Source organism: Algoriphagus sp. Y33 (assembly GCF_014838715.1).
GTDB lineage: Bacteria > Bacteroidota > Bacteroidia > Cytophagales > Cyclobacteriaceae > Algoriphagus.
This window is the reverse complement of the sequence record NZ_CP061947.1, coordinates 3228382-3286052: the sequence shown is the minus strand read 5'-3', so window position 1 is coordinate 3286052 and position 57671 is coordinate 3228382. Positions and strand designations below refer to the sequence as shown.

Annotated in this window: 46 protein-coding genes (1 of these 46 running past the window's edge); 26 read left to right on the top strand and 20 right to left on the bottom strand. The window is 42.1% G+C overall.

Annotated elements, in window-relative coordinates:
• The first annotated feature begins 91 nt into the window (after window positions 1-91).
• Window positions 92-712, top strand: coding sequence for a Uma2 family endonuclease (locus ID165_RS13190; protein WP_192085304.1), 621 nt, complete (start codon window positions 92-94; stop codon window positions 710-712).
• A 70-nt stretch (window positions 713-782) separates the two neighbouring features.
• On the opposite strand, the gene ID165_RS13185 is transcribed toward ID165_RS13190, so the two are convergent.
• From ID165_RS13185 to hutH, 3 genes are all read right to left on the bottom strand, one after another.
• Window positions 783-2786: a urocanate hydratase gene (locus ID165_RS13185; protein ID WP_192085303.1), complete on the bottom strand. Its 2004-nt coding sequence runs from the start codon at window positions 2784-2786 to the stop codon at window positions 783-785.
• 88 nt (window positions 2787-2874) lie between these two features.
• Window positions 2875-4113 (bottom strand): imidazolonepropionase, encoded by a 1239-nt coding sequence (gene hutI / locus ID165_RS13180; RefSeq protein ID WP_192085302.1) that lies wholly within the window; start codon window positions 4111-4113, stop codon window positions 2875-2877.
• Between the two features lie 145 nt (window positions 4114-4258).
• On the bottom strand, window positions 4259-5824 hold the full coding sequence (gene hutH / locus ID165_RS13175) for a histidine ammonia-lyase (RefSeq protein ID WP_192085301.1): 1566 nt from the start codon (window positions 5822-5824) through the stop codon (window positions 4259-4261).
• Between the two features lie 98 nt (window positions 5825-5922).
• On the opposite strand from hutH, the gene ID165_RS13170 reads away from it, so the two are divergent.
• Both ID165_RS13170 and ID165_RS13165 read left to right on the top strand, forming a co-directional pair.
• Window positions 5923-6789 carry a LysR family transcriptional regulator gene (locus ID165_RS13170; RefSeq protein WP_192085300.1) on the top strand — a complete coding sequence of 289 codons (867 nt, stop codon included), beginning with the start codon at window positions 5923-5925 and terminating at the stop codon, window positions 6787-6789.
• A gap of 168 nt (window positions 6790-6957) precedes the next feature.
• Complete coding sequence (locus tag ID165_RS13165) at window positions 6958-7764, top strand: helix-turn-helix domain-containing protein (protein WP_192085299.1); 807 nt, start codon at window positions 6958-6960, stop codon at window positions 7762-7764.
• Here the strand turns inward: ID165_RS13165 and menD are convergent.
• Genes menD through ID165_RS13150 form a run of 3 tightly spaced genes read right to left on the bottom strand, consistent with a single transcriptional unit; the run spans window position 7736 to window position 11066 of the window.
• Complete coding sequence (gene menD, locus ID165_RS13160; protein ID WP_192085298.1) at window positions 7736-9427, bottom strand: 2-succinyl-5-enolpyruvyl-6-hydroxy-3-cyclohexene-1-carboxylic-acid synthase; 1692 nt, start codon at window positions 9425-9427, stop codon at window positions 7736-7738. The genes ID165_RS13165 and menD overlap by 29 nt on opposite strands.
• A complete protein-coding gene (locus tag ID165_RS13155) occupies window positions 9424-10644 on the bottom strand; it encodes a chorismate-binding protein (protein ID WP_192085297.1) in 1221 nt (406 codons plus the stop codon). The genes menD and ID165_RS13155 overlap by 4 nt, the downstream gene beginning before the upstream one ends.
• On the bottom strand, window positions 10644-11066 hold the full coding sequence (locus ID165_RS13150; RefSeq protein WP_192085296.1) for a hotdog fold thioesterase: 423 nt from the start codon (window positions 11064-11066) through the stop codon (window positions 10644-10646). Before ID165_RS13150 ends, ID165_RS13155 begins: the two co-directional genes overlap by 1 nt.
• A gap of 52 nt (window positions 11067-11118) precedes the next feature.
• Here ID165_RS13150 and ID165_RS13145 point away from each other — a divergent pair, with 52 nt between their 5' ends.
• Window positions 11119-11742, top strand: a complete 624-nt coding sequence (locus ID165_RS13145; protein ID WP_192085295.1) for a histidine phosphatase family protein — start codon at window positions 11119-11121, stop codon at window positions 11740-11742.
• Here ID165_RS13145 and ID165_RS13140 read toward each other — a convergent pair.
• The 3 genes from ID165_RS13140 to ID165_RS13130 all read right to left on the bottom strand — a co-directional run bounded on the left by ID165_RS13140 (window position 11726) and on the right by ID165_RS13130 (window position 14137).
• Entirely contained in the window at window positions 11726-12142 is a 417-nt protein-coding gene (locus ID165_RS13140; RefSeq protein WP_192085294.1) for a hypothetical protein, read from the bottom strand. The genes ID165_RS13145 and ID165_RS13140 overlap by 17 nt on opposite strands.
• Before the next feature lie 111 nt (window positions 12143-12253).
• Window positions 12254-13033: a zinc ribbon domain-containing protein gene (locus tag ID165_RS13135; protein ID WP_192085293.1), complete on the bottom strand. Its 780-nt coding sequence runs from the start codon at window positions 13031-13033 to the stop codon at window positions 12254-12256.
• Between the two features lie 3 nt (window positions 13034-13036).
• On the bottom strand, window positions 13037-14137 hold the full coding sequence (locus ID165_RS13130) for a Nif3-like dinuclear metal center hexameric protein (RefSeq protein WP_192085292.1): 1101 nt from the start codon (window positions 14135-14137) through the stop codon (window positions 13037-13039).
• Between the two features lie 15 nt (window positions 14138-14152).
• Here ID165_RS13130 and lpxK point away from each other — a divergent pair, with 15 nt between their 5' ends.
• The 4 genes from lpxK to ID165_RS13110 all read left to right on the top strand — a co-directional run bounded on the left by lpxK (window position 14153) and on the right by ID165_RS13110 (window position 19126).
• Window positions 14153-15226 (top strand): tetraacyldisaccharide 4'-kinase, encoded by a 1074-nt coding sequence (gene lpxK / locus ID165_RS13125; RefSeq protein WP_225586719.1) that lies wholly within the window; start codon window positions 14153-14155, stop codon window positions 15224-15226.
• The gene (locus tag ID165_RS13120; protein ID WP_225586717.1) at window positions 15227-17161 is read left to right on the top strand and encodes a putative porin; all 1935 of its coding nucleotides are present in this window, start codon (window positions 15227-15229) and stop codon (window positions 17159-17161) included.
• Between the two features lie 2 nt (window positions 17162-17163).
• Window positions 17164-17775 (top strand): tRNA-(ms[2]io[6]A)-hydroxylase, encoded by a 612-nt coding sequence (locus ID165_RS13115; protein WP_192085291.1) that lies wholly within the window; start codon window positions 17164-17166, stop codon window positions 17773-17775.
• Window positions 17776-17881: 106 nt separating this feature from the next.
• On the top strand, window positions 17882-19126 hold the full coding sequence (locus tag ID165_RS13110; protein ID WP_192085290.1) for an ABC transporter permease: 1245 nt from the start codon (window positions 17882-17884) through the stop codon (window positions 19124-19126).
• A gap of 19 nt (window positions 19127-19145) precedes the next feature.
• On the opposite strand, the gene mscL is transcribed toward ID165_RS13110, so the two are convergent.
• Window positions 19146-19610, bottom strand: a complete 465-nt coding sequence (gene mscL / locus ID165_RS13105) for a large conductance mechanosensitive channel protein MscL (protein WP_192085289.1) — start codon at window positions 19608-19610, stop codon at window positions 19146-19148.
• A 208-nt stretch (window positions 19611-19818) separates the two neighbouring features.
• Here mscL and ID165_RS13100 point away from each other — a divergent pair, with 208 nt between their 5' ends.
• The 4 genes from ID165_RS13100 (at window position 19819) to ID165_RS13085 (ending at window position 25757) form a co-directional block, all read left to right on the top strand.
• Window positions 19819-20067 (top strand): Rho termination factor N-terminal domain-containing protein, encoded by a 249-nt coding sequence (locus tag ID165_RS13100; RefSeq protein ID WP_192085288.1) that lies wholly within the window; start codon window positions 19819-19821, stop codon window positions 20065-20067.
• A 34-nt stretch (window positions 20068-20101) separates the two neighbouring features.
• Complete coding sequence (locus ID165_RS13095) at window positions 20102-20950, top strand: SDR family oxidoreductase (protein ID WP_192085287.1); 849 nt, start codon at window positions 20102-20104, stop codon at window positions 20948-20950.
• Between the two features lie 261 nt (window positions 20951-21211).
• Window positions 21212-24274: a TonB-dependent receptor gene (locus ID165_RS13090; protein ID WP_192085286.1), complete on the top strand. Its 3063-nt coding sequence runs from the start codon at window positions 21212-21214 to the stop codon at window positions 24272-24274.
• 19 nt (window positions 24275-24293) lie between these two features.
• A complete protein-coding gene (locus ID165_RS13085) occupies window positions 24294-25757 on the top strand; it encodes a RagB/SusD family nutrient uptake outer membrane protein (RefSeq protein ID WP_192085285.1) in 1464 nt (487 codons plus the stop codon).
• Window positions 25758-25760: 3 nt separating this feature from the next.
• Here the strand turns inward: ID165_RS13085 and ID165_RS13080 are convergent, their stop codons facing one another.
• The 5 genes from ID165_RS13080 to surE all read right to left on the bottom strand — a co-directional run bounded on the left by ID165_RS13080 (window position 25761) and on the right by surE (window position 31859).
• Window positions 25761-26525, bottom strand: a complete 765-nt coding sequence (locus ID165_RS13080) for a DUF3891 family protein (protein WP_192085284.1) — start codon at window positions 26523-26525, stop codon at window positions 25761-25763.
• An 11-nt stretch (window positions 26526-26536) separates the two neighbouring features.
• Window positions 26537-27970: a Y4yA family PLP-dependent enzyme gene (locus tag ID165_RS13075; RefSeq protein WP_192085283.1), complete on the bottom strand. Its 1434-nt coding sequence runs from the start codon at window positions 27968-27970 to the stop codon at window positions 26537-26539.
• Between the two features lie 2 nt (window positions 27971-27972).
• Window positions 27973-29778 (bottom strand): FAD/NAD(P)-binding protein, encoded by a 1806-nt coding sequence (locus ID165_RS13070; RefSeq protein WP_192085282.1) that lies wholly within the window; start codon window positions 29776-29778, stop codon window positions 27973-27975.
• Between the two features lie 31 nt (window positions 29779-29809).
• Window positions 29810-30793: a 2,3-diaminopropionate biosynthesis protein SbnA gene (gene sbnA / locus ID165_RS13065; RefSeq protein ID WP_192085281.1), complete on the bottom strand. Its 984-nt coding sequence runs from the start codon at window positions 30791-30793 to the stop codon at window positions 29810-29812.
• A 331-nt stretch (window positions 30794-31124) separates the two neighbouring features.
• Window positions 31125-31859, bottom strand: a complete 735-nt coding sequence (gene surE / locus ID165_RS13060) for a 5'/3'-nucleotidase SurE (protein WP_192085280.1) — start codon at window positions 31857-31859, stop codon at window positions 31125-31127.
• Between the two features lie 65 nt (window positions 31860-31924).
• Between surE and ID165_RS13055 the strand changes: the two genes are divergently transcribed.
• From ID165_RS13055 to ID165_RS13005, 11 genes are all read left to right on the top strand, one after another.
• Window positions 31925-32812 (top strand): diacylglycerol kinase family protein, encoded by an 888-nt coding sequence (locus ID165_RS13055; protein WP_192085279.1) that lies wholly within the window; start codon window positions 31925-31927, stop codon window positions 32810-32812.
• A gap of 110 nt (window positions 32813-32922) precedes the next feature.
• Window positions 32923-33093 (top strand): hypothetical protein, encoded by a 171-nt coding sequence (locus ID165_RS13050; protein ID WP_192085278.1) that lies wholly within the window; start codon window positions 32923-32925, stop codon window positions 33091-33093.
• Window positions 33094-33283: 190 nt separating this feature from the next.
• On the top strand, window positions 33284-34570 hold the full coding sequence (locus ID165_RS13045) for a sorbosone dehydrogenase family protein (RefSeq protein WP_192085277.1): 1287 nt from the start codon (window positions 33284-33286) through the stop codon (window positions 34568-34570).
• A gap of 63 nt (window positions 34571-34633) precedes the next feature.
• Window positions 34634-35824, top strand: coding sequence for an AI-2E family transporter (locus ID165_RS13040; protein ID WP_192085276.1), 1191 nt, complete (start codon window positions 34634-34636; stop codon window positions 35822-35824).
• 193 nt (window positions 35825-36017) lie between these two features.
• A complete protein-coding gene (locus tag ID165_RS13035; protein WP_192085275.1) occupies window positions 36018-36419 on the top strand; it encodes a hypothetical protein in 402 nt (133 codons plus the stop codon).
• Window positions 36420-36939: 520 nt separating this feature from the next.
• A complete protein-coding gene (locus tag ID165_RS13030; protein WP_192085274.1) occupies window positions 36940-39081 on the top strand; it encodes a catalase in 2142 nt (713 codons plus the stop codon).
• 57 nt (window positions 39082-39138) lie between these two features.
• Complete coding sequence (locus ID165_RS13025; protein WP_192085273.1) at window positions 39139-39624, top strand: hypothetical protein; 486 nt, start codon at window positions 39139-39141, stop codon at window positions 39622-39624.
• A complete protein-coding gene (locus tag ID165_RS13020; RefSeq protein WP_192085272.1) occupies window positions 39621-40931 on the top strand; it encodes a peptidoglycan DD-metalloendopeptidase family protein in 1311 nt (436 codons plus the stop codon). Before ID165_RS13025 ends, ID165_RS13020 begins: the two co-directional genes overlap by 4 nt.
• A 186-nt stretch (window positions 40932-41117) precedes the next feature.
• Window positions 41118-41411, top strand: coding sequence for a hypothetical protein (locus ID165_RS13015; protein ID WP_192351800.1), 294 nt, complete (start codon window positions 41118-41120; stop codon window positions 41409-41411).
• Window positions 41411-43246, top strand: a complete 1836-nt coding sequence (locus ID165_RS13010; RefSeq protein ID WP_192085271.1) for a flavohemoglobin expression-modulating QEGLA motif protein — start codon at window positions 41411-41413, stop codon at window positions 43244-43246. Before ID165_RS13015 ends, ID165_RS13010 begins: the two co-directional genes overlap by 1 nt.
• Before the next feature lie 18 nt (window positions 43247-43264).
• Entirely contained in the window at window positions 43265-44308 is a 1044-nt protein-coding gene (locus ID165_RS13005; RefSeq protein ID WP_192085270.1) for a glutathione synthetase, read from the top strand.
• Between the two features lie 125 nt (window positions 44309-44433).
• Here the strand turns inward: ID165_RS13005 and ID165_RS13000 are convergent, their stop codons facing one another.
• Entirely contained in the window at window positions 44434-45378 is a 945-nt protein-coding gene (locus ID165_RS13000) for a succinylglutamate desuccinylase/aspartoacylase family protein (RefSeq protein WP_192085269.1), read from the bottom strand.
• Window positions 45379-45772: 394 nt separating this feature from the next.
• Complete coding sequence (locus ID165_RS12995) at window positions 45773-46393, bottom strand: YdeI family protein (RefSeq protein WP_192085268.1); 621 nt, start codon at window positions 46391-46393, stop codon at window positions 45773-45775.
• A 122-nt stretch (window positions 46394-46515) separates the two neighbouring features.
• Between ID165_RS12995 and ID165_RS12990 the strand changes: the two genes are divergently transcribed.
• A complete protein-coding gene (locus ID165_RS12990; protein ID WP_192085267.1) occupies window positions 46516-48207 on the top strand; it encodes a GMC oxidoreductase in 1692 nt (563 codons plus the stop codon).
• Between the two features lie 265 nt (window positions 48208-48472).
• Here ID165_RS12990 and ID165_RS12985 read toward each other — a convergent pair whose 3' ends face one another.
• Both ID165_RS12985 and ID165_RS12980 read right to left on the bottom strand, forming a co-directional pair.
• Window positions 48473-50482, bottom strand: a complete 2010-nt coding sequence (locus ID165_RS12985) for an alpha-amylase family glycosyl hydrolase (protein WP_192085266.1) — start codon at window positions 50480-50482, stop codon at window positions 48473-48475.
• 486 nt (window positions 50483-50968) lie between these two features.
• Window positions 50969-51322 carry a DUF805 domain-containing protein gene (locus tag ID165_RS12980; protein WP_192085265.1) on the bottom strand — a complete coding sequence of 118 codons (354 nt, stop codon included), beginning with the start codon at window positions 51320-51322 and terminating at the stop codon, window positions 50969-50971.
• 314 nt (window positions 51323-51636) lie between these two features.
• Between ID165_RS12980 and ID165_RS12975 the strand changes: the two genes are divergently transcribed.
• Window positions 51637-54804, top strand: coding sequence for an AsmA-like C-terminal region-containing protein (locus tag ID165_RS12975; protein ID WP_192085264.1), 3168 nt, complete (start codon window positions 51637-51639; stop codon window positions 54802-54804).
• Window positions 54805-54960: 156 nt separating this feature from the next.
• Here the strand turns inward: ID165_RS12975 and mtaB are convergent, their stop codons facing one another.
• Complete coding sequence (mtaB, locus tag ID165_RS12970) at window positions 54961-56280, bottom strand: tRNA (N(6)-L-threonylcarbamoyladenosine(37)-C(2))-methylthiotransferase MtaB (RefSeq protein WP_192085263.1); 1320 nt, start codon at window positions 56278-56280, stop codon at window positions 54961-54963.
• A gap of 232 nt (window positions 56281-56512) precedes the next feature.
• Between mtaB and ID165_RS12965 the strand changes: the two genes are divergently transcribed.
• Window positions 56513-57671, top strand: the 5' portion of a protein-coding gene (locus tag ID165_RS12965) for a glutamine synthetase III (protein ID WP_192085262.1). It continues 1004 nt past the right edge of the window; the window shows 1159 of its 2163 coding nt (coding positions 1-1159); the start codon lies at window positions 56513-56515; the stop codon falls past the right edge of the window.

The window sequence follows — 57671 nt, the reverse complement described above, 5'->3', positions numbered from 1 at the left end:
GTGAAAGATTTTCCCGGGTGTTCGGGACAGGCTATCGCATTTCTTTCGTCACGGGACAGGTTATGGCATTTAAAAATCAAATTACAAACACATGGAAGAATATAGAATTCCACAGAAAGATAAGATTGATTTAGATACTTTTCAGGAGCCAAGCGAGTCCTTTGGAGGATATAGTTATGCGGATTACCTCGATTGGGACTTCGAAGAAATCGTAGAATTGATCAAAGGGAAAATATTTGCCAAAGCCGCTGCTCCCAATAGAAGGCATCAGGAGGTTTCCGGAAATGTCTTTTTTAAAATTTTCAGTTTTCTGAAAAATCAATCTTGCAAAGTCTATTCTGCACCTTTCGATGTGAGGTTTTCCAAAGATCCTGATTTTGCTAAAATAGATTCCGTAGTCCAACCGGATATTTCTGTGATTTGTGATCTATCCAAGCTGGATGATAAAGGCTGTTGGGGTGCTCCAGATTTGATTGTTGAAATTCTCTCACCGGGAAATAGCCGGGTAGAACTTCAGAATAAGTATGAGCTATATCAAGAATACGGAGTGAGAGAATATTGGGTGATTCATCCATCTGAATGCACGTTAATGATTTATACTTTAGTCGATGGTAAATTTCAACCTTCACGGCTGTTTACGATCGGAGACAAAGTCACATCTACTGCGATTGCCGGCTTTGAAATCGATTTGGAAGAAGTTTTCAATACATAAGATGCATTATTATCCTGCTTCTCCAGAAGCAGGATTATTACCATCATTTAAGGTTTGATTCTCCTGTTTTCTAGAGTTTAATTGATCCTAAAATCTCTTCATCCACCAGATTTGGCAAAGTGACTTTCAATCCCTGACTGCGATCCATTTCCCGTTGAATGACTTCCACAGAACCTGAGTTCCTAGCCCAGGCACGTCTAGCAATCCCATTGTTTACATCATAGAATAGCATGGATTTCAGTTTTCTTTCTGCTTCCGCACTTCCGTCAAGCAGCATCCCGAAACCGCCATTCATCACCTCTCCCCAGCCAACTCCGCCTCCATTGTGAATAGAAACCCAAGTGGCTCCTCTGAAACTGTCACCGATCACATTGTGGATTGCCATATCTGCTGTGAATTTGCTGCCGTCGTAGATATTGCTCGTTTCCCGGAAAGGTGAATCTGTACCACTGACGTCATGATGATCGCGACCAAGTACAATCGGAGCGGAGATTTCTCCTGCTGCAATGGCATCATTAAAAGCTTGGGCAATCTTAGCCCGGCCTTCCGCATCGGCATACAGAATTCGGGCTTGGGAGCCGACTACCAGCTGGTTCTTTTCTGCTTCTTCGATCCAGGTGATATTGTCCTGCATTTGTTGTTGAATAGAAGCAGGCGATTGCTGCATGATTTCCTTCAAAACTTGGGCAGCTAGCTGATCGGATTTCCTCAAATCCTCAGCTTTTCCGGAAGAACACACCCAGCGGAAAGGACCAAATCCAAAGTCAAAGCACATTGGTCCCAAAATATCCTGCACATAGGATGGATACCGGAAGTCAAGACCGTTTTCTGCCATTACTTCAGCACCTGCTCTGGATGCTTCCAGTAAAAAGGCATTTCCATAATCGAAAAAGTAAGTTCCTTTTGCTGCATGTTTATTAATCGAAGTGGCATGTCTTCTTAGCGTTTCCTGAACCTTTTCTTTGAATACTTCAGGATTGTCGGACATCAGCAGATTTGACTCTTCGAAAGAAAGTCCAACCGGATAATATCCTCCAGCCCAAGGATTGTGAAGAGAGGTTTGATCAGAGCCAAGCTCGATGAATATGTTTTCTTCATCGAATCTCTCCCAGACATCGACCACATTGCCGATGAAGGCCAGAGAAACCACTTCCCTATTGCGTTTGGCAAGTTGGGTTCGTAGAACTAGCTCATCTAGGTTTTCGATCAATTCATCTACCCAGCCCTGTTCATATCTTTTTCTGGCTGCGGCAGGATTTACTTCTGCACAGATAGTGATGCAGCCTGCGATATTTCCGGCCTTAGGCTGCGCTCCACTCATTCCGCCCAAGCCTGCGGTCAAAAATATTTTTCCTGCGGGAGTTTCTCCTGCTGCCAGTTTTTTTCTAAAAGCATTCATCACCGTAATCGTAGTCCCATGCACGATTCCTTGCGGACCGATGTACATAAATGAACCTGCCGTCATTTGGCCATATTGTGTCACTCCAAGTGCATTGAATTTCTCCCAATCATCAGGTTTGGAATAATTTGGGATCATCATTCCGTTGGTCACCACCACTCGGGGAGCTTCTGGAGAAGAAGGGAAAAGTCCCATAGGATGACCGGAATAGAGGTGGAGCGTCTGCTCATCTGTCATTTCAGACAGGTATTTCATCACCAAAAGGTACTGCGCCCAGTTTTGGAAAACAGCTCCATTGCCACCGTAAGTAATCAGTTCCTCGGGATGCTGGGCTACAGCAGGATCCAAATTGTTTTGAATCATCAGCATGATGGCCGCTGCTTGCCGACACTTTGCCGGATATTCTTGTATAGGACGAGCATACATTTCATACTCAGGCATGAACCGATACATATAAATTCTCCCGAATTCCTTCAGTTCCGTTAAAAACTCATTAGCCAACTCCGCATGCCAATCTTGTGGGAAATAGCGTAAGGCATTTCGTAATGCCAGTTTTTTTTCTTCTGAGGAAAGAATGTCTTTTCTTTTGGGAGCGTGGCTCAGGGAAGGATTTCTCTCTTTTTTTGCTGGAAGAATACTAGGTATGCCTTGGGGTATTTGCTCTTGAAAAACCATGGGATTTACGAATTACGATTTGGGATTTACGAGATGGGTTTGAACTTCCATCCTCATTCTCGAAATTTTGGGTCTAGTGTCTATTGCTTTACGTTTTCCAGCTTTTTTTCCACACTTGTGCTGGTTTGAGCTTTCCTTGTTGGTAAAGAATTTCTCTATAATCAGCGGTGGGGAAAAGATTGAAATCAGCCAAAAGGCCTGCTTTTAACTTTCCTCTATCTTCCAATCCCAAAGCTGCCGCCGCGCGAAAAGTAAGACCCGAGAATACTTCAGCAGTACTTAGTTTTTCGAAAGTGGCCAAAATAGAAGCTTGGGCCAACAGGTCACCCAAAGGAGCGGAACCGGGATTCCAATCACTGGCAATCGCCAGAGATCCACCCTGATCCAAAATTTTTCTTGCCGGAGTAAAGGCACACCCCAATCCAATAGAAGCGCCGGGAAGTGCAACTGCTATGGTATCAGACTTTGCGAAAAGCACTGTTTCTTTCTCTGTGGAAGCTTCTAGGTGATCGGCTGATTTGGCACCGAATTTTACCGCCACTGCGGATCCTCCTGTGGTGAATTGATCGGCATGAACGGTGAGGTCAAAGCCTGATTCTTTAGCTTTTTGGCAATAGCTGTTAATCTCATCAGGTGAAAAAGCACTTTGCTCAATAAATGAATCGATTCTATTAGTGAGATTCTCTGATTTGAGGGTAGGGAATAGCTGCTCGACTATATCCTGAAGATATTCTTCTTTTGAGCCCTCAAAATCCCTTGGTTTCATATGGGCAGCAAGGCAGGTGGGAATAAGGTCAGCTTTGGTATGTGAGTCGGCATCTTTTATCGCCCGAAGCATTTTAAGTTCTTCGGCGACAGTTAATCCGTAGCCGCTTTTTACCTCAATGGTAGTTACTCCTTCACTCAAGTGTCGATTGGAATTTGTGACTGTTCTCGCGGTAAGTTCTTCTTGACTGAGATTTCTTGTCTGAGTGACTGTATCCCAAATTCCCCCACCTGCTTCTGCGATTTCCAAATAGGATTTTCCCGCATTCCGCATTGCAAAATCTTTTGCCCTGCTTCCTCCGAAGCATATGTGCGTATGACAATCGATCCATCCCGGCAGCGCAACAAAATCTCCTTCCAATTGAATTACCTCTGTCTGCAGCTTATTGGCTTTTGCCAATAAACCGGCGTAATCGCCAATCTCCAGAATCTTATCTTCCTCGACCAAAATCCCTGCATTTGTGAGGATTTCGAGTTGCTCGTCTTTTAAAGCCCCTTTCAAAGGGAGTTTGTCCAGCGTGAGTAGTTGGGCAATTGGACCGATTAGTTTTAGGCTTTTCATTGTTTTGTTTCCCGCAGATGATTATTAGTTTTCCCGCTGATTTTCGCTGATTCATTTCGCTGATTTTCACAGATTTTTTTTTGTAAATGATCTGCGCCTTTTTCTGTGGGGATCTGCGGGTAATTTTACTTCTCCGCAGGCAATTTTAATAGTTGAACATTTCACTCCACTCTGTTTCAAACGGCAATCCTTCTGCTTTCGCTGTTTGGTTTGCAAGATCAATCAATTCGCCGCTTTGGATCATCTCAATTGCAGCTTCCATATCCTCGGTCATTACTCTGTCATTTATTACAGGCGTGATGCTTTTTCGCACATGTTTGTGGATGGCTGTCATCACTTTGCCAGACTTAAGCGGTGCATGGAAATCCATCGCTTGGGCAGCATAAAATAGCTCAATTCCCAGTATTTTCTCCACATTTCCAATGACTTGCAGCGCTTTTCTCGCGCCAATCGAACCCATACTTACATGGTCCTCCTGTCCCAAGGAGGTAGGAATACTGTCGGCAGAGGCAGGAAAACAAAGTCCTTTATTCTCAGAAGCCAAAGCAGCGGTGGTGTATTGGGGGATCATCAAGCCCGAGTTCAATCCTGTCTCTTTCAAGAGTAACTTGGGAACCCCGGGTGTATCACCTTCCAGGGAAAGATAGATCCTTCGATCGGATATATTGCCCAATTCAGAAGCGGCAAGGCAAGCATAATCCAGCGGCAACGCAATAGGCTGTCCATGAAAACTTCCGCCGGATATCGTGTGATCTTCACTGAAAACGACTGGATTATCCGTCACGGAATTGATCTCTGTTTCGATGGCCTCTTTCAGGTGAAGCCAGGCATTTCTGGATGCCCCATGAACCTGTGGCATGCACCGCAGAGAATAAGGATCCTGCACCCGTGCACAATTCAAATGGGAATTCACGATTTCGGATCCGTTCAGTAGATTTAGAATAGTCTGTGCCACATGTTTGTTTCCCGGAAACGGCCTTAATTGATGCAATTCAGCTGAAAAAGGCTTAATTGAACCCATTAGGCCTTCGATCATCATCGCCCCTGTAATGTCGGCATGGACGAGCAGATTGTGCAAACGATCTACTACCTGCACTCCATAAGCAGCCATAAACTGGGTGCCGTTGATCAGTGCCAAACCTTCCTTTGGACCCAGGGAAAGGGCTGCCACTTCCAATTTTTCATAGATGGATGATGTGGATTGAATAGTTCCTTCAAAATGCACTTTTCCCAACCCCAAAAGCGGTAAAAATAAATGTGAAAGAGGTGAGAGGTCCCCGGATGCACCTACTGAACCTTGAATAGGAACCACGGGAATTACATCATTATCAAGCATCCATAGCATTCGATCCAGCGTTTCTAGCCTGATTCCCGAAAACCCCTGAGCCAAAGCTTGAAGTTTCAATACGAGCATCAGCTTTGAGATCTCCAAGGGAACTGGTTCTCCCAAACCAACAGCATGACTTTTCAGTAGATTTTCCTGTAAAGTCTGCGTATCAGCTGCTGAGATTTTGCTGGTACAAAGAGGGCCAAAACCTGTGTTGATACCATAGACGGCTTTTTCTCCTTTGGCTATGTTGGCAACAGCAAGGGCAGAAGCCCGAACTTTATCTTGGGTTTCCGGAGTTAAAATGCCTTTTGTCTCTTTTCTAGCGAGTTGTAAGGCTAATCCTATTGTAAGATGGTCTTGGCCGTAGTGAAAAGTCTTCATTATAATTGGGTTTAGATTCAGGGGCTGGACAAAGATACAATTCATGAATGATAATTTTTGATATCAATTTTGTTATTATTTGATACCTTTGAGGTATCATGGAATTAAGACATTTGAGTTATTTTAAAGCTGTTGCCGAGGAGTTGAACTTCCGAAAAGCAGCAGAACGTCTGTTTATTTCGCAACCTGGATTGAGCAGGCAGATCAAGCAATTGGAGGAAATATTGAAAGTGAAGCTTTTCGAGCGGGATCAAAAGCATGTGGAGTTAACTGCAGCCGGGATATTTCTGAAAGGCGAAGTGGATTTTGTCCTGAATCACCTTGAGCTCACTCGATCCCAATTGAAACTGATCGCTGAAGGGAAAATCGGGGAGTTGCGGATAGGATTTCTAGGCTCGGCATCCAATCAAATATTACCCGATTTATTGGCTAAGCTCAATGATAATCATCCTTTAATAAGTACTAGTTTGGAAGAGCTGAGCAATTCGGTTCAGGTGGAAATGATTGAAAAAGATAAATTGGATTTGGGCTTTGTTAGATTGGCTTCTGTGCCAAGTGATTTGGAAATGAAGGTTGTGCTTAAGGATACTTTTTCGTTGGTGGTGCCAAAAGAACATCCGATTCAAGAGCAGGGATTTATATCAGTGAATCAGTTTAGGGATGAATCCTTTGTGCTTTTTTCCTCAGATTACAGTAATCTGTATTATGAGCAAATTATCGGCATTTGTCGGGAAGCCGGTTTTTCACCCAAAATCAGGCATAAGTCCGTCCATGCGCTGACGATCTTCAAATTGGTGGAAAATGGGATGGGAGTGGCGATAGTGCCGACTTCCTTGAAAGAAGGGTACGGACTGAATGTGAGGTTTATGGAAATTCCGAATATAGCTCAGCACACAGAACTTTCGGCTGTTTGGAAGGCGGAAAATAGAAATCCCGCATTGAAGCAAGTTTTGCCCTTGATTTGAAATGTGAGGTCATTGATCATTATTTTGCTTAGAGACTTACATTCAAAACTCTTATTTTTAGCCTTGTGCTCAAATGTCGGGCAAATGTCGGGTCTAAACCGAGCCCGATTCGTCCTAAGTCTAAATCCAATCCCAGAAATTGCCATGGTTAATCAAAAACTATTTACAATGAAGCAACCGGAACTTGGTAAGAAAATCTCTGAAATGAGAAAGGCAAAAGGATTGACTCAGGAGGAGTTGGTCGAGTTATGCAACCTGAATGTGCGGACAATCCAGCGCATCGAAGCGGGGGAGGTGACTCCCAGAAGTTATACGGTCAAAGCACTGTTTGAAGCGTTGGGAGCAAAGATGGAAAACATAGAAGCTGAGAGCTCTCCTGATTATCCAAAGTCATTAATACCATGGTTATACACTGGTTTTGGTGCAGGATTGATCTATTTCTTTTTGAGCTATTTTGATATCACTATGGAAATCGAGTGGATGGAAGGAAGTTATACCAATCCCTTAACTTTTGGCTTAGTGAAAGCGGGGGTTATAATCACTTTTTCTCTATTCCTATTTGGGTTGATCAAAATGACTTCGGTTTTCCCAAATAAGACCCTTCAGATTGCACTTTGGGTGATGCTGATTGCAAATGCATTTTGGCTCTCAATTGACTTGATTTCTTTGGCGACTTCCGGTTTTAAAATTGAGGACTATTATTTCGTAAAGCTGGGTACTTTTGGCCTTGCCTATGGATTTATGGGGGCTGGATTTCTTTGCTATAAAAATCTCTGGTCAAACATTCCCCAGATTTTAGGAGCATTGGGAATTGTGTCTGGAATTATGATCTTCTCTACAGTGGGAGCACTTTTTGGGTTGATTCCGCTTACGTTGTTTGAATTGGGAGAACTTGGATTTATGATCTGGGCTATTAATAAAATCGGGAGAACTTCTTCTCCCGATTCTACTTTTGCTGCTGAATTACAATCTTGATTTTCTCCTTTACTTCTTTCAAAATCTCAGCATTTTTTGGACTGGAAGTCTCGATCTCCAAGATTTTTGGATGTAGGGAATCCGAATAAAAGTCCGCAAGTGAAGCTTTCAGTTCTTCTTGATTCACCACTTTGGAATAAAAGAATCCAAACTCAGTAGCCAAATGGTTTGCAGACAACGGCTGTTGGGTTTCGAAAAACTCCTCCAATTCCGGCTGGTTTGAAGGTCCGTCTATCAACCGGAAGATTCCTCCCGCATGATTATTCAGCAAAATCACACGGAGGTTGGGCATGGTGTAGTTATGCCAGAAAGCATTTCGGTCATAGAAGAAAGCCATGTCACCAGTGATCAGAGTCACCATTTCCTTGGTGGTAAAAGTACAGCCTACAGCGGTTGAATTGGATCCGTCGATGCCACTTGTTCCTCTGTTACAAATCACTTCCTGATTTCTCTTTCCAAGAAAATTCAAATAGCGGACAGCCATGCTGTTGGCAACGTGGATTTTGGAAAGGGAAGGTGTTTTATTAAGACAATATGCCAATGCACCATATTCTCCAAAGACGTCTCTCTGTAAGATTTGAGTCAGACTTGAGTCAACCGCCTTCTCGAAAGCATGCCATGACTGATAATATTCAGTGTCTTGTGGACCAAGGTTTTGAGCTAACCAGTGGAGGAAGTATGCAGGTGAAGAGGCAATAGTTCTTGTCAATTGCTGAAAGGTGTCTTTGGCGTTTCCATCAGACTGAATATGCCAATGCGACGCCTTAGTGCTTCGAAGGAAGAGCTTAAGTGATTTGGATATAATCGATTTGCCAAAGCTAACAATCAGGTCTGGTTTTAGATTTTCTGAAATTTCTTGACTTCCCAACCAGTGATCATGCAATGTAATGGTTTGGTCAGACTGAAGGTTGCTGATGGTATCTGCGACAATTACAGCTTTTTGGGTTTTGGCAAGCTGATCCAGCAAGTTCTGAAGCTGTGGATCGGGACGTTGCTGACCTGGAATGATTACTATCCGTCGGACTGTTTCCAGCCTGTTTTTGAGTTTGATAAGCGATTCATCCGTAGGATGGGTTTTGCTTTTCAATAAATTAAAAACACGTGGCTTTTCCGGGAAAACCAATGGCTCTCCTTTCTCGGGATAAAAAGGCTCCCGAAGTGGAATGTTGATATGAACAGGGCCTGCCGGGAATTGTTGAGAGAGATTGATCGCTTCATTCACAATCCGTGAGGAATGCCAAAGTTGATCAGGATTGCTCGAGAAATCAGGTAGCTGAAAACTCTTTTTCACATGCTTGCCATAGACCTCAGGTTGGAACACTGTCTGCCCGTCATATTGGTCAATCCATTCTGCAGGTCTATCTGCCGTCAAGATGAGCAGGGGGATTTGCTGGAAAAAAGCTTCCGCTACAGCGGGATAATAATTCAGGGCAGCGGATCCGCTGGTGCAGACAAGTATTACCGGTTGCTCCAGCTGCTGTGCCATTCCCAGTGCTATGAAAGCAGCAGATCGCTCGTCAGAGATCGTCCTGGTGTGAATGTGCGGATGGCGGGCAAAAACAAGCGTCAAAGGAGCACAGCGGGATCCGGGGGAAAGTATTGCGTTTTGGATACCTTTTTTGGCGCAGATGGCTACTAAATCGGTAATTTGAGGAAGAATCAAGCGCTTGGGTTTTGGATGAATTTACCGATTATTTGACATTTGAGCTCCGTTTCTTCCCATTCCTTTTCAGGATCAGAATCTTCTGTCACACCTGCACCGGCGTAGAGCGTGGCCTTATTGTCATGAAGGCTGGCAGTTCTCAAATTGACATAAATGGAGGTACCTCCCTGAATATTCACAGGTCCCAGAAAACCCGAGAAAAAAGAGCGGTCGAAGCCTTCGAATTCCTGAAGGAAATTATGTGCTTCATGTCTGGGCATTCCGCATACAGCAGAAGTCGGGTGGAGAAGACCCAACATGATAGACCCCAGTTCAGGAAAGCCGGTTTCCTGCATATTGATTTTGAAATCGGATCGAAGGTGAAGAAGATTTCCCGCCAGCACTGTTTTGGGGCCATGCTCTTCATATTCCCGAAGCCGTATTTTCTTAAAGCAAGATACAATGTACCTGCTGACTAATGCTTGTTCCTCAATTTCTTTTTGTGTCCATGCAACTGATTTCAGGGGGTTGTCTCCCGATGCTTTTTGGGTGCCTGCAAGAGACATGGTAGTGAAAATGTCCCCGTTGGTTTCGATAAGTGTCTCAGGCGAAGCACCAATCCAAGTACCTACATGGGGTAAATGAAAGAAATTGATGAAAGTATTTGGGTAGGAATCCATTAAATTTAAAAGCGTACGGCTCAGATCAAAATTTGATGGAATTGAAATGGTCTTGGTACGTGCCGGAACAACTTTTTCCAGTTGTTTTCTCTGAATAGCTTCAATACTCCTTTTTACCAACTGGATGAAGTGGGCTTTGTCCTCGCTTAGTTTGAAGGTTTGTACTTTACTTACCAAGGGTTGGTTAATAAGCAATTCTCTAATTTCTTCATGGGAAAGCCTTTCCTTGCTGTCCAATTGGATTCTGACCCATTCAGGAAGCTCATCTATACCGGGTGGATTATTGAGGTCAAAGGATAGGTATTTGTTTGCTTTGATAAAGTAAGCTTTTTTATCCAACTGATCTGCAAAGGGATGGACTATAAATCCCGGTTCAAGCTCTTCGATTGACAAATCAACTTTTGTGGGTTTTGCATTCTCGTCTTGTACAATTTCAATGGTGTTGGATTTGGGTTTTCTCCAAATTGCAAAAGAGCCGCCGGAGGTCAAGCCCAATTGAAGCAGAAGTTGGATGATTTCTGTTTTGCTATGTTTTGTAACTACGTCGTTGGTATGCATTACTTTTTGTCTAAAATCGCTAGGGTGATGCGACTGATGCAACAGAGCTGCCCTTGTTCATTTTTGATTTTGATTTCCCAGACCTGTGTGCTTTTCCCAAGATGAATAGGGGTTGTAGTTCCCGTTACTAATCCAGATTTCACACCTTTTAGATGATTGGCGTTGATCTCCAGTCCCACACACGCTTGTTTGTTCATATCAATAGTAAGTGAGGCTGCCACGCTTCCGAGAGTCTCAGCAAGTACTACATTGGCACCACCGTGTAACAATCCCATGGGCTGTTTTGTTCTCTCATCTACAGGCATAGTAGCGGTAAGGTGATCATCGCCAATTTCTGTAAATACAATGCCTAAGAAACCAGGCATGTTGTTTTTACCCATTTGATTGATCTGATTCAGTGAAGGCTTTTGAGAGAATACCATGAAAATTAAAGTAAATGGGTTTTCTTTGGGGTGCGGACAAAAATAGAGAATCTTGAATCGAAAAAAAATTTACTTAGTTAGGCACGGTCAGACAGATTTCAATCTAAAAGGCGTAGTGCAGGGGAGTGGGATCGATGCTCCGATTAATAATACAGGCATGAAGCAAGCGGCTGCATTTTTTGAGGCTTATAAAAATGTTCCGTTTGATCAGGTATATTACACTGGATTGCAGCGAACCAAACAATCAATTCAATCATTTTTGGATCTGGGGATTCCATCAGTCTCTACGACGGATCTCAATGAGATTTCCTGGGGTGACTATGAGGGGCTACCGATGTCGCCTGAAGAAAGTCACTATTACCGGCATATGCTAGATCAGTGGCAGCAGGGGAATCTTGATTATTGTATTGCAGGAGGGGAAAGTCCAAATATCGTCGCCAAGCGTATGCAACGGGGAATAGATGCAATCATTGAAGGGCCGGGGGAAACTATTCTGGTATGTATGCACGGCCGTGCGATGCGAATCTTTTTGAGCTTGATGATGAAGCAGGATTTGTGTCACATGGATATGTTTGAACACAAAAATCTCTGCTTGTATCTACTCGAAGAAAAAGAGGATGGGGATTTTGAGTTACTGAAAAGAAACGATACTGCGCACCTTAAGGAGCTGGTGTAGCATTTCGCTTGTCGTTTTTTTCTTTTTTCTGACTTTCTTCGAAAGCTGTGATGAACGTGTCGAGAGATTTCTTGTTTGCCGTCATGTCAATCACCCTAAAAGCTATCTCCTGAAGCTTTAAATCCTCTCCTTTTTCTAAGGAAACCAGAAATTGGCCAAGAAAACAGGCATCAAATTCACACTTGGGTATGTCGATGATCAGAGCAAGTTCTGAATTTCCCGAGTAGCTCCTTGTTTTAAAAGCAGAAGAAAATTGGGATTGGATTTCTTTTAGCGAAGTGTTCAGTGATTTTAATTCATTTGATTTAAACAACACCAAAAAAGTTTTGGGTTCAGTATCGTTAGCAAAAACCGAAACAGAAAGAAACAAGGTAATAACTAGAATTCCAATACTCTTCATAGCTCTCAATATAGAAAAATTAACAGGTAGAAAGCAAAAAAAACACATAAAAAAGAAACCCTGAACTCTAGGTCCAGGGTTTCTTTTTTATGTAGAATCTACGGATTCTTATTAAGCTTTAGCTGTTTTGGTAGCTCTTTTCTTTTTTGGTGTAGGTTCTTCGATGATCTCATCTTCTACGCCGGCAAGGATTCTGCCACAATGTTCACAAACAATTAGCTTTTTCTTCTCACGAATGTCCGCTTGTCTTTGAGGCGGAACAGTGTTGAAACATCCACCGCAAGCACCTCTTTTTACCATCACCACTGCCAGACCATTTTTGGCATTAGCTCTGATTTTAGTATATGCTTTCAGAAGTCTCTCGTCCACTTTCTTTATAGACTTTTCACGTTCGTTGTTAAGTTTGGCCTCATCCGATTCGCTTTCAGATACAATCGAAGTCAATTCGCTGTTTTTCTGATCCAAATCTTTTTGCCGATCCTTTTTTACTGAACTTAATTCCTCCAAGTCTACTTTCTTCTGGTCAATTCTAAAACCTGCTTCGGTGATTTTTTTCTTCGCAACTTGAATCTCTAGATCCTGAAGCTCAAGCTCCTTGGTGATCGCATCGTATTCGCGGTTATTGCGAACATTCATCTGCTGCTCCTGATACTTTTTGATCAGTTTTTCAGAGTCCTTGATGCTTTCTTTAAGCGCCTTTATTTCGTTATCAAAAGAATCTATTTCACTTTGAAATTTCTCCAAACGAGTTTCATATCCAGCAATTTCATCTTCTAAGTCTTGAACCTCTTCTGGAAGAGCTCCGCGAACCTTGATGATGGCATCTAGTTTTGAATCTAAAAGTTGAAGGTTGTGAATAGCCTCGAGTTTCTGTGCTACTGTACTTTCCATGTACTATCGGTAGGATGTGGGATTTGTAACTACTTTTGTCAAATAGAGTGCAATATTAGGAAAATTTTGTGACAATAACTCCTGAAGTAATTCTTTTGTGAAAATTTCGCTCTCGTAATGTCCGATATCACAGAGAATTAATACCCCCTCAGCGTCAAAAAACTCGTGGTATTTCACGTCAGCAGTCACAAAGACATCCGCCCCCGCTCTTTTGGCATCACCCAAGAGAAAAATCCCCGCTCCTCCGCAAACAGCCACTTTTTTGATTTTTCGGGAAATAAGCTGTGTATGCTTGATCACTTCCAAATTCATTTTGGCTTTGAGATAATCCAAAAATTCTTCTCCTTCCATTTCTTGAGAAAGTGTTCCGATCATTCCCGCACCTACTTCTTGGTTTTCATTTTCAAGAGGTTGCACATAGTAAGCCACTTCTTCGTAGGAATGTGCTTTACGCATTTGCTTCAAAACGTTAGCAAGAAGGTGATTTGAAACCATAACTTCCACTCTGACTTCCTGTTCTTCGTGGGCTTTTTCGTGTTCACCTATCGTCGGATTCGCATTTGCTGAAGGAGTAAAAGTACCTGTCCCTTTTACCTGAAACGAGCAATTTGAGTATTCTCCGATTTTCCCCGCACCTGCATCATATACCGCCTGAAGAACGCGCTCTTTATCTGACTCGGGGGTGAAAAACACGAGTTTGCTGAGCAATTGTCTTTTCGGCTGTAGAATTTTGGTGTTGAGAAGTCCCAATCGATCCGAAATCCGTTTATTCACTCCGTGGGCTACGTGGTCAAGATTGGTATGTATCGCATAGATCGCTATGTCGTTTTTGATTGCCTTGATGATGGTTCGCTCCACATAATTTCTTCCGGTGAGGCTTTTCAAACCTTTGAAAACAATAGGGTGATGGGCCACTATCATGTTGGCACCAAGTGCTATAGCTTCCTCTACGATAGCTTCAATGCAATCCAGTGAGCAGACGATCCCGGTCACCTCTGAATTCCTGTTTCCTGTGATCAAAGTAGCGTTGTCGTATGACTCCTGATAGGCGGGAGGAGCAATCTGCTCCAGGTAGGAAATCACATCGCTAATCTTGTATCCCATAATTTTTACGTTTATTTGATCAAAAATAGTAATTCTGCAATGCGCCGGTACGCTTTTTTGCTCTATCCTTTTGCTTTATTGTACGATTTGGTCACGGGACTTCGGAATTTGTTTTTCGATTTGGGCTGGCTGAAAAGTGTCTCTTCTCCGATCCCAAGTATAGTGGTCGGGAATCTGAGTGTGGGCGGCACGGGCAAAACTCCCATGGTGGAATACCTCATCCGGATGCTCCACAATGAGAAAAGGCTGGCGACACTGAGCAGAGGGTATGGACGAAAAACAAAAGGTTTTCTTAAGGCTAGTCCTACAGTGTCACCTCAGGAAATCGGTGATGAACCGTTTCAGGTTTATGGTAAATTCGGGACGCACATTTCAGTCTATGTAGGTGAAGACCGGGTCAAGGCACTTGAAGAAATCGAGGCAAAGTCAGATGCTCCCGAACTGGTTATTTTGGACGATGCATTCCAGCATCGCCATGTGAGGGGAAATCTTCAGATTCTTTTGACTACTTATCAAAAGCCTTTTTTCTCGGATTTTCTTTTGCCCATGGGTAGGCTAAGAGAGGGGAAATCAGGCGCAAAAAGGGCTGATGTAGTCGTCGTTACCAAATGTCCTGAAGCGTTGGATAGCTTTGAAAAAGACGTAATTAAAAGCAAAATGGCTGCTTACTCTGTGGCTCCTGTGCTCTTTTCATCCATTTCTTACGGGGATCCTGTGCCCTTGCATAACCCTGAGCTGTTTTCATCCCGGATCATACTGCTGACAGGCTTGGCAAATGACCGGCCACTCGTGGAATATGTGCGTGAAAAGTACGATTTGCTGGAAGTATTGAGCTATCCTGATCATTACGATTATAAAGAAGTTGATTTCGACAAAATCAGAGCTGTTTATAAGCAACATACATTGCTAAATCCCGTTGTGCTAACGACCGAAAAAGATGCAGTGAAAGTTAAATCCAATGCTCCGGAAGGTTTTCTGGAAGAAATTCCGATTTTTGTGCTGCCTATCAAGATGAGTTTCTCATCTGCTGATGAGTTAGCTTTGGCAAAACTAATCCAACAAAAGGTCTTCAAAAAAGACAATAACTAAGTGAATAGACGGTTTCTCTGTTTTATATTTTTCCTCAGCATTGCGTGTGTACAGCTCGTTTTTGCACAGCGGACTGTTCCCACTCGGCCAAATACAAATCAGCAGGGGGGCCAGGAAGATCCGGATGAGGAGGAGGGCGGATCAATTAGAAAATCCCTGCTCGATGATAGTACCAAGATGGTTTATGGACCAAAAACAAGTCTGTTTTTTTTTGAGAAAGACATCAAGAGGAACAATCTTATTCTTTATCCACAGGATACCGTACTCAATAATTTTCACAATTATGATCCGGTGGCCAAAAGCAACTGGAAGTATCAGGATTTGGGAAATATCGGGAGTGCCACGAAGCCGATTTTTTATGAGATTCCTAATGTGATCGGAACCAGGTCAGGATTTTCGGCTTATGATCTATACTATCATGCTCCCGAAAACAACAAGTATTTTGACACCAAATCTCCATTCACTGAAATGTCCGCTTTTTTCGGTGGGGGTCAGCGAAATATGTTGGATATAGGCTTTGCCCGAAATATCAATCCGAGATGGAATGTGGGATTTAATTTTCATACCATCCGGGCGCGCAAGACACTGAATCCCAATGCGCGTGATGATAACATGACCGTTCAAAATTCCTATTCTCTACATACCAATTATCGTTCAGAAAATGGGAAATATTGGTTTTTGGGGAATTTTTCCAGAATGCTTCACGCCGTCAATGAAATAGGCGGTATTATTCCTCCTGAGATTGACAGTACTTCTGTGTATTTCACTTATGAAGATGCCAAAGTATGGCTGAGCAATACACAGGCGAGCGATTTGCGTCAGGAATATAGATTCTATCATGAGTATAGTGTTCGGGATGAACTACAGATCTATCATATTTTTGACCAGAAGAACAATCATTTTACCCTGTCTGCAGGTCTGAATAGCAGTGATTCTCTTTTCTATCCCAGTACACGTCTAAATGAACAGTTGGATACTACGCGGAATTACAGCGGTTTCAAAGAGTGGGGGAATGAGGTGGGTTTTAAGGGAAGTTTTAAGGGGTTTTATTACAATGCTCACGGGAAGTTTCGCGCGGGAAGAATGAAAAGCACTTTCTATCCGGGTAAGAACAACTTCAACGAGGTTTATCTGGGAGGAGAATTGATAGGAAAGATTTCTGAAAATTGGTCAATTAGTGCTGATGGAGAATACTTGATCCCCGGTGCTTTCAAACTTCATGGCTTATTCATTTCCCCTTGGCTGGAAGTAGATTATACCAAAGCAGTGTATAAACCCACTGCAATGCAGCAGATGTATTATGGAAATCATTACCAATGGGATAATAATTTTGACAATATAGGAGTAGATCAGATTCGGGGGGTGTTTAAGATAGATTTCAACAGGATCCAACTCAGACCTTCGCTTACTATCAATCGCATAAACAACTATGTGTATTTTAATGAGGAAAGGATGGCTGCTCAGTCCAGTGGAGAAGCATTTATGCTGATTCCTGGCTTGAAGTCCAGCATGCGGATTGGGCAGAAATTCCAGTGGGATGCTGAAGTAGTTTTCACGCAAATCTCAGGTGAATCAAGTGATAATTTTAGAATTCCGCAGCTCTACGCAAATACCAAGTTTTATTTTGACAGCCCGATGTTTGACGAAAATGTCTACGTCCAAATGGGGATTGATATCCGTTATCATTCAGACTATTATGCAGAGGCCTATTTCCCTTCTACGCAGCAATTTTATCTTCAGAACGATTTCAATGTCTACGCTTACCCGATAGCTGACATTTTCTTGGACTTCCGAATCAACCGCACACGGGTTTTGCTGAAATACAATCACTTGAATAGTGGCTTGATGAATAATGAAGGGTATTTTGTAACACCGGATTATACAGGATACAAGTCATTTATAGATCTTGGAATCACCTGGTTTCTATTTGATTAATTATGAGTTGGGAAGAAAGCACCAGACAGAAGATGTTGCATTTGAAGCTGCCCACAGATCCCAGGTGGGCAGGAATCGCGGAAATGCAGCTGGAAGATGTGCTTACGGATCATGCCTACTGTGAGCAAAAGGCAGCATCTTCCTGTATTAGTTTGATTTTGCGATTCAATGATTTGGATGAAGTGGTGGACACCCTTACGCCAATTGTAGCAGAGGAATGGGGACATTTTGAACGGGTGCTTGAGCAGATTCGCAAGAGAGGCTTGAAATTCGGCTTTCCCAGAAAAGATGAATACGTCATTCAGTTGGCCAATTTCGTAAAAAAAGGGGGGAGCAGAATGCAGCAGCTCACAGAACAATTGCTGATGAATGCGTTGATAGAAGCGAGAAGTTGTGAACGCTTTAAGCTGCTATCTATCCATTTAGAAGATGTTGAGCTACAGAAGTTCTACTATGAATTGATGATTTCTGAAGCGGGACATTATGTTACATTTATCGAGTTGGCACGAAGGTATCAAGATCCGCATTTAGTGAACGAACGATGGCAGGAGTGGCTGATTTTTGAAGCAGAAGTGATGAAGAGTCTAGAGGTTCGGGGTGACAGAATTCATTGAGTGTATCTTAAATTTTCTAGTTGAATAGTCATTTCCCCGGTAATTATTTATAATTGGGATATGTAGGTGCGATTGTACTTTAAACTCGTTCCATTACGAACACACTATGAATCTGATCGAAAACGTACGTGAAGCTGTGCGCTCCATAAAAGTTAATTTACTCAGGACCATTCTTACGGGTGCCATCATTGCAATAGGAATTTCCTCACTGGTAGGCATGCTAACAGCTATAGATGGAATCAAAACACAGATAGCAGATAGTTTTTCCGGTTTGGGAGCAAATTCTTTCGATATCAGAAATAAGGGTTTTAGTGGAGGAAGAGCTATTCAGGATGGTAAAACAGAGAAGACTTATCCTAAGCTTACCTTTAGAGAAGTGATGAATTTCAAAGAGAAATACAATAGCGTGGGGATTTCTACAGTATATACATCCGTTACAGGAGCTGCGGAGATTAAGAGGGGCTCTAAAACCACGAATCCAAATGTGAGGGTTCGGGGAGGGGATGAAAACTATTTGAGTATCAAGGCTATGAAGCTTGAGTTTGGGAGGAATTTCTCCTCTATGGAAGTTCAGAATGGCTACAATGTTTGTATTATCGGAAAAGAATTGGTCACTACACTTTTTGAAGCCAATGATGACCCGCTAAATCAGAAAATCACTGTATTGGGCCGGCCATATACAATCGTCGGAGTGCTGGAGGAGCAAGGTGGTGTGGGCCAGGATTCAGGTGCTGATCGACAGATCCTGCTACCTATACAAAATGCAAGTCGCTTGGATCAGCAGGGAACTTTCAATTATAACATCACGGGAGTCGCCTCGGGACCTGAGCGGATTGAGTATGAAATGGGACAGGCTATTGGCATGATGAGAGAAATACGTCAAGACCGGGTTGCCCAAGAGGATTCTTTTGACTTGACTAAGAGCGAGTCTGTAGCCGAAAGCTTGGAAGAAGTAGCCGGTTACTTAAGAATGGGAGGATTTGGTATAGGTTTCATCACTCTGCTGGGCGCTTCTATAGGTTTGATGAATATTATGCTCGTGTCTGTGACCGAACGAACCAGGGAAATTGGTATCCGTAAGGCTTTAGGGGCCACACCGCTCAGAATCCGACAGCAATTTCTGCTTGAAGCTATAATGATCTGCATTTTGGGAGGGGCTATGGGCGTGATTTTGGGCATTTCCATTGGAAATGTTATCGCCTTGGTGATTGGAGTGGGAGGATTCCTGATTCCATGGCTCTGGATGATGGTGGCTTTTATGATTTGTATTTTCGTTGGTCTGGCGTCAGGTTTTTTCCCTGCTTTCAAAGCCTCCAAATTAGATCCTATAGAGTCCTTGAGATACGAGTAAATATTAGAACGATTATCCCTTATTTCTCAGCTTGTTTTCCGTTTTTATCTTCTAGAAGCTGAACTTGCTTTTCCATCAATTCGGCCATCCTACTGAGTAATTCAATGTTTTTAGGCGTTGTGATAGTTTCATTTTTTGGGTCTTCGGCTTTTTTACGAATGGAGTTCATCAGTTTCACCACTAGAAACACCGTGAATCCAATAATCAGAAAATCTACACTTGCTTCCAGTAGTTTACCATAACCGATAGCTATTTCCTCGGGGTGTGTGACACCAGCTGTAGTGATAGACTCCCTGAGGATAATTTTCTTGTTTTCCAGATTGATCCCATTGGTAAGTAGAGAAAGTGGAGGCAGAAAAATCTCCTTTACCAATACATCTACAACTTTATTGAATGAGGCACCTATGATTACACCGATAGCGATATCGATCATGTTTCCTTTTACGGCAAATTCCTTGAATTCCTGAATCAACTTGATTTTCATGCTGGGTTTATTTAAAATCCGGTGATTAACTTTTAATCAATTGGATTGCCAAAATCAGCTTCGTTCCAATTAATCGCTCATCGATTTCGGCATTTTTTATGAACTCATACTAAGAGAACAATTGATTAAGGCAGCAAGGGGATCCCTAAACATCGGTGTCCTAATTCTGCAAAAAAACCGCATTATTTAACTTTAAACAATAGAAATCATGACTAAAGACCATGGCCCAAGCATCAAAAATGATGAAAAATACGAGGCATTATTAAGAGAAGGAATGAGCAAAACTAAGGCCGCCCGGATCGCAAATACCCCCAATTCGGGTAAAAAAGGCGGCAATGCCAAAAAATATGAGGAAAGATCAAAACAGGAATTGTACGAAAAAGCAAAAGAAGTAGGAATCGAAGGCAGAAGCAAAATGACTAAGAAGGAATTGATTTCTGCATTGAGAAACTCTTGAACAAAAGTAGCGACTAAACTAAACCATTACGACTATGAAAAAGCCAACTGAATTTAAAGACCAAAAGCAAACTTTGCCAGGGCAGCAAAGCAAAATGAAGCCAATGCCGGAAGTGATTCGCAAAGGGTATAAAGGCAGCGGAAAACTAGAGAATAAAATTGCCATGATTACGGGAGGAGACAGCGGGATCGGCAAAAGTGTTGCGGTTTACTTTGCACGAGAGGGAGCGGATGTGGCGATCGTTTATTTAAGTGAAGACAAAGATGCCCAAGACACCAAAGAGTTGGTAGAAAAAGAGGGAAGAAAATGCCTATTGATTGCAGGTGATCTTAAATCCGAGAGTTTTTGTAAAAAAGCTGTGAATCAATGCGTGAAGGAGCTAGGAGGAATAAATATCTTAGTGAACAATGCAGCAGTGCAGTTTCCCGAAAGCAAACTCACTTCCATCACAGCAAAGCAGCTCCATGAAACCTTTGAGACTAATATTTTCTCATTTTTTCATTTAGCCAAATTGGCGATTCCTCATTTCAAGGCAGGTGACACCATCATCAACACAAGTTCTGTGACCACCTATCGTGGCAGCGAACATTTGGTGGATTATGCAAGTACCAAGGGCGCAATCGTGGGATTTACCCGCTCCTTGGCATTGATGCTGGCCAAGGACAAAATCCGGGTAAATGGAGTTGCGCCTGGGCCGATTTGGACTCCGTTGATTCCCGCCACATTTGATGATGTCACTAAGTTTGGGCAGGATACTGCACTGGGAAGAGCAGGACAACCAAGTGAAGTTGCTCCCGCATATGTTTTTCTGGCGAGTGAGGATAGCTCTTATATCACCGGACAATTTATCCATGTAAATGGGGGGGAAATAATCGGTGGATAAGGAGAATGTTGAATGAATTGTTTAGCAGACAAGGATTTTCCGGGACATAGTGAGGTTAGTAATCCACATACTGTTGAATTTTAGGAGCATATGAAAATCCTGTCATTTGAGAAATCGGCGATTGATAAGATGTGAAAACTGCGAATCAAGCATGTTTGGGATGTAGTGATGATTATAGTAATCTACTGGAATACTAGTTGACTGTAAGAATGATAAGAATGAGACAATAAACCCCAATTGTTTCATTATAACCAACCGACTATGAAAAAGATTTCAGCCTTATTTTTTCTGGTTAGCATTTTCTTTGGTATATCTACTGATGCGCTGGCAGAAAACCATTCACCAAGCTATCTCCAGGACACGGTTCCGCAGAGAGATTCCATTCCACCCCCTGCAATAGCTCAGGCTGATGGATCCATTTCAGGAATCGTCAAGGACACAGATGGAAATCCATTGCCTGGAGCCACTGTCCAGATCAAAGGATCCGAGAAAGGTGCTATTACCGATGATTCGGGAAACTATACCATAGCTATACCGGCAGACCAAAAAGGAGTCGTGCTGGTATTTTCTTTTTTGGGCTTTCAGCCAAAGGAAATGAGAGTGGGTAATCAGACTTCCATCGATGTGACGCTGATAAGTGACGACCAAGAACTGGATGAGGTTGTGGTAATAGGCTACGGTTCTACCAGAAGGGCAGATCTTACCGGTGCTGTGGCACAGGTTAACAGGGAGGAAATTAACGCTTTCCCCGCGTCCAATGTCATTCAGTCACTTAATGGACGGGCTGCGGGCGTTCAGGTCATCCAGAATAATGGGGCACCCGGAGGTGGTGTCTCGGTAAGAATACGTGGTGCCAATTCCATCCAAGGCGATAACGATCCCCTCTATGTGATTGACGGGTTTCCTTTTTCGGGAAATCCCACCAACCTGAACAATGCGGATATAGCAAGCATTGAAATCCTGAAAGATGCTTCGGCCACTGCAATTTACGGTTCGAGAGGAGCAAACGGAGTGGTTCTGATCACAACCAAAAATGGCTCCGGTTCAGGAACAGTCGTTGAGTTTGATGCGGCATACACTGTTCAGACATTAAGGGAAAAGCTGAAGCTGATGAATGGAAGACAGTATGCCCAATTGATGAATATACAGGCAGAAAATGATGGTTTGTCACCTTATTTTACAGAGGCAGAAGTCAACGGGTTCGGAGAAGGTACGGACTGGCAAAATGAAATTTTCCAACAAGCACCCATCAAAAATACTTCGCTGAGCATATCCGGAGGAGGAGAAAATACCCAGTTTTTAATTGGCGGAAGTGCTTTTCAGCAGGATGGTATCATTGAAGGGTCAGACTATGACAGGTATTCTATCAGATCTACTATAAATCACAAAATCAGTGACAAGTTCAAGGTAGACTTCAATAGCACAATGAGTAAACTGGTGACCGCACGGAGAGATAGTGAAGGCGGATCCAGAGGGAATAGTATGATAGGGGCAGCACTGGGAGCTTCGCCGCTCTCAAGTCCCTATTCCATGGATGAGACTATCAATAATCTGGCTGATGATTTTCCTTTTGTTTCGCCGGATATGATTAATCCGCTCTATTTTATCAACGAGCAATCCACTGTAATCACCGCCAATGTGATATTGGCAAATGCCGCTTTGAGCTATAATCCCATACCTGAGATTACGATCAAAGTGTCCGGTGGTATAGAAAACCGTGACGATAGGACTGACACTTACAGAAGTAGAGAATTTATTAACAGTAATGGGAATGCGAGTATTACCACTGGGCAGTATATAAGCCGTCTTAACGAAAATACAATTACTTATGCAGACGTGTTTAATGAAAAACATGATTTGAATGTATTGGCAGGTTTTACTTATCAGGATTTCACGACCAAATTTCTGGCAGGCAGCGGTACGGGATTCTTGAGTGATCTCTACGAAACCGATAACCTAGGGGCTGCTGAAACACCGGGTATCCCAACTTCCGGATATGCGAATTCGGTTTTATTGTCTTATTTGGGAAGAGTGAATTATGGTTTTGCCAATAAATACCTCTTTACGGCATCTTTCCGGGCAGATGGCTCCTCTCGATATAGTGAGGGGAATAAGTGGGGTTATTTTCCCTCGGGAGCCATCGCTTGGAAAGTATCTGAAGAGGATTTCATGAAATCTCAAGAAGCTATTTCTACGTTGAAAATCCGTTCGAGTTGGGGGGTGACCGGATCACAGGCAATTGATCCCTATGCTACACTGAATAGGCTCTTTCCGGGGTACACGGTTTTCGGAGATGAGTTGTATAATTTTTTAGCTCCCGGGTCTACGTTACCCGGAGATTTGAAGTGGGAAACCACCACACAGTTTGACTTGGGATTTGATCTGGGACTTTTACAGGATCGCATCGTATTAGGTGCTGATTATTATCTCAAGACCACGGATGATTTGCTGAGCACAGTGCGTTTGCCAAGTTCTTTTGGTTACACTACTACAATTGACAATGTGGGCTCTATAGAAAATAGGGGGATAGAATTAAGTCTTTTTGCGCAGGTGTTTTCTTCAGAATTTCGCTGGAGTTTAGATGGCAATATCTCCTTCAATCGAAACAAGGTGCTGAGTCTGAATGATGGACAGCCTATACTTACCAATTTCATTAATGTGATTACTGTTGCGGATAACTTCTCAATTATGGAGGAAGGAAAACCATTGGGGCAGTTTTGGGGGTATCAGGAAGATGGTTATACCGACACAGGAAATATCAGGTTCAAAGACCTAAACAATGATGGGGAAATCACGGAAGCTGACAAGACCTATATAGGGGATCCAAATCCTGATTTTTTCTACGGATTCAACTCCAATATGACATACAAAGGTTTCCAATTGGATCTGTTCTTCCAAGGAAGCCAAGGCAATGATATAATGAACGTCAGTGCGGTTTCCGGCACTATGGATTATGGACAGGGACTGAATATGCCCGAGGAAGTATTGTTGGACCACTGGACTCCGCAAAATACGGATGCGAAATATCCAAGAATCAGCAGAAGTTCTACTGCCCGTGTGTCGGATAGGTTTGTGGAAGATGGCTCTTATCTACGTTTGAAAAACATCTTGTTGGCGTATAATTTCCCCCTTAAGAATGCTCAGGGGAAATTCCTCAAAAGCCTTAGAGTCTATGCGAGTGGGCAAAACCTCTTGACTTTCACCAAGTACTCATGGTGGGATCCTGAGGTGAACAGTAAAGGGGGGGACAATAGATTGGGAATTGACCACTTCAGTTATCCTATTCCCAAATCCTACACCATCGGTATAAATGCAACTTTTTAATCCTCAAATGAATCAAGCCATGAAAAAGTCAAATAACTGTAGATTATTAAATTCTAAACTGATGATAGCCGGTTTTCTGGCTATCGGAGGACTTGCGGGTTCCTGCGACAGTCTGTTGGAGGAAAAGCCCAAAACCATCGTAACGGAGAATTTCTATCAAAGCAAATCTGATTTTGATGCAGCTACCAATGCGATCTATTTTCCATTGCGGATGGTACGCTCCGAACAGATCGCCATCCTCAGTGCCCACACGGATTGGGGCTACGGACGTGGGAGTCGTGCACAATACAATGATTTTCAGGGATTCAATCCCACTAATATTAATGCAGCGGCTGAACGATGGAGTAGATTCTATGAAGGAATCCGAAATGCAAATATTGTGATCGGGAAAGTGCCTCTAAGTGAAGAATTGACGGAAGATGAAATGAATAGCTATTCCGCTGAGGCTAAATTTCTCAGAGCGTTGACCTACTTTGACTTGGTAAGAAACTGGGGAGGGGTGCCTCTTCGAACTGAGCTCAATATAGAGCAAAAAGATGTGCCCAAAAGTACTCAGGAGGAAGTGTATACCTTAATATTGGCGGATCTGGCAGATGCTGAGCTGCACCTTCCTACTGGTGCATCAGCTCCGGGAAGACCCACTCAATGGGCTGCAAAAACACTGCTTGCGGATGTTTATCTTCAATTGGAAGAGTATGAGATGGCAAAGATGAAAGCCCAAGAAGTAATGGAAGCAGCAGTATTCCGTTTGGTACCTATTGCCTCTGTCGATGATATCCGCGAGAAGATTTTTGGTGCTATGTTGATCACCTCCAGTGAAGAGATCTTTGCGTTCAAATTTACCAGACAAACAGGACAAGGAAACGGATTGCCGTGGATTCTAAACCACCCAAGTACAGGACTTTATAATTTTGGCGGTGCCTATGCTCATTATGGGGATGCTACCAACCCTTTTCACAAAGAATGGGACGAGGGTGACCTGCGTAAAGGACTTTGGCAACTAGTTGACTTTGGATTGGGTGATTCTACGATAGTGAATGGTAAATATGCCGAGCCACAGGCTGTGGACAATACCGGTGCAGGAAATGATATTCCCGTCTATCGTTACGCTGAGTTGCTCCTCATTTATGCAGAAGCCTCTGTAAAAGTGGATGGGCCGACCGAAGAGAATCTGGAAGCACTCAATCAAGTCCGCCGTAGAGCCTTTGGGCTCGATCCGGTGACAGTTTCAGAAAAGGATTATGTACTGGAGGAGCTGACTTCGGATGACTTCTTCGATCTTATTTTACAAGAGAAAGCTTACGAAACACAGTTTGAAGGCAAGCGGTGGTTGGATTTGAAAAGAACAGGCAGAGCTGAAGAATTTCTTATGAAGAATAAGGGAATCACCATTGCGGAAAAACATTACTTATGGCCAATACCGTTGGAAGAGCTTAATTTCAACGCAGCAATGAGTCCAAGTGACCAAAATCCCGGCTATTGAAAATTACAATTCATGTAAAAAGGGCATAGCAATATGCTCTTTTTTCTTGATTACAAATTCCCTTTCCTTGGGCTGAAGAAAGTCAAGATCGTTTCTTAACGCTTCATCTTCACTATAAAAATCGGTAGTAGTGGTATAATACTCAGTGTAGAAAATTACCTCATCTTTCTCGAAGACCCAGGGATCAAGCTCAAAATTTCCGTCGGGAAGTTGGGATATTGAGATCTTCTCTGATCCACTGATCGGATCAATCTCTACAGGAGCTTTTTGATTCTTGAAGTCATTTTGACACAAGGCAAGCGAAAGGTCATCGCAAAACCGCAGTACCTGATAGCATTGAGAAACTTGCTCATTCTTTAAGCCAAGGTTGGACATTATTTCCTGACAGGATTGGTCTATGTGATCCAGAAACTCCTGAACTTCCGGTTCCTTGGATTTGCCATATAGTTTTTGGAAGTGGGCCGAAACCATCAGTACAATAAAACTCGATTTGTATTTTGCACTTTGCAGTACGGACTTTGCTTGTTTCAAGTCTACTCCCTTTCGCTGCCGATAATCAAGTGGTGCTCCTGAACCGGTTAAATTATCCCTTTTATTCCATTTAGGCTGATTGTTATCATGTTCTCCTATACTCTCTATCCCAGCTGCCCAATAGTTGGGAAGGGGCCAAATTTTACTATTCAAATTCATACCGATAGCCATGGCCAGCAGGGCATGTGCTTTGTGAAAGAATATTTTCCAGCCTTTGTCGAGAGGGCTTACTATCATTTAAATTCTATTTAGAGGTTTTCATCATTTTGAAAATGAGTAGAGCTTATTTTACCGTTTTCAGTAGTTCTATTCCAGATCAAATTGGTAGCTAAAGGAAACAGATGAGCACTAGATTCAAAGAAATGCATCATATACCCTGCTGTATTGACAAACACCACTAGGTCACCTACCATAGGGAGTTTTGGCAATCCTATTTTTCGCTTCAGTAGTACGTCCCTTTCCAAGCAGTAAGCACCTGTGAAATATACTTCTACGGGCTCTTCTACTTCGTCCGTCTGGTAAATTACAAATGGATCCAACAGAAAATCAGCACTTCCACTTAGCATCTGAGTCATATTCATTTCTAATCCAACTAACCTATTCCCTTTGGAATCCACTTTTCGGTAGGCAACTTTCGCTATAGTCAACCCTACTTGATCCAACATGGACCGTCCGGGCTCCATCCTGATTTCTAGTTGAAGATTTTTGGCAATTTCACCCAAACTCTCATTCGAATGGGGCTTATGAGATAGTATTTCCCGCAGTGAATCTCCTTTTGAGACAGGACTCCAGAAAGGATACGTTTTTAATTCCCCATGCATGACTCCACCTACTGCTTCCAATCCCAACCCCTGGTTTTCATATGTTATCTCGCTTGTTTTTTCACCAATTGCTTTACGAAGCTGTTGATTAAAATAATCCCACTCCGACTCATTATTCAGGTAATTCATCAGAATCCCTCCTCCTATATCTATGAATTCTGTTTTCAATCCCTTCTTGGATAAGAGCTGTGAAAAAGCGAGACACTGGGCTAAGGAAAATCTTCTTTCTTCTATGGAGTAACCATTAATATGAAAGTGTAATCCTTTATATTCTAAAAGATGGTATTTGTCTGACTCAATGAAATTGGCAGTGATGAAATTATCAATGTCCAGTAAGTCAAAGCCAAATCTGCTGTACAGCTTTTTCTCATTCAGAAAGAATCCACTTACCCGAAAACCGATATTCGCTTTTTTATTTTGGTCTTTCGCAACGGTCTGCACTAAATCACACTCATCCTCATTGTCCAGAATGAGTAGGCTTCCATGATGAACAGCTTTCTCTACCAGCTGCCTGTTTTTTACAGCAGCAGTGATAATTAGCTCCGAAGCCTCAATTCCCATTTCCAGACATTGGGTATATTCCCGGAGGCTGGCGGTGTCTATTCCCATTCCAAGCGCGTATGCTTTTTGAACCACGCCCTTAGTTTTATTGGCCTTTCGGGCGAGGAATATTTTGTGCTTTAATCCAAACTCTTCGAAAACGCTTTGATAAGAGTTGAAGTTCTTCTCCATCGTGTCCACTTGGTGGATATTTATCGGTGATCCGTACTTCTCCAGAAGTTCATTCAACACAGTTTTTTCCTCCATGAGTTCATGCATCCATGGAGAGGTAATCGGAGTCAATTTAGGTAAATTCGTCATCACTAAATGGTTGTTGAATTAGATACTGGCTGTAAGGAGCGGCAGTGTTCTGCCAAATCTTTCGCCCAGCCACTGACGAAATCATTTCTTTTTCGGGAAAGCGTATCATTGTCATAGGTAAGGCCTTCCGTGGGAGTTCCTACAAATGTGAGTGATTTATTGGCGAAGCCGGTTTCGTCTAGTGGCTGCCCTTTTTCGTTGATTGAAAGACAGCCTGGCCTGAAGTCAAGTCGTCCCTCCAGTCTATTGACATACGGAAAGATGAGTTGATTTTCCAGCATGTTGCCATACAGCTCTCCTGCACACCGGTGTAACTGAATTTTGGGAATTCTCGCATCCACCAAGTATTCCACAGAGATATTTTCTTGTCCGCTTATAGTAAGCGAAATTTTATCTTTTTTTGTGATTCGAGGATTTCGGCAAAAAGAGAAATCTATTAATCCTGCTTGGGCCACTGCCAGAATTTTTTTCATGTTTTCGATAGGAGGTCCATAAGAAATCCTATTCAGATGCCCCGCATATTTTTCAAGGAAGATCTTCTGGGATTGTGGTTTTAACCCCCCGAATTTATAAAGCTCGTTAAAAAAATCGCTTAGGTGCCTCCAAAGATCAGCTGTAGCGGCAAAAGCACTTTTTTCCACCCCGATTTCCGCTTCATCAATGCTTTTCCGCATAAACTGCATTGTTTGATTAGACAGATTTTTGACAGAAAGCGGTTGACTTAAAAAGCTGTGAAAATTGAAACGTTCAATATCGGGATACTGCTTGTGGAAATTTTCTATTTGGAACTCGACTTCGGTGAAATCCCTTGATAGCACCAGTTCATTTCCCTGTTCCTTGAACTTCTTGCTATAATAAACAGCTTTAAACTCCTGTTCAATAAATGGCAAAAGCTGTCTTTCAAAATCATATTTTCCATCCAATGGCTCAACGAATTCAAAAGAGTCTTTCCGGAAATAAAATGGCTTAACTGAAGGCTTATCAAATGTGTTTCCGCGTGGAATCATCATCAAACCTGATTTTGAAAAAGGATAAATTATCTCGGGTTCTAGTCCTGATCTGATGTAGGAGAGGCTGCTTTCATCATTTGTTTCAAATTTTCCGTTTCTACCTTCTGTCAGAGCCAGAACTGCATCAATGAACGTAAGCCCCATTCCCTTGATGGCAACTCTACTTCCTGTGGGTATTGTGTCAAGTCGTTGATTTACAGGGTATATAAAATCTATTCGGTGGGGCTGAGGAAGTAAATGGGGGGCATTGATGCAGGGATGACCAGTCGCCACAAGGATGTTGTGGAAGCCGTTAAGTTCTTTTGTCGAACTGTTGGATTCTCTAAAATAAATAGTGTAACACTCCTTTTCTTTTAGAATATTATGGACATCGCCTACATGTTTTACACAAGACACTTCTTCCGGACAGTTTCGAAGAAGATCTTCGAACCCCTCGCAAAGATATCTACCAACTGTGGCACGGGATGAAAAAGTATATGCACTGGCATCAGGAAATTCTTCTGCATGATCACTTAACCACTCAACAAACGATTTGGGCTCTGAAACTATCGGCTTTGGTTCTCCTTCGGGCCACATATTAATATAGCCATTGACGTAGTTCATCAATAAATAGGAAGGTTGGTCTGGGTTGTAAATATCTCCTGCACCGAAAGCGTTTGACTTATTGAAGAGATGGATTTCGACAGGACATGATTTTTCCAACTGAGTCAGATTTGCAAGCAAACGCTCTAACCCGTAGAGTCCTTTTGGGCCAAGTCCGACTATTGCGATACGTTTTGAAACAGTTTTTTCGATCATTTGAAGCTTCTTTAGTATTCGGGGGAATTGGTTAAGCCAGAACTTTTTCAAGCTCCATAATATTCTCTTTCACCCAATCTTCATTGTATATCGTATCCAGATATCTTTCTCCCCTGTCACATAAGATCATGGCGATTGTAGCACCATATGGCAAGGAAGGTGCTAGCTTATGCACTGCCCAAGCCACTGCCCCAGAGCTGCCTCCACACAATATTGCTTCAGAATTCAGAAGGTTATGGCATCCTTTGACGCATTCTTCGTCATTGACATGAACCACATCGTAAATCGATTCTCTCTGCAGAAACTGGGATTTTCTTCCTGCGCCATGACCGGGGATTTTCCTGTCTCCTGCCGGCGTACCAAAAATTACGCTGCCTACAGCATCTACAGCAACTACTCTGGTTCTCAGCTCATTTTTTTGCACGTATTCTGCACAACCCATGAGAGTTCCGCAGGTACTGGTGGCGGCGAAAAGGTAATCCGGTGCCTTACCGAGATCTTTGATTATTTCATGCATTGTCTGCTTATGGGCAGCAGGATTCTGAGGGTTTCCATATTGATTGGTCCAGAAGCTTCTAGGGTTGGAATCCAATATTTCTTGAACTTTGTCCAAGCGAGCCTGTAAATAACCACCCTCCTTTGCAGGGAAATTGACAAAATTGACTTTACCTCCGAAGGCCTTTATGATTTTAATATTTTGCTTATTGACCATTGGATCTACCACTACTTCCAGATTCAGACCGAAGTATTTACAAGTTTGGGCTAGTCCTATGGCCATATTTCCTGAACTGGATTCTACCACCGTGTCTCCCTTTTTTAATTTTCCGATCTCCATCGCGTGGGTGATCAACTGCAGTGCGGTACGGTCTTTAATACTTCCGCCGGGATTAAATGACTCCATTTTAGCAAAAATCCGTTGTGGAATGTCGGGGTATAGTCTGCTTAGTTTAATCAATGGAGTATGTCCTACGGTATCCAAAATTCTGGAATAGTACGGTTGATGGGGGAAAGTCATGTAATAGTTGGTTAGAGTATGACCATCTTGAATACTAAAATCGAACCTGTAACTTTTCTTATCGTATTGCGGAAAATTTTTACTTCTGTTTTTGCATTAAGTTTGGCTTTCCCACGGAGGCTAGCTGATAGGCTACCTTTACCAATTATCGGATAGAAGTGGCATAGAGTGGCTTTTGGGAAATAATATGAAGAACCAATTTCTGACCAAAAGCAAGTTTGGGATTTATAAATTAAAAGAATTGGATAGAATATCAGGGGGCACAAATTTCAATTAGACTGTAGAATTCTCTACAACATCTAGGAAAAATTCACCCCATCCATTTAACTCATTACTTGCTGAAAGTATTCATTTCCGTAAGTTTCGCCAGTTGAGATTCATCGGTCAAATCCAACCTTAAAGGAGTTAGAGAAACCAGGTTGTTTTCTAAGGCATAGCGATCCGTCCCTTCTTCAGAATTTTCTAACGGAACTACTGTAAACCAAAAATGCTTTCGGCCCATAGGGTCTTCGGATGGTTTTACCAGTCCGTCATACTGACGCACAGATTGTCTGGTCCAGGTGATTCCCAGTGGAGAGAAAGGGAAGTTTACATTCACCAATTTAGGTCCTTCTTGACCAAGCAAGTAAGAGATTACTTCTCTTGCATAAGGCCTAATATGAGAGAAATCATACTCCTCTATTTGGGTGGGGGTACTGAGTGCAATACCTTTTATTCCGAGCAATGCGGCCTGTTTTGCGCCGGCTAGCGTGCCGGAATGCCACATGGAATTCCCGAGATTTGGACCTAAGTTGATACCTGAAAGAACCGCATCTACTTTCTCCCAATGAAAGCTGCCCAGCGACACACAATCTGCGGGAGTTCCATTGACTCGGTACGCGTCGAAATTTCCGATTTTTGTTTTGCGATAGGAAAGCGGTCTAGTCGCAGTGATAGCATGTCCCATAGAGGATTGCTCCACATCAGGAGCTACGATTCGCACGTGGCCAAATTCAGCAGCGACTTCTGCCAATTCCAAAATTCCGGGGCTATAGACTCCGTCGTCATTTGTGATTAAAATATTCATGGTTAGTCAGTTTGGTTTCCTTTTAGCACGCAAATAGCAAGCAGAACTTTCATATCACCCGACTGATGAAGATTATATTACTCCACAACCCAACCGCAGGAAACGAAGAATTTCCACTCTCCAAGATTACAAAATCGCTTGAAAAGCAAGGGGCAAGCGTGATTGCGCAGAATTCCAAGGAGGACAATTACGAAAAGGTACTGGATCTCAGTTGCGATCTGATCCTGATCGCAGGAGGTGACGGCACTGTGGAAAAAACTCTCCTCCAGTTTCGCAACACTAAATACCCAATCGCAATTCTTCCTTTTGGCAATGCAAATAATATTGCAGGCAGTCTCGATTTGACAGATTATTACAAGAAAATTGTGGGTCAATTTGAGAAAAAGGACTTTCGGTACCTCAGCATTGGGAAATATAAGACCAGGGAAGCTAAAGGATGGTTTTTAGAAGGAATGGGCTGGGGGATATTCACAGCATTGCTTCTGGAAAAGAGTAGGAACAAAAAAATGGAAAGTGATGGGGAAGATAAAGTGAGCTTTGGGATCGAAAACCTGATCAGATTGGAGTCGGAACTTCCTGTGCAGGACTATACAATCAAATTGGATGGCAGGGACTATTCGGGAGCGTACATCTGGGTTGAAATCATGAATACGAAGCAGCTGGGACCACGACTGGAGCTGGCTCCCGATGCTGACCAAAGTGATGCCTATCTGGATGTAATGTTGATAAAAGAGCACCAAAAGGAAGAATTAAAGACCTTTTTAGAGGCTCAGAAAAAGGGGACGGAGCCCAGCCCTTTTCAAACTATCAAAGCAAAAAAAATCAACATCAGTACATATCTTCCCTTTCATGTGGATGATGAGTTGGTTGAACATCGAACGCTCTACGAAGGAATCCCTAAAGTGAAAGTATCCTTAACAAAGCATCAGTTGAAAATTCTAAAAAACGATTAACCACAACGCTTAGAAAACATGAAATACCCATGAGAATGGCTTTTCATACAGAGGGATGATTATTCACCGAGCGAGATTCCATCTGACCTCTTAAAACAAAATATAAACAGATGAAATCAATCCGGAATGGCATGTGGGGTTTTGGCCTGGCAAATATTCCCATCAAAATGTATTCGGCTTCGGAAACACGGATAATAGGTCTGGATATGATTGATTACAAGCCTCATGCAAGAATCCGATTTCTGCGTGTCAATGAGAAAACGGGAATTGAAAATATATAGGAAAGTTAACTTCTTCTACCGTTTAATTTGCAACCCAATTTGGGTATTATTATTCTCATATGTGAAGGTATAAGGCGGTTTCTCGATTATAAACAACCTACTAACAGTCCATACGGTACGATATGCCTACCATATCTTTTTTGGCTGTATCATTGATCTTTTTGCCACGAAAACCAAACCTTAACTACCAATGGGCTTTAAATCTATACTTACTTTATCCCTTATATCAGCGGCTACGTTTAGTTTTGTTTCCTGTCAGGGGAGGGTATCCAATAACGAGAAGGAAGAGATTTCTCAGTCAAATCCCGACACGGTACAAACTGCAATCGGTGAACTGATTTTACCACCTCCCTATTCTTCAGAATCAGTAAAGAACCATAGCAAAGTAGTAGGCTGGTCGGAAGGTAAAATGCCTACGGCTCCTGCAGGATTTACTGTCAGCAAATTTGCAGACGGACTGGACAATCCCAGAAATACATATGTTGGTTCCAACGGAGATATTTTCGTCGTAGAAAGCAACACAAAAGGTAGTGCTGACCGCATTACCATTTTCAAGGATAAGGATAAAAATGGCGATTATGAAACCCGTGAAGTTTTCAAGCAAGACTTGAATAGTCCTTACGGAATGCTTATTCTAAATGACCATTTTTATATCGCCAATACCGACGGGGTATATAGATTTCCCTATAAATCAGGCCAGTTGAAATTGGAAGGTGAAGGAGAGAAAATCGTCAATTTACCTGCCGGTGGTTATAATAATCACTGGACAAGAAATTTGATTGCGGGCGAAGATGGTAGTAAAATCTACATTTCTGTTGGGTCAGCCAGCAATAATGCCGAGTACGGTATGGAAGAAGAGCGCAGAAGAGCAGGGATTTTGGAAGTCAACCCTGATGGTAGCGGTGAGATTATGTATGCGAGTGGATTGAGAAATCCGGTAGGCATGTCTTGGAATCCTATTACCAAAGAATTGTGGACGGCAGTAAATGAGCGTGATGAGTTGGGTGATAATCTAGTGCCCGATTATATTACCAGCGTGAAGAAAGGAGGCTTCTATGGGTGGCCTTATTCCTATTTCGGTCAGATCGAAGACCCAAGGATGGAAGGAGAAGCACCTGACTTGGTGGAAAAAGCGATTATTCCTGAAGTTCCGGTGGGAAGTCATACAGCTTCTCTGGGGCTGACTTTTTATGAAGGATCCACTTTTCCTGGAAAATACAAAAATGGGGCCTTTGTAGGTCAGCATGGTTCGTGGAACCGTAAAAACCTAGCTGGCTACAAGGTGCTTTTTGTGCCGTTTGAAAAAGGCAAGCCATCCGGTGAGCCACAGGATTTTTTGACGGGATTTGTGTCTGATGCGGACAATTCGGAAGTCTATGGACGTCCTGTGGATGTCACTGTGCTGCCTGATGGTTCATTATTGGTAAACGATGACAGTGGTAATACTTTGTGGAAGATAACCTATACAGGGAATTAAACTAGGGAGTTTGATTACTTAATATCAAGAATAGGGATTCAATCCATACTTCTTAATAAGGAAATGAAATCAAAAGAAATTCTATTATTTACAGTACTTCTGGTGCTGGGAACTTACTTTTTTATAGTAGGTGCTATTGAAGCTGCGGGTTTTCTCAAGCCTGTAGCAGTAGCATTATTATTGACTTTGATTTGTATTCCACTTTGTAGAAAATTGGAAAGTTGGGGGCTCTCACGCGGGTTTTCGGCATTTATAAGTGTGACTTTAAGTTTGTTGGTATTTATTTCATTTTTTGTGATCATATCAGCTCAAGTGTCCAATATCTCCGAACGATGGCCTGAGGTGAAAAGTAAGATGCAGCCAAAATTGGAAGAGATTCAGCAGTTGATTTCAGATAAAACAGGCCTTAATTTCCAACAACAATTCGATATGTTCTATCCTTCAGGAAATTCCGAAGGAAATGCAGCCCCAGATGAAAACCCTAGTAATCCAGCTGATCCATCTAAAGCTCAGCTTTCTTCACCACAGCAATTCGTCTCAGGTGCCTCAGAAGAAATCGGAATGATCGTGAAGAATTTCTTTGGCTTTTTGGGAAGCACAGGTCTTACATTGGTCTACCTGTTCTTTATGCTTTTGTATAGAAATAAGGTAAAACGGTCTATTCTGAAGTTTTTTAGCATGAAAAACAGAAAAGAGGCGGAGGAAGTAATGAGTCACTCCATAGGACTGGCTCTTAATTTTGTCGTTGGAAGATTCACACTGATTGTTTTTTTGGCCATCATTTACAGTATAGGCTTATCTATCTCAGGAATCCAAAATGCTATTCTTATTAGTGTAATAGCGGCTATATTGTCGTTGGTGCCTTATGTAGGCAATATCATTGGTTACGGACTATCCATTGTTATGGCGGTCTTTTCAGGTGCTGAGATGTGGGGCTTGATTGGAGTTTCGGTGACTTTTGGAATTGCGCAGTTTGTAGAAAGTTATATTCTTGAGCCCTATGTGGTAGGAAGCAAAGTGGAAATCAATCCTTTGGTCACCATAGTGGTTGTGGTTTTGGGAGGTTCAATTTGGGGTGTTGCAGGGATGGTGTTGAGTATCCCTATTGCAGGTATAGCTAAAATTATTTTTGATGCTACTCCGGCTTTATCACCTCTCGGTTATGTCTTGGGCGAAGAGGATATTGAGGGCAAGGATGAGCAAAATATCCTTAGCAAGTGGGGTGAGAAATTATGGGCTAAACTCAGCAAATAGAACTGCTTCTTATAAGCAATAAGCGAGAGAAGAAATCCCCAAAACGGGGAAAACCATAAAATAATCAGAACTACTTTTTATAAAGCAATAGCTTAAAATTGTCATTTAGAAGTGGGAATGGACTATAAATTTACTTGGGTTGGATTTTGATATAGTAAGAGATATAAACCTATTCAATTAAATCTAACCGATTATGAAAAATCAGATATCAGTATTTGCATTGGCACTGTCCTCCGTGATGTTCGCCTGCAACGAAAAGAAAGAGTATGGTAGCGTCACAGAAGATGGTACCATGGTAGTGGAGGAATCAACTTCTGTGGAAGAGAAAACGAAGGCAGGAACTGACTCCAGTATGAGATTGACAGATGGCACCAAAATACCTCTAGTTATCAACTCTACAGATTCAATTAATCTGCCACAAGAATTGCTGGAAGTCATCGAGAATATAGATGAGATCCATCCTGATAGCATTTTGGTCAAAAGGAGGTATGAAGAAAATAACATTACCTATTATGAGTTAGAGTTCAGAATGAATAACGGTCCTAACCAGACTTTTACGTTTGACGAAAAAGGCAAGCGAAAATCCTTGGATTAAATCCGGATTATGCATTAGGTTTCGTTGTGAGGACATTAATTGCAAGAAAATAGCAATGTAATGGCTGATTTTGAAGCAATTAATGGCTGTAATAGAATTGCTAATGCATATTTCGGGTTAAACTATGCCAATAGATGATGTGGGTTTTTTACCTGCATCATTTTTTACCTTCTTGCTGTAGGATTGATTTTTAACCTCATGATGAGGAATTTTTGAATCAATTTTTTCAAAATACAAATCCATTGACAGGGGTATTTTGGTCTCCGACTTTTTAATTAGAATAAGTTTGTAATGTGTCGAAATGTTTAGTCATCTTATATCAATACATCTAATATGCATGATATAGGCTATTAGAGGTTAATAAGCCCTAGTTGCTGTTTTATGGTAAAGGAGTCAAGGACATAAGAAGTCGATGCTAATGATGTGTAAGGTTGTTTTAAAAAAGGTATATTGACTTTGCTTCCGTGCTTGGAATGTTTTTAGAGGAATGATCTTGTAAAACCACTAAAGACAAACTATTATGGCTGAAAAAGAGAAGACCCCAAAAAATTCTGAAAACCCAAAAATCGATGACCTCTACATGAATACAGAGGATGGAAGCGGGGAGGCAATGACTACCAATCAAGGATTGAAAATCAATGACGATCAGAATTCCCTCCTTGCAGGAGAGCGGGGACCTACGTTGTTGGAAGATTTTCATTTCAGAGAGAAAATGACCCATTTTGACCATGAGCGGATTCCTGAGCGTATTGTCCATGCCCGGGGAGCCGGAGCACATGGCTATTTTGAATCCTATGGAGATCTTTCCGAATTCACCAAAGCGGGATTCCTTGGAGAGAAGGGGAAAAGAACACCTGTATTTACGAGATTTAGTACTGTGGCCGGATTTAAGGGTTCGTCTGATTTGGCTAGGGATGTGAGAGGTTTTGCTGTTAAATTCTATACAGAGGAAGGAAATTATGATTTGGTAGGGAATAATATGCCTGTATTTTTTATTCAGGATGCCATGAAATTTCCCGATTTAATTCATGCAGTAAAGCCTGAGCAACACAATGAAATCCCGCAGGCAGCTTCTGCCCACGATACATTTTGGGATTTTATATCGCTGATGCCAGAAAGCATGCATATGATCATGTGGGTGATGAGCGACCGCGCATTGCCTAGAAGCTACAGTATGATGGAAGGATTTGGTGTACACACTTTCCGTTTTGTAAACAAAAAGGGGGAATCTTTCTTTGTGAAATTTCACTGGAAGCCTGTAGCAGGAACTTATTCGCTCACGTGGGATGAAGCCCAAAAAATATCGGGTCAGGATCCTGATTTCCATAGAAGAGATCTTTGGAATGCTATCGAAAACGGCAATTATCCTGAATGGGAATTAGGTGTGCAGATAGTTGCTGACAAGGACGAACATAAGTTTGATTTTGACTTATTGGACCCCACCAAACTTATCCCCGAAGAATTGGTTCCCGTGAAGTTGATCGGGAAAATGGTGCTGGACAGAAACCCAACAAACTTCTTTGCAGAGACAGAGCAGATTGCTTTTCATCCGGGACATCTAGTGCCTGGAATTGATTTTTCCAACGATCCGTTGCTTCAGGGAAGATTATTCTCCTATACAGACACGCAGCTTTCCCGCTTGGGAGGGCCTAATTTTAATGAAATCCCAATCAACCGACCGATTGCGCCTGTGCACAATAATCAACGGGGAGGACTCATGCGACAGACAATCAATACGGGACAGACCAGCTATCACCCGAACAATATAGGAGGCGGGTGTCCTTTTCAGGCTAAAATGTCAGAGGGAGGTTTTGTGTCACATCAGGAGAAAATCGAAGGGCATAAAATTCGTGCAAGAAGTACAAGTTTCATGGATCATTTTAGCCAAGCCAAACTTTTCTTCGAAAGTCAGTCAAAAGTAGAGCAAGATCATATGATAGAAGCACTGCGCTTCGAACTGGGTAAAGTAAAAAGTGAGGACATTAGAGAACGGATGGTAGGAATGCTGACATACGTCAGTGAGGAGCTGGCGAAGCATGTCGCTGAAGGACTGGGAATCAATCCGATCACCAAACCTGAAGAGCCGCTAAATCATAGCTTTCCTGCAGATGCTGACCCGAAAGATTATGAGCCTAAAGAGGTGAAATCGTCCGTCCAAAAATCCGAAAAACTAAGTCTGATGGCTTCAAACGGAAAAGGGATCAAAGGACGTATGATAGCTATACTCGCAACTGACGGTGTAGATGCAGAATCGCTAGAGCACTATAAAAAGGCACTTAAAAATGAAGGAGCAGAAGCAAAAATAATCAGTTCACATTCTGGATCGATATCAGATTCTAACGGTGGAGCTATCAAAGTAGACCATAGCCTGTTGACTACTGCATCTGTATTGTTTGATGCTGTTTTTGTCCCTGGCGGATCTAAAAGCATAGAAATTCTTCATAAAAACCCGGATGCAATCCGATTTGTGGATGAGGCTTATAAGCATTACAAATTTATCGCAATCAATGGAGACGCTATGAGATTATGGGATATGACTTACGCTTCCAAAAACGCCAGCCCTAAAGGAGTCCTGTTTGACCAAGATGCAGCAGCCTTTGTCGAAGCTATCGGACAGCATAGAATCTGGGATAGAGAGGACGCAGCGAGAATACCTGTATAATACTTTGCGGGCAAGATCAATTGTTGATTTTGCCCGCATAATTTCTAATTCACCCTCATGGATATAAAACATTTCTTGATTACGGTTTTTTCCGGATTGGTGGGTACGGTTGCCATGACCTTAATCATGTACCTATATTCTTATCTAAGTCATTCATTCACCAAGGTGATTCATATCTTGGGAAATATGCTAGTGGCCGAGCGAAATTATTACACACCAAGCAAAAGCGCCATTACCGTGGGTAGCATTGCACATTTCGGAGTAGGTGTGCTTTTTTCTTTATCGTATTTTCTGCTTTGGAATTGGGGTATATTCAAAATTAATGTGCAGGACTCTATTCTGATAGGAGCAATAAGTGGAGTAGTAGCGATAGTGGTATGGAAAGGGTATCTTAGTTTACATGCAAATCCGCCTAAGTTGTCTCATTTCCATTACTTTATAGCCTTATTTATCGCCCATATAGTATTCGCAGTAGTCAGTGTGTATGTATTGCAACTGATTACTAACAATCCTGAGTTATGGTATGAACAATCATCCCGATGAGAAATCTGATATCAAAACTCGTTCTTTGTGTCCTACTGGGCATTCTTATATGTTCTTGTAACCGGTCTGTACGCATATTCAAATCCAACTCAGCTAGAATTCAGTATGAAAATAAACTTGAGAGCTCAGGGATCAACTCTACAAAAATAGGAGAGGAGTGGTTGAACTCTGCCGATGAAGCACTACTGAATGCTCCATTGCTACAAGTTCCCATTGCAATTCAGGGAAGTTTTAAGTCTAAAAGCATAGCTGCTGAAGCGTGGAAAATCCAGTTAGAACAGGGAGCATCCATCAACATAGTAGTACGGTGGCATGCAAATGACAGCAGTGAATTGATTGTTGACTTATTGGAAGGGCCGGAGTGGAAGGAACTAAAGTCCTACACCGCTCAAAATGACTCGGTGAAGTTTGAAGCCGGTAAAACTGGATATTATGTGATTCGGATTCAGCCGGAACTTCTTGGTCAGGGGAACTTTCAGCTAAGGATTAGTGGCACTGCCACCTATGCTGTTTTTCCTGTGGAGGGAAAAAACAGCAGAGCAATACAAAGTGTTTGGGGTGATGTGCGTGATGGCGGACGTAGGACGCATGAGGGCGTTGATATTTTTGCGGAGCGCGGTACACCTGTCCTTGCTCCTGTAGAGGGCGTAGTCACTGCCGTTCGGGATCGTGGATTAGGAGGTAAGCAAGTTTGGGTGAGGGACAGTGAACGTAACTGGAATCTTTATTTTGCTCATTTAGACAGTCAGCTGGTTAGGAATCTACAGCGGGTAAAACCGGGAGATACATTGGGACTGGTAGGGAACACCGGTAATGCTAGAACTACAGCGCCGCATTTACATTTTGGAATTTATCAAAGTGGAGCTATTAATCCTTTTCCAGCGATTAAAAATGATTTTATAGCTGCACCGTTGTTGCCGGATGAGCAGTTTTCTCCTGCTATGAAGGTGAATGTATCTCAAGCAAATTTGAGAAATGGGCCGAGTACCAAGTCAGCTGTTATATCCAGAATGAAGGTAGAAGAGCTTGTTTTCATTAAGGCTGCGACGTCGGACTGGTTTCAGATAAAGACTATTGAAGGAATGACTGGTTTTTTATATAAAAACCTCCTTTCTGGAATAGATTCAATAGCCTTGGAAGAAAAAACAGCTTATGCATATGGCAATTATCCGCGCTTATCGACTTCAGATAGCTTGTTGGTGGAATTGGATCAGTTTAGTAAAATCGGGACGACCAAAGATGGATTGGAAATAATTGTGGATAAGGATGATAACTTGCTTTACCTTCCTTTATCGCAGAAAAGGTAGTTGAAACTTTACTCATTCCGGGAACATTACTGCACATAGATCGGCTCGGAATTAAGTTGGATAATCTCAAATATTTTTTGAATAGAAGGAAAACAGGGCTATCGCCTTTCTCAAGGTAATTTGATTTTTTTTAAGAGTTTTTTCTGTCATAGGGCATCCATGTTGCCTTAACCTAAAGAAAAAGCTATGAAAACGACTAAGCAGGGAAACTCGAAAAACTTAAAGGATAAGTCAACAGAAGAACTCGTCAAGGAAGCTAAGGTAACCAAGGAAGATCTGGAAGCTCTAGGATCAAAGGAGGCAAACCTACGGGATGATGGCGGTGATGATGAACAGCTTATTGAGAGAAATCGGAAAGTTGATTTCACTGGAGATGATATGGACGTTCCCGGAAGCGAATTGGATGATGAGCAGGAAGATATTGGTTCCGAGGACGAGGAAAACAATTTTTACAGTAACGCAGACGAGGAGGAGAAGTAATGATCGATAAAAAGACAAAAGAAGCACTTACAGAAGCTCTTAAAACGGGAAATGTTCTCAACCTTTCACTTGGAGGCAAAAACCGAATAAGGATAGAGCGAAGACTGCCGTTTCTTTTGGTCTATAGAGAAGAAAAACATGATCATTTCAAAATATCCCATCTAATTCGAGCGGAGTCATCTTACCTCATCACTGAAGCCACGACAGATTTTAATTCTGACATTGCTATTCTAGTCAAGGAATTGTCAAAGGAACTGGCCGAAGAATATGGCTCGGTGATGGTGCTTGAAGTTTGGGTCGGAAGGCAGGACAGTAAAACCTTTGTACTCAAGACGGCCAAAGACAAAGCTCCAAATACAGTCAAAGCATTTCAAGATGGATTGGAGTCATTTTGTAAGTCTCATCAAGAGCTGACCGTTCGGGTGGAAAAGGATACTATACGTCATCCTGACCATTTGGAGGATTTTCTGACTTTAAAGCAATGTCAGGAGGCGGGGATTTATTTGATGGGGTTGGAGATCCCGCCGTTCTTTCAAGACCAAGATAAAAAGGAGTTTTTCTACCTTGTTTTTAAAGATTTTAAGCATGCTTTTTCTAATATCCTACGAAAGGCAGTTTATGAATTTATCCGTGTGCAGACTTCCTTCGATATTCCCAATTACCAGCGTTTGGGCACCATGCAGGTGGACGAGAAAGTTTGGGAAGTAGATCAGCATCTCTCTGAAATTGAAGCTAAGTTTCAGTTTTTACTGTTGATTTCTCCGACTAATACCATGCAGGCCAAGGAGGAGTTTATTGCAAACCGGCATCAAAAAAATCCGAAGTTCCTCTATCGGAATTTGCCTGTTGACCCCGATCGACTGAAAGAAGAATTATTCAGGATTGATATCAAAGGGATAGAAGATCCTACACTTTTATATCTCTACACCGAAAAACGTGAGGAACTCGAAAAGCAGATCACCATGCTAAAGGAGCGGGGAACCAAAAACTTCATGTATAGTAGCATCCGACTATACAGTTCCCCGGAAGTCGACTTGTATGAGACGGCCAAGCTTCTTTTAAAAACGTTACGGCCAGACAGCCATGAGGATGTAGAATGGATAGATCCTTACGACATGGCGAAGTTTTGCTCGGATGAAATAGCGCAGTATAAAACCCTATATCCGGAGCTTGACTCAAAAGTAGAGGTGAAACACGACATTGTCGGAATGCTGGTTTCCAAAGGACAATTATATATAGGTTCTAGCTTTAAAGTCCCTATGCGGCGGATCAAAGCCTTGGTCCACCATGAAATCGGTACCCACGTTCTTACATTTTATAATGGGAAAATACAGCCTTTCGGACAAATGAGTAGCGGCTTTGCCGATTACGATGAGCTGCAGGAAGGATTGGCTGTATTGGCAGAATATCTTGTGGGAGGGCTTACCAATAATCGACTCCGGACACTGGCTGCACGGGTTGTAGCAGGAAGATCAGTTACTGAGGGAATGTCTTTTGGAGAGACCTACCATTTGCTTACCGCAGATTATAATGAAGTGCCGGAGCAAGCTTTTCAGATTACTGCAAGAGCATACCAAGGAGGGGGATGCACCAAAGATATAATCTACCTCAGAGGGCTAATCAAGCTGATAGATTACCTGCAAAACGGAGGGGATTTGGAACCTTTGTATGTCGGTAAAATCGGTTTCAAGCATATTCCTTTAATACAGGAATTGCGTATACGTGACATCATCAAACCTTCTCCCCTTGTTCCGAATTTTTTGCAAACAGACACTGCCCAATTGAGACTTAAAAAACTAAAGGAGGGACTATCCTTACCCGAACTAGTCAACTAACCACTAACTACCACTAAAATGAAAATTGGATTTGTAGTAAATCAGCTAGAAACCGAAACAGGAGAATACAGTACTACGCTCCTGTCATCAGCTGCCATTCGTCGGGAGCATGAGGTTTACATCATCAGCGTGGGGGAGCTCTGCTATCTCGAAGATGGCAAAATGGGAGCTATAGCAGTCAAAGCACCTTCTACAAAGTTTCGCAGTTTGGAAAAATACATAGAGGCTCTCCACAGTCCTTCATCCGAGAAAATTCATATTTCCTCTGATGACTTGGATGTGCTTTTTCTGAGAAATAATCCCTGTGAGGAATTTGGGGAGCGGGCTTGGGCGCAGACAGCAGGAATGGTTTTTGGCCAGGTAGCCGTCGCAAATGGTGTACTTGTAGTGAATGATCCGTATTCACTGATGTCTTCTTTCAACAAAATGTATTTTCAGCATTTTCCGGAGAGCGTACGTCCCCGCACCATCATCAGCCGTGATGTGGATGAGATCAAGGAGTTTTACAAAAAAGAGAAAAATAAGATCATACTGAAGCCACTTCAAGGTTCTGGAGGTAAAGATGTTTTTTTGGTAGATAATGACAAAAACCTCAATCAAATGGTAGAAACTATCAATCGATATGGGTTTGTAATCGCACAGGAATACCTTCCTGCTGCCAAAAACGGTGATATTCGGGTGATCATGATGAATGGAAAAATCCTTGAAGTAAAAGGAAAATATGCTGCAGTAAACCGGGTCAATAGCAATGATATCCGGAGTAATCTACATACGGGAGGAGCGGCAGTTCACGCTGAAATAACCGAGGATATAAGGAGACTGTGTGAGATAGTTGGGCCAAAACTGATCAGGGATGGGATGTTTCTGGCCGGTATAGATATAGTAGGGGATAAAATCATGGAGTTGAACCTGGATAGTCCAGGAGCAATCAATGCGATGCACGACCTTGAAGGGGTGGATTTTGGATCAGCGATAATCGATGCGCTGGAGCGGAAAGTAGCTTATCAAAAGCACTATGACGGAGCACTTCCCAATGCTTTTTTGGCCACATTGAATTTGTAAGCTAAAGGCCGCAGAAATCAAAAAGGGAAAAGCCAATGGAGGTTTTTCCCTTTCTTAATCGTGATGTCGAAAGCTTACTGACTTGGTCTTAGGGAAGGAATTTGGATTGGATTTAGGATGTTTTTTTATGCCTGCTTCACTATAAAAAAACCGTCAGAGCCTTGGTTTTGGTATAAAGGCAAGAATACCCTTCCCTTAGAACGGGATACAATCGTTTCCCCATCCAATGTGGCCAAACGCTGGCCTTGATTGATTTTAGTGAAATTAGCATAGCCCGGATCCATTCTGAAATAATGGTCTTCACCAATTTCTTGTCTATAAATCACCTCGAAATTATCATTAGTCGGAGAGGCATTTTCCAGCATTTTATAGTAGTTGTCATATGGAATAGCTGATTTTTCCAGCATTCCGGTGTTCACCAAAATTATCCAGATCGCAGCTTCGTGATAGTCTACCGATTTGGGATCGTCATGCTGTCCCGCCTCCATGGTGAAGCCGGTGTGACCCTTGAGGGTCTGGTAGTGATCGAAGTGCCCCGGGATATATTTTTCTATTCCCTTCACTACGGGCAATGGCATCTGTTTAGCAAAATCGAAACTCCTTTCGCGTAAATTCACACTGATATACGGTGCAGTAGTAGAAGATGTGGTATGCAAGTCCATAAAATGAAAGGCGGAATTGAATTCTTCATTTTCCAGTTTTTCCACGATTTTTATTAATTCGTTAAACTCTGAAGCTTCGTGGAAATCCAATGATTGCTGTGCTTTCAACCGTTCTTCATTTGCCAATGTACAGACTCTGTTAAGATCTTTGTCGATCAGACGTACTCCTTTTTTCAAAGCAACGATATTTCCCGCGATGCCAACTATTTTGCCTTTCAATGAAGGCTTGTCCTCTTGAAGTTTTCGGAATACCCGCTGTATTGCAAGCACACCGCTTGTTTCATTTCCATGTATTCCTCCACTTACCAATAAATAAGGACCTGAAGTTTGGTTGCTTGGTTCCCTTGGGTATTCGCCTATTATTCTGGTAAGATTTTCTTTATCTAAAATTTCACTGTTCGTTTTCATGTGTTTATAATTGAGGTTTTATAGAAATAACCAGTCCCGTCCGATGCGGCGGATCGGGAGAATCCCGCAAGCCGGTTAATCATCTCTCTCGGTCTCGCCTTCGACAGGCTCGATTTCATGATTCCTAATCTTGAGGTTATTATAGATTATCCAAATTTTATACCATGGGAGACGAATGTGATCAACTGGCAAAAAAGCCTTTTTGATGCAATGAGAAGCGGTTTTGTTGCTGTTTTTATTTGCCAAAAGAAAAAATCTAACAAACTAATTGAGAGCAATTTTCCTCAATATGAGGACTTAAAAAATTTGATCATAAAATTCTTTTTCAGCTGGATTAAACCAATAACGCTCAGCTGTCTGCAATAGAAATTGAGAATCCGGAGACGCATGCTTACTAGCGGTCATTCAATCCTTTACCTTCTAGGATTTTTGGAGTGCACTTTTCAATCCTTGTTACACGGGTTTGGGTTTGCTTGGGAGCGGTAAAATACAGAATGTATCCTCTTTGTCTTCCTGGAGTCAAGGCCTCAAAAGCTTTTTTGAAACTGTGGTTTTCGTCTAACTTTGCTTGGAGCTCTTCGGGAATAGGCTCTGGATTTTTAATGAATTCTACTTTCAGGCCGGCTTTTTCTACTTCAATTGCTTCGTAAATATGGGACTTCAGGATGGTTTTCAACAGTGTTATATCTGTACTAGTAGTGAACTTGATCAGACGTGCTGCCTGCGTATTGTCGCCGGGCTTGCTCAGGATATTGTGGACATCCTGTAACAATGCTCCTTTAAAAAAACTGACAGTACAATACTCCTTCATTGCAGCCAATACCAGAACGTTTTTTTTCCGAAATGTGTAGCAAGGCACTCCCCATTTTGATTCTTCCACAAGCCCACAATCAAGAATGATCTTTCTGAGAAGGTGCAATTCTTTTGTCCAAAAATTGACTTTACAATCAGAAGTGCCGCCTAGGGGACAGCGTCCGCAGCCTTCTGTGAAATACAAATCAACGTTGGTATTCATAGGATGATGGTTTAGCGGGACACTATTGGAAACTAAGTTATTCATGCAGACCGAAGTATACAAATTGGATAATATTTAAGTTTGTTTTTTATTTAAGCGTGTTTAATGAATAGATTCAGCTTATGAAATCAAATCGATTTGATGCTATAGTAATAGGCTCCGGAATCAGCGGAGGATGGGCTGCCAAAGAGCTTTGCGAGAAAGGAATGAAAACTTTGGTGTTGGAAAGAGGTCGTGATGTGCAGCATTTGAAAGATTATCCTACCATGACTTCAGCACCTTGGGAGATGGAGCATAGAAATCAAATTCCAAGGGCTGATAAACTTGAGAATCCTGTAGTCAATAAATGCTATGCTTACAAGGAAGATACCCGGCATTTCTTTGTCAAGGATTCGGAGCATCCGTATGTTCAGGAGAAGCCATTTGACTGGGTTAGGGGATATCAGGTAGGCGGTAAATCTTTGATCTGGGCCAGACAGACTCAGCGCTGGAGCAAGTATGATTTCGAAGGACCAGACAGGGATGGTTTTGCTGTTGATTGGCCTATTAGATACGAAGACATAGCTCCATGGTATAGCCATGTTGAGCGTTTTGTGGGAGTAAGTGGCAGCTATGAAGGTTTGGAAACGTTACCTGATGGAGAGTTTTTGAAAGCCTGGGAGATGAACTGTGTGGAGGAGGCTATCCAAAAGCGGATTAAAGCTGCTTATGATGATCGTGATGTGATTATTGGGCGCTGCGCACATTTGACTTCTCCGAAAAAAGTGCATTTGGATCAGGGCCGTGGACAATGCATGGCACGTCACCAATGCTATCGCGGGTGTCCGTTTGGCGCATATTTCAGTTCGAATTCTTCTACTTTACCCGCTGCGGCAAAGACAGGAAATCTGACTTTAAGACCGGATTCGGTGGTACACTCCTTGATTTATGATGAGACTAAGGAGAAGGTGACCGGTGTACAAATAGTAGATAGGGTCTCAAAAGAGACGAGCGAGTACTTTGCGCCGGTAATCTTCATCAATGCTGCGGCCTTGAACTCTAATTTGATTTTACTGAACAGTACTTCAAATCGATTTCCTGATGGACTTGGAAATGATTCTGGTGTCTTGGGAAAGTATATAGCATTTCATAATTACCGTGGGGTAGTCAATGCAAATTATGAGGGCTTTGAAGACAAATATTATTACGGTAGAAGGCCTACCGCAGTGATGATGCCCAATTTCCGAAATGTAAAAAAGCAGGAAATGGATTTTATGCGCGGGTATATGACTTTTTATTCCGCGGGCAGGGCAGGTTTTGGTCATTCACCGGATATGCCTTTTGGAGCAGGGTTTAAGGAGAAAAATTCAACCCCGGGACCATGGTCTGTATATATGATGATGCAGGGGGAGACTATTCCCAAAGAAACCAACCGTGTGACATTGAGCCCTGACCGTAAAGATGAGTGGGGAATTCCTTTGCTTCAAATCGACGTGAGCTATGATGAGAATGATGAGAAAATCCTAAAGGATTTTCACGAACAGGGGGAAGAAATGCTGTCTAAAGCCGGTTGTGTAAATATCCGTAGAGGGGATTCCAAACAAGCTCCAGGCCTCGATATTCATGAGATGGGCGGAGTGAGAATGGGCAGAGATCCCAAGTCTTCCCTGCTTAATGGATTCAATCAGTTGCATGCAGCGCCCAATGTCTTTGTAACTGACGGAGCTTGTATGACCTCTACCGGTACTCAAAACCCTTCTATTACATACATGGCTTTGACGGCTAGAGCGGTAAATTATGCTGTAAGTGAAATGAAAAAGGGGAACTTGAAATAGTAGACTTGACCATCTTAGGATTTTATATATCGACTGGCTTTTGAGAGAAATTCATGAGTTTGGACTTTTCAAACTGGGATATAAGACACGTGGCTAGCTCGGTTCAAGACTATATGAGTTTATTGAAATTCAATCGAATAATAGGTTGTAGTTAACTTTATGAAGGTGTGCTTCCTTCATACAGGTAAGGCACAAGGTGTAACAGCGGTTTGAGCTTCTGTAGCTTGAAAGCCTGTGATTTTTGTAAATATATAGGAAATGAGAGTTAGATTCTTTCCAATACTAAGACAGTACGGTTGGGTAGGTATAATTGCATACACTGATGCTCATCCGTAAAATAATTCACTGTTTGGTCCAGACGCTCGAAGCCGCTGAATTCTTTCTGATCGGAATCCAACAGGATACTGTATTCCCCTGCTTTTCCCACATGGATGGGCAATCCAAAAAACGACTCAGTGGGATGGAAGGAGAACACGAAAACCAATCCCGCTCTTTCATACGCCAAGATTTTTTTGTCAGGATCAAGATGAAGTTGGGCAGCAGGAGCGGAAGCGAGTAGCTGATAGTCGTTTGCCAGTTTGATGATGGCTTTGTCCCAAGCTCCTAGCTGACCGTATCGCAACAGAGGATCATCTACCAGCGACCATTGTCTCCGCGCGTGCTGATAGCTCCAGTCATTTCCTTCTCTGGGGAAATCTACCCAGTCAGGGTGGCCAAATTCATTTCCGATAAAATTCAGATAGCCCTCCCCACCTAATGTGAGCGTGATCAATCTGATCAGTTTGTGGAGAGCAATTCCGCGATCCACAATAAGGTTTTGCTGAAGCAATGACATGGAGAAATACATCTCCTTATCCATCAGTCGAAATGCAAGTGTCTGATCACCGACTAAGGCTTGGTCGTGACTCTCGGCATATCCTATGGATCGCTCGGCAGCCGGTCTATTGGTCAGCTGATGCCAAAGCTCAAACATATCCCATTCCTCGTCTTGTTTGTGTTTGAGTGTTTTAATCCAAAAGTCCGGAACACCCATCGCCATACGGAAGTCAAATCCTATTCCTCCGTCTGCGATCGGTCTGGCTAGTCCGGGCATGCCGCTCATATCTTCGGCAATGGACATGCTTTGTGGCCTGAAGGTATGAATAAGTGTGTTTGCAAGTTGTAGATACAAAATTGCGTCTTCATCCACATTCTGATCAAAGTACAAATCCACCGAATCAAAATCCATGAATAAACCATGGTGGTGATACATGATAGAAGTCACGCCATCGAAGCGAAAGCCATCAAAATGGAATTCTTCCAACCAATAACGGATATTGGAAAGTAAAAACTGCTGCACTTCCCGCTTGGCATAATCGAAAACCTTGGAATCCCAAGCTTCATGATAGCCTTTGTCTCCGGGATGGAAGTATTGGTGATCGCTCCCGTCAAATTCATTCAGGCCTTCATTTATATTTTTGATCGCATGGGAATGTACTATATCCATCACTACTGCGATTCCCATTTCATGGGCTTTGTTTACCAGAGACTTCAATTCCTCAGGAGTGCCAAATCTTGATGTGGGAGCAAAGAAATTAGAAACATGGTAGCCGAACGATCCGTAATAAGGATGCTCCATCACAGCCATAAGCTGGATGGTGTTATATCCTGCAGCTTTGATTCGGGGAAGAGTAAGCTCCTCAAACTCTTTATAAGTACCCACCCCAAGCTTTTCCTGAGCCATTCCGATATGGCATTCATAGATTAGCGGTTGCTTGAGACTTTGTCGGGTGCTAAATGAACTGTCTGTCCACTTAAAATCTCCGGCAAACCAAAGTTGACCGGAGACATCGTGGGTTTCTTCGTCCTGAACCACTCTCCTTATATACGCAGGTATTCTATCCAATGCGCCATTCTCGGTAATGACATGGACTTTTACTTTGCTTCCATGTACAAATCTGTCTTTGTATTGTTTAAAAGGCAAAAATATCTCCCAGTCTCCGCGGGAGGTTCTTTTCATGGGATGGGAGTTTCGGTTCCAATCATTGAACTCGCCGCAGAAATAGAGTTGCTTGGCTGCCGGTGCCCATTCTCTGTAAATCCAGCCATTTCTCCACGGTTCAAAATGAATCCCGTAATAGTTATGGATTGAGGCATATTCGAGAATATTTCCACAGAAATCATCGATTTCTCTAATAGCTTCCTGATAACGATCAAATCTTCTGAGTATTTGTGTTTCGTATTGAGCAAGCCAAGTTTCCTGACGAACTAAAGCGATTTTTTGTGAATCTTCCACCTGTTTTTTTTTAGCTGATTTGAAGTTAAAAAAATGACGGCGATTATTCCCCAAACTTTTGAGTTTCCCACCTTTACTAAGGTGCAATAACAGAAAAGCGTCGAAGGAAGATGTATTTCCTCGACGCTTTTAATCCTCTTTCCTTAAAAATTAATTCCCAAGGATTCAAAGGGTACTCCCTTAAGTTACTGAGAACATAGTTCTTAGTTGGTTTAATTGCAAGAGAACAAGCACTGTTAGACATGTAAAATTGCCAAAGGACGGTCTCTCATATTGAATAATCAGCTGTTGGCCAGATTCTCATTGTCTGACTTCCATTGAATTAGTGGTAGAACCTTTAACCCGGATTATGCATTAGGTTTCGTAGTGAGGATATTAATTGCAAGAAAATCAGACTGTTTGGAGACTGAGGCATAGCATCGCTATGGTGAAGTCGAAAACAGCAATGTAATGGCTGTAATAGGATTGCTAATGCATATTTTTGGTTTAAAAGAGATCGGTTTTCCTTGGGCTTGGTCCGTATTTGTTTTCTCCATCCTGTCCTTTTTGTGCAGCCAGCCAGATAAATCCTATGAAATTGATTGGCGGAGGTATCAATAGATAAAGCGCATATTTCCAATCCAACCCTATGTCGTGAAGTCGTTTGATTGCTTGGACAAGTAAAATACAGATCGATGCGATGAGCGCTACTCCCGCACCGTAGAAAATCGCCCAGGATTGCGTCTGGAAACTGTCCCAGATCAACATCAGACATAGAATATTTATGAAATAAAATATGATAAACATGACCAGATACATTCTTCTGGTAATTCGTCCTTCCGGTTTGAATATAGTGTACATACTATGCTAACGGTCTGGATATAAAGTTGTTTATGAGATTAGGTTAAAATTTTATTCTGTTAAAGCTTTTGCTGTGTCATCTTAAGGTCTGGTACTTCTAGCATACCTTTGTCGTTGATAAGCACAAGTAGTTAATTATGAATAACCGCAGCGATGCCGGTAGCCTCAATTTCTTTGCGTATCAGGACGGTAGGCTGAAGCGACTTGAATGCGGTTAGCCAGGGACTTAGTCGGTTTGTCGATGCAAATGCGGATAGCCATATATTCATTTATGCAATATCAATTTTGAAATTAAAGCGTTTACAGAAATACAAATGAAGAAGAAAAGAGTCCTGTACATTTCCTTGTTTTTAGCAGTTCCCATTCTGATATTTTCAGCATCAGTTTGGGTCGCTTATAGCAAGCAAAAAGTACTGACCCAGGATGCTTTGACTGCCATCAACAAGGAGTTTGTTGGCGAGCTTACCATAGAGGACTCTCATATTTCCCCATTTGTTAATTTCCCTTACATCTCTATTGATTTAACAGGAGTAAAGTTTTTTGACTCCAAAACCAAAGAAAACAAACCGATCTATGTGGTGGAGGATTTTTACATAGGTTTTGACGTGTGGGATATAATCAGAGGAAGGCATCAAGTCAAAAAACTGAAAATCTCAAACGGTCATTTGGATGTCATCAAATTCGAAAACGGAGATATCAATTTGCTCTTGGCCAAAGGAATTAAGGCTGATGCTAAAGAAGCGGATGAAGAGGAGGAGACTGAATTTGCTTTTGATTTGTCAGGTATTGAAATAGAGGGATTTGATATCACTTATTCAGATGTTTCAAACAACCAAGATTTGGTATTTCACATCGACCAATTGTTGTCAGATTTTAGCTTGAAAGACGGGCATATTTATATTGATATAGTTAGTGATTTGATTTTTGATCTGGACCAAGATGGTGAAAACACATTTTTCGCTGATAAAAAGGTGCATTTAGATCTCGAGCTTGATTACTTTGAGGATTTGCAGAAGTTGTTGATTTCCCCCTCAAGGGTGAAATTGGAAGAAGCTGTTCTAGGTTTGGCAGGCCAGGTTAAGATCTTGGATGAAGGATTGGACCTTGAGCTGAATCTAAATGGAGAAAAGCCTGATTTCAATATTTTTGCGGCATTCTTGCCAAATGAGGCGGCTCAAACGCTCAAGAGGTACAAGAATGAAGGAGAAGTTTATTTCTCAGGGTCTGTGAGAGGAATAGCTGGAAACGGACAAAGCCCCGCAATTTCGGTAGAATTTGGAGCTGATAACGCTTATTTCCTCAATTCAGGAATTCAAAAGAAAGTAGATGAGTTGAGATTTATAGGGTTTTATACCAATGGTGAGGAAAGAAACCTCCGTACCTCAGAATTACAGCTTCAAAACTTCTATGCCCGACCTGATGAAGGGATTTTTCAAGGAAGATTGACCATTCGGAACTTTGAAGACCCCAATGTGAAAATCAATGTAAATGCTGATTTGGATTTAGGCTTTTTGAGTGATTTTTTCGAAATAGAAGGACTTCGGGGAATAGAAGGTCAGGTTTTATTGACTATGGATTTTGATGAATTGGTAGATATGGACTTGACCTCTGCCTCTATATCGGATGTGGAAGAAAGTCTTCAGAGTGAGTTGACATTAAAAAATCTAAGCATTCAGATTCCGGAGTTTGACCTTCCTGTAAGGAATGCCAATGGATATGCCTACATGAGGAAAGGAAAGGTGGTCTTGGACTCGTTGAGTTTTCAGATAGGGCAGTCCGACTTAGCCTTTTCCGGTGAGTTGAGCAATTTCCCCGTTTTGCTGCATGGTAACAAACTGCCGATAAAAGCGAAAATAAATGCGAAATCTAATTTTTTGAATTTAAAGGAATTGATTCCCTCTGATTCAATTAATATGGGGGTGGATGAAGAAATTTCGGATTTTCAGGTCAAAATGGCTTTTGAGACGACGGGGGAAGAACTGTATAAATATGACTACTTGCCGAAAGGTGAATTTCTCATAGAAGATTTCTATGCAAAATTCAAGAACTATCCACATGTGCTACATGATTTCCATGCTGATGTTTACATCGAGGATGACTTTTTGGAAGTGAGAGATTTCAAAGGCGAGATTGATGAAAGTGACTTCCTCTTCACAGGTAAAGTATTAAATTACAAGAAGTGGTTTCAGGGCAGGAAGGTGGGAGAAAGTAGTTTTGACTTTAGCCTTGTTTCAAGTCAGATTAAACTCAATGACCTGTTGAGTTACAATGGAGTGGATTATCTACCTGAAGATTACAGTAAGGAAATTATTTCAAACTTGAATCTAAAGGGGAAAGTTGATTTACATTATCAGGGCGATTTTCAGTCAGCTGATTTTTATTTGGAAGATTTGGATGGAAAAATGAAAATCCATCCATTGAAGTTGGAGGATTTTGCTGGTAGGGTTCATTATGAAAATGAATACCTTACAATGGAGGATTTCCGGGGAAAAATGGGGGATTCAGATTTTACAGTGCAACTTGGATATTGTTTGGGTGAAAAAGATTCCGTAGCAAGTCCTACTGAAAAGTCAAATTATTTCCATTTGAGTTCTCAAGCGATGGATTTGGATGCATTGATGGGATTTGAAAGTATAGAAGTGGATACAAATCATCAAGAAGCCTTTAACGTTTTTCAATTGCCATTTTCAAAAATGGAGTTTACTGCAGCTATCAAGAAGTTGAACTACCATACCTTCTGGCTAGAGGATATCGTGGCAAAAGTGCGGACTAATGAGGAGCATTATTTGTATTTGGACACCTTGGGTTTTGGGATTGCAGATGGATCTCTTGGGGTCAATGGCTATTTCAATGGTTCGAACCCGGATGAGATCTACTTCAGCAGCGTGATGAATGCCAGTGAGGTAGATTTGGATCAGCTCTTGATCAAATTCGAGAACTTTGGACAGGATTATCTGATCAACGAGAATCTGCATGGTAAGGTGAGTGGGAAGATCGCAAGTAAATTCTTGGTATACCCGGATTTGACTCCGATTATAGAAAAATCTGAAGCAAAAATGGATCTGACTGTGTATCAAGGAAGCTTGGTGAATTTCGCTCCGTTGGATGCCATGGCAAGTTATTTTTCGGATAGGAATTTGAAAAATGTGCGGTTTGATACCCTAAGCAATACTTTTGAACTCAAAGGAGGGGTGCTCACCATTCCAAAAATGAATATCAATTCGAGTTTGGGATACATAGAACTTTCGGGTAGCCAGAGTCTTGATTTGAATATGGATTATTTCATCAGAGTCCCTCTGGCATTGGTGACACAGGTTGGCTTTAGGGCCCTTTTTGGTGGGAAAAATAAGAATGAAGTCGACCCTGATCAAGAGGATGCAATTGTCTACAGAGACCGGGACAAGAGAGTACGGTTTGTAAATATAAATATGAAAGGTACACCTGATGACTATAAGATCAGCCTAAAGAAAGATGGGAAGTAGCTGGTTGGTAGTATCAAGTATCTAGATTCTAGAATCCAGAGTATAGAATCAAGAGCCTAGAACCCAGAATCAAGAGTCTAGAATCACAGTCTGGAAAGACAGAAGAAACCAGATAAGCCACCTGGTCTCATTGCAGATACAATTACTAATTGTGCCTTAATGCTTCTCATACACGAATTCGGGTTCCCGTACCTCTACGTTACCCTTGTCATTGATCTGATCAAGGGTGACGGTTTTTAATTCGTTGATCAGCATAGGATCGTATTTGGCAGCGACACGTATGTAGTTTTCGGTGAATCCATGGATTTTACCATCCTCAATATCTTCCTCGAAAAGTACGGTGAAGGTTTTTCCAAGATTCTCCGTGTAGAATTTTCTCCTTTTTTTCTCCGAAAGGATCCTGAGCATTTTCGAGCGCTCATTTCTTTTTTTCATAGGAACTACATCCTCCATCTCTGCTGCTCGGGTATTGGCACGCTCCGAGTAGGAGAATACATGGAGGTATGAAATATCCAGTTCATTCAGGAAATTGTAAGTTTCCAGAAATAGCTCATCTGTCTCACCCGGAAAGCCTACGATCACGTCCACACCGATACAGGCATGTGGCATGAGTATTTTGATCTTGGTCACTCTATCCACATATAGCTCCCGGAGGTATCTTCTGCCCATTTTTCTCAAAATGGTATTGGATCCGGATTGAAGAGGGATATGGAAATGAGGAACAAATCTCTTGGACTGTGCAGCAAAGCTGATGATCTCATTGGTAAGCAAGTTTGGCTCGATAGAGGAGATTCTCAATCTATTAATCCCTTCTACTTCGTCAAGTGCGTAGACCAAGTCAGCAAATCGCTCATTTCTCTTGCCATCTACTATACCGAAGTCACCGATATTAACTCCTGTCAAGACAATTTCTTTGACATCTGTGGCCGCAATCTCCAGGGCAGATTGTACGACACTTTCTATTGTATTGCTCCGGCTTTTGCCACGGGCAAGCGGAATGGTGCAAAAAGCGCATCCGTAATTGCAGCCATCCTGAACTTTCAGGAATGTCCTTGTACGATCATTGATTGAGTATGCATTATTGAAGACAGTTGCTTCCTGAATCTCAGAAGCCAGCACTTTTGTGTCCTGAGCTTTTGCAAAATCATCCAAGAGTTCTATCAATCGAAATTTCTCGGCCGCACCGAGAACGGCGTCTACACCTTCTATTTCTGATATTTCGGTTGGTTTTAATTGAGCGTAACATCCTATTATGGTGACGTAGGAGTTTGGGGATATCTTTTTCGCCTCTTTTACGATTTTTTTACACTTTTTGTCAGCATTTTCAGTGACTGAACAAGTGTTGATTATGAAAATATCGGGATTCTCCTGAAAATCGACTTTTAAGTAACCCTTTTCTTCAAATTGGCGACTGATAGTAGAGGTTTCAGAGAAATTTAGCTTACATCCTAATGTATAAAAGGCTACTTTTTTCACAATTACGCTTCTGACAATGAGTTTGCAAAGATAATTAATCTTCGCTTGTTTTCAATTCTCCAATTTTCTATCTGAATCCAATAAGATTTCCCGAAAATGGTGCCTTTTTCCTATGATTTATTGAAAAAAGTGTAATTTTTTTGAAAAATTAGGTCAAAAATGAGTCAAAAGCATTTTCGAATACATATTTTTCTATTTTTGTGAGTATAATTTTAAACCACATATTGTAGAAATGGCAACACTCAGACAACAAGCCTTAGCAATGGTGCAGACAAGACAACGCGTAGTTGTAAAAGCACCATCCAACAAAATCTCGGACTTTTTTGGCACAAACACGTTTGGCACAGCCCAGATGAAAGTGTCTTTGGCTCCATCCGCCTATAAAAGAGTGATGGAAGCTATTGATAAAGGAACCAAGATCGACAGTTCCACAGCCGAAGAAGTAGCTTCTGCTGTAAAAACTTGGGCTTTGTCCAAAGGCGTTACACATTATACACATTGGTTCCAGCCTCTTACGGGATCTACTGCTGAGAAGCATGATTCTTTCTTTGATGCACTGGGAGGCTTGGAGAAATTTAAAGGAAGCGCACTTGTACAGCAGGAACCGGATGCATCTTCTTTCCCGAATGGTGGCATACGCTCTACTTTTGAAGCGAGAGGATATACTGCTTGGGACCCTACTTCCCCGATTTTCATCTTCGAGAATACACTTTGTATCCCTACCATATTTGTGTCCTACACCGGCGAGGCGTTGGATTACAAGACTCCATTGTTGAAATCAATAGAAGCCATCAACGACGCGGCTGTGGCGATTTGCCAGTTGTTTGACAGAAACGTAAGAAAAGTACAGCCTTCACTAGGTGTAGAGCAGGAGTATTTTGTGATAGACAAGGCACTTTTCGCAGCAAGACCTGATTTGGTAATGGGCGGAAGAACCGTTTATGGACATAGCCCTGCCAGAGGCCAACAATTGGATGATCACTATTTTGGATCTATACCTACCAGGATAAAAGACTTTATGGTAGACTTCGAGAATGAAGCGTTAAAGTTGGGTATTCCTGTAATGACCAGACACAATGAGGTAGCACCTGGCCAGTTCGAAGTCGCTCCTTTGTTTGAAGAAATCAATAAAGCTACGGATCACAACCAATTATTGATGGATGTGATGGAAAAAGTCGCTGAAAGACATGACCTAAAAGTTCTTCTTCATGAGAAACCATTTGCTAATGTAAATGGTAGTGGAAAGCATAACAACTGGTCACTGATTACTGATACAGGGGTAAACCTTTTCCAACCAAGCAATTCAGCTAGGGAGAATCTGCAATTCCTTACTTTCTTGGTGGCAACTGTAAAAGCTGTTTATGATCATTCAGACCTATTGCGGGCAAGTA

What these genes read in the sequence shown, in the direction of transcription:
- ID165_RS12980 (WP_192085265.1), bottom strand. Translation starts at nt 51,322, where the DNA reads ATGTACACTATATTCAAACCGGAAGGACGAATTACCAGAAGAATGTAT.
- ID165_RS13000 (WP_192085269.1), bottom strand. Translation starts at nt 45,378, where the DNA reads ATGAAAACGAACAGTGAAATTTTAGATAAAGAAAATCTTACCAGAATA.
- ID165_RS13070 (WP_192085282.1), bottom strand. Translation starts at nt 29,778, where the DNA reads ATGATCGAAAAAACTGTTTCAAAACGTATCGCAATAGTCGGACTTGGC.
- ID165_RS13165 (WP_192085299.1), top strand. Translation starts at nt 6,958, where the DNA reads ATGAAGCAACCGGAACTTGGTAAGAAAATCTCTGAAATGAGAAAGGCA.
- ID165_RS13130 (WP_192085292.1), bottom strand. Translation starts at nt 14,137, where the DNA reads ATGGGATACAAGATTAGCGATGTGATTTCCTACCTGGAGCAGATTGCT.
- ID165_RS13110 (WP_192085290.1), top strand. Translation starts at nt 17,882, where the DNA reads ATGAATCTGATCGAAAACGTACGTGAAGCTGTGCGCTCCATAAAAGTT.
- ID165_RS13095 (WP_192085287.1), top strand. Translation starts at nt 20,102, where the DNA reads ATGAAAAAGCCAACTGAATTTAAAGACCAAAAGCAAACTTTGCCAGGG.
- ID165_RS12990 (WP_192085267.1), top strand. Translation starts at nt 46,516, where the DNA reads ATGAAATCAAATCGATTTGATGCTATAGTAATAGGCTCCGGAATCAGC.
- ID165_RS13150 (WP_192085296.1), bottom strand. Translation starts at nt 11,066, where the DNA reads ATGGTATTCTCTCAAAAGCCTTCACTGAATCAGATCAATCAAATGGGT.
- ID165_RS13075 (WP_192085283.1), bottom strand. Translation starts at nt 27,970, where the DNA reads ATGACGAATTTACCTAAATTGACTCCGATTACCTCTCCATGGATGCAT.
- ID165_RS13015 (WP_192351800.1), top strand. Translation starts at nt 41,118, where the DNA reads ATGAAAACGACTAAGCAGGGAAACTCGAAAAACTTAAAGGATAAGTCA.
- ID165_RS13045 (WP_192085277.1), top strand. Translation starts at nt 33,284, where the DNA reads ATGGGCTTTAAATCTATACTTACTTTATCCCTTATATCAGCGGCTACG.
- hutI (WP_192085302.1), bottom strand. Translation starts at nt 4,113, where the DNA reads ATGAAAAGCCTAAAACTAATCGGTCCAATTGCCCAACTACTCACGCTG.
- ID165_RS13155 (WP_192085297.1), bottom strand. Translation starts at nt 10,644, where the DNA reads ATGCATACCAACGACGTAGTTACAAAACATAGCAAAACAGAAATCATC.
- ID165_RS13040 (WP_192085276.1), top strand. Translation starts at nt 34,634, where the DNA reads ATGAAATCAAAAGAAATTCTATTATTTACAGTACTTCTGGTGCTGGGA.
- ID165_RS13085 (WP_192085285.1), top strand. Translation starts at nt 24,294, where the DNA reads ATGAAAAAGTCAAATAACTGTAGATTATTAAATTCTAAACTGATGATA.
- ID165_RS12995 (WP_192085268.1), bottom strand. Translation starts at nt 46,393, where the DNA reads ATGAATACCAACGTTGATTTGTATTTCACAGAAGGCTGCGGACGCTGT.
- ID165_RS13035 (WP_192085275.1), top strand. Translation starts at nt 36,018, where the DNA reads ATGAAAAATCAGATATCAGTATTTGCATTGGCACTGTCCTCCGTGATG.
- surE (WP_192085280.1), bottom strand. Translation starts at nt 31,859, where the DNA reads ATGAATATTTTAATCACAAATGACGACGGAGTCTATAGCCCCGGAATT.
- ID165_RS13055 (WP_192085279.1), top strand. Translation starts at nt 31,925, where the DNA reads ATGAAGATTATATTACTCCACAACCCAACCGCAGGAAACGAAGAATTT.
- mscL (WP_192085289.1), bottom strand. Translation starts at nt 19,610, where the DNA reads ATGAAAATCAAGTTGATTCAGGAATTCAAGGAATTTGCCGTAAAAGGA.
- ID165_RS13190 (WP_192085304.1), top strand. Translation starts at nt 92, where the DNA reads ATGGAAGAATATAGAATTCCACAGAAAGATAAGATTGATTTAGATACT.
- ID165_RS13100 (WP_192085288.1), top strand. Translation starts at nt 19,819, where the DNA reads ATGACTAAAGACCATGGCCCAAGCATCAAAAATGATGAAAAATACGAG.
- ID165_RS13090 (WP_192085286.1), top strand. Translation starts at nt 21,212, where the DNA reads ATGAAAAAGATTTCAGCCTTATTTTTTCTGGTTAGCATTTTCTTTGGT.
- ID165_RS13010 (WP_192085271.1), top strand. Translation starts at nt 41,411, where the DNA reads ATGATCGATAAAAAGACAAAAGAAGCACTTACAGAAGCTCTTAAAACG.
- ID165_RS13080 (WP_192085284.1), bottom strand. Translation starts at nt 26,525, where the DNA reads ATGATAGTAAGCCCTCTCGACAAAGGCTGGAAAATATTCTTTCACAAA.
- ID165_RS13005 (WP_192085270.1), top strand. Translation starts at nt 43,265, where the DNA reads ATGAAAATTGGATTTGTAGTAAATCAGCTAGAAACCGAAACAGGAGAA.
- ID165_RS13115 (WP_192085291.1), top strand. Translation starts at nt 17,164, where the DNA reads ATGAGTTGGGAAGAAAGCACCAGACAGAAGATGTTGCATTTGAAGCTG.
- ID165_RS13135 (WP_192085293.1), bottom strand. Translation starts at nt 13,033, where the DNA reads ATGGAAAGTACAGTAGCACAGAAACTCGAGGCTATTCACAACCTTCAA.
- hutH (WP_192085301.1), bottom strand. Translation starts at nt 5,824, where the DNA reads ATGAAGACTTTTCACTACGGCCAAGACCATCTTACAATAGGATTAGCC.
- sbnA (WP_192085281.1), bottom strand. Translation starts at nt 30,793, where the DNA reads ATGACTTTCCCCCATCAACCGTACTATTCCAGAATTTTGGATACCGTA.
- ID165_RS13140 (WP_192085294.1), bottom strand. Translation starts at nt 12,142, where the DNA reads ATGAAGAGTATTGGAATTCTAGTTATTACCTTGTTTCTTTCTGTTTCG.
- ID165_RS13170 (WP_192085300.1), top strand. Translation starts at nt 5,923, where the DNA reads ATGGAATTAAGACATTTGAGTTATTTTAAAGCTGTTGCCGAGGAGTTG.
- ID165_RS13030 (WP_192085274.1), top strand. Translation starts at nt 36,940, where the DNA reads ATGGCTGAAAAAGAGAAGACCCCAAAAAATTCTGAAAACCCAAAAATC.
- ID165_RS12975 (WP_192085264.1), top strand. Translation starts at nt 51,637, where the DNA reads ATGAAGAAGAAAAGAGTCCTGTACATTTCCTTGTTTTTAGCAGTTCCC.
- ID165_RS13185 (WP_192085303.1), bottom strand. Translation starts at nt 2,786, where the DNA reads ATGGTTTTTCAAGAGCAAATACCCCAAGGCATACCTAGTATTCTTCCA.
- ID165_RS13020 (WP_192085272.1), top strand. Translation starts at nt 39,621, where the DNA reads ATGAGAAATCTGATATCAAAACTCGTTCTTTGTGTCCTACTGGGCATT.
- ID165_RS13025 (WP_192085273.1), top strand. Translation starts at nt 39,139, where the DNA reads ATGGATATAAAACATTTCTTGATTACGGTTTTTTCCGGATTGGTGGGT.
- ID165_RS13050 (WP_192085278.1), top strand. Translation starts at nt 32,923, where the DNA reads ATGAAATCAATCCGGAATGGCATGTGGGGTTTTGGCCTGGCAAATATT.